This window comes from Tritonibacter mobilis F1926, assembly GCF_000376545.2.
Lineage (GTDB): Bacteria > Pseudomonadota > Alphaproteobacteria > Rhodobacterales > Rhodobacteraceae > Epibacterium > Epibacterium mobile.
This window is the reverse complement of record NZ_CP015230.1, coordinates 1,819,583-1,875,454: the sequence shown is the minus strand read 5'-3', so window position 1 is coordinate 1,875,454 and position 55,872 is coordinate 1,819,583. Positions and strand designations below refer to the sequence as shown.

Annotated in this window: 56 protein-coding genes and 1 tRNA gene (1 of these 57 running past the window's edge); 31 read left to right on the top strand and 26 right to left on the bottom strand. The window is 60.9% G+C overall.

What is annotated here, in order from left to right; translation table 11 throughout:
- Window positions 1–146 precede the first annotated feature (146 nt).
- The 5 genes from K529_RS08980 (at window position 147) to K529_RS08965 (ending at window position 5,545) form a co-directional block, all read left to right on the top strand.
- Window positions 147–2,963, top strand: coding sequence for a [protein-PII] uridylyltransferase family protein (locus K529_RS08980; RefSeq protein ID WP_046002338.1), 2,817 nt, complete (start codon window positions 147–149; stop codon window positions 2,961–2,963).
- A complete protein-coding gene (locus tag K529_RS08975) occupies window positions 2,944–3,279 on the top strand; it encodes a hypothetical protein (RefSeq protein ID WP_005678588.1) in 336 nt (111 codons plus the stop codon). The genes K529_RS08980 and K529_RS08975 overlap by 20 nt, the downstream gene beginning before the upstream one ends.
- Before the next feature lie 204 nt (window positions 3,280–3,483).
- Window positions 3,484–3,624, top strand: a complete 141-nt coding sequence (locus K529_RS23460) for a hypothetical protein (RefSeq protein ID WP_157859739.1) — start codon at window positions 3,484–3,486, stop codon at window positions 3,622–3,624.
- A gap of 150 nt (window positions 3,625–3,774) precedes the next feature.
- Window positions 3,775–4,992, top strand: a complete 1,218-nt coding sequence (locus K529_RS08970) for an RSP_2647 family RNA methyltransferase (protein WP_046002337.1) — start codon at window positions 3,775–3,777, stop codon at window positions 4,990–4,992.
- 10 nt (window positions 4,993–5,002) lie between these two features.
- Complete coding sequence (locus tag K529_RS08965; RefSeq protein WP_046002336.1) at window positions 5,003–5,545, top strand: RSP_2648 family PIN domain-containing protein; 543 nt, start codon at window positions 5,003–5,005, stop codon at window positions 5,543–5,545.
- A 92-nt stretch (window positions 5,546–5,637) separates the two neighbouring features.
- Here the strand turns inward: K529_RS08965 and K529_RS08960 are convergent, their stop codons facing one another.
- Both K529_RS08960 and K529_RS08955 read right to left on the bottom strand, forming a co-directional pair.
- Entirely contained in the window at window positions 5,638–6,624 is a 987-nt protein-coding gene (locus tag K529_RS08960) for an LLM class flavin-dependent oxidoreductase (RefSeq protein WP_005673485.1), read from the bottom strand.
- Between the two features lie 90 nt (window positions 6,625–6,714).
- The gene (locus tag K529_RS08955; RefSeq protein ID WP_005673487.1) at window positions 6,715–7,401 is read right to left on the bottom strand and encodes a M48 family metallopeptidase; all 687 of its coding nucleotides are present in this window, start codon (window positions 7,399–7,401) and stop codon (window positions 6,715–6,717) included.
- Between the two features lie 117 nt (window positions 7,402–7,518).
- Between K529_RS08955 and K529_RS08950 the strand changes: the two genes are divergently transcribed.
- Both K529_RS08950 and K529_RS08945 read left to right on the top strand, forming a co-directional pair.
- Window positions 7,519–8,676 carry a beta propeller repeat protein gene (locus tag K529_RS08950; protein WP_046002335.1) on the top strand — a complete coding sequence of 386 codons (1,158 nt, stop codon included), beginning with the start codon at window positions 7,519–7,521 and terminating at the stop codon, window positions 8,674–8,676.
- Between the two features lie 237 nt (window positions 8,677–8,913).
- The gene (locus K529_RS08945; protein WP_005634449.1) at window positions 8,914–9,186 is read left to right on the top strand and encodes a hypothetical protein; all 273 of its coding nucleotides are present in this window, start codon (window positions 8,914–8,916) and stop codon (window positions 9,184–9,186) included.
- A gap of 183 nt (window positions 9,187–9,369) precedes the next feature.
- On the opposite strand, the gene K529_RS08940 is transcribed toward K529_RS08945, so the two are convergent.
- The 4 genes from K529_RS08940 to K529_RS08930 form a co-directional block, all read right to left on the bottom strand.
- Window positions 9,370–10,554 (bottom strand): vWA domain-containing protein, encoded by a 1,185-nt coding sequence (locus tag K529_RS08940; protein WP_005634448.1) that lies wholly within the window; start codon window positions 10,552–10,554, stop codon window positions 9,370–9,372.
- Between the two features lie 20 nt (window positions 10,555–10,574).
- A complete protein-coding gene (locus K529_RS23670; RefSeq protein WP_046002334.1) occupies window positions 10,575–10,742 on the bottom strand; it encodes a hypothetical protein in 168 nt (55 codons plus the stop codon).
- A 116-nt stretch (window positions 10,743–10,858) separates the two neighbouring features.
- Window positions 10,859–12,286 (bottom strand): DUF2927 domain-containing protein, encoded by a 1,428-nt coding sequence (locus K529_RS08935; RefSeq protein WP_052699533.1) that lies wholly within the window; start codon window positions 12,284–12,286, stop codon window positions 10,859–10,861.
- A gap of 189 nt (window positions 12,287–12,475) precedes the next feature.
- Window positions 12,476–13,315 (bottom strand): AAA family ATPase, encoded by an 840-nt coding sequence (locus tag K529_RS08930; RefSeq protein ID WP_005634252.1) that lies wholly within the window; start codon window positions 13,313–13,315, stop codon window positions 12,476–12,478.
- 187 nt (window positions 13,316–13,502) lie between these two features.
- Between K529_RS08930 and dksA the strand changes: the two genes are divergently transcribed.
- On the top strand, window positions 13,503–13,925 hold the full coding sequence (gene dksA, locus K529_RS08925) for an RNA polymerase-binding protein DksA (protein ID WP_005634254.1): 423 nt from the start codon (window positions 13,503–13,505) through the stop codon (window positions 13,923–13,925).
- 94 nt (window positions 13,926–14,019) lie between these two features.
- Window positions 14,020–15,189 (top strand): FAD-dependent monooxygenase, encoded by a 1,170-nt coding sequence (locus K529_RS08920; protein ID WP_046002332.1) that lies wholly within the window; start codon window positions 14,020–14,022, stop codon window positions 15,187–15,189.
- 171 nt (window positions 15,190–15,360) lie between these two features.
- Here the strand turns inward: K529_RS08920 and xth are convergent, their stop codons facing one another.
- Window positions 15,361–16,167, bottom strand: coding sequence for an exodeoxyribonuclease III (xth, locus tag K529_RS08915; protein WP_005629196.1), 807 nt, complete (start codon window positions 16,165–16,167; stop codon window positions 15,361–15,363).
- A gap of 357 nt (window positions 16,168–16,524) precedes the next feature.
- Between xth and K529_RS08910 the strand changes: the two genes are divergently transcribed.
- The 3 genes from K529_RS08910 to K529_RS08900 all read left to right on the top strand — a co-directional run bounded on the left by K529_RS08910 (window position 16,525) and on the right by K529_RS08900 (window position 18,872).
- Window positions 16,525–16,740, top strand: a complete 216-nt coding sequence (locus K529_RS08910) for a DUF6749 family protein (RefSeq protein WP_005629194.1) — start codon at window positions 16,525–16,527, stop codon at window positions 16,738–16,740.
- Between the two features lie 87 nt (window positions 16,741–16,827).
- Window positions 16,828–17,892 (top strand): DUF6902 family protein, encoded by a 1,065-nt coding sequence (locus K529_RS08905; protein WP_005629192.1) that lies wholly within the window; start codon window positions 16,828–16,830, stop codon window positions 17,890–17,892.
- Window positions 17,889–18,872 (top strand): DMT family transporter, encoded by a 984-nt coding sequence (locus K529_RS08900; RefSeq protein ID WP_046002331.1) that lies wholly within the window; start codon window positions 17,889–17,891, stop codon window positions 18,870–18,872. Before K529_RS08905 ends, K529_RS08900 begins: the two co-directional genes overlap by 4 nt.
- Window positions 18,873–18,902: 30 nt before the next feature.
- On the opposite strand, the gene K529_RS08895 is transcribed toward K529_RS08900, so the two are convergent.
- On the bottom strand, window positions 18,903–19,226 hold the full coding sequence (locus K529_RS08895) for a HesB/IscA family protein (protein ID WP_009178672.1): 324 nt from the start codon (window positions 19,224–19,226) through the stop codon (window positions 18,903–18,905).
- Between the two features lie 90 nt (window positions 19,227–19,316).
- Here K529_RS08895 and K529_RS08890 point away from each other — a divergent pair, with 90 nt between their 5' ends.
- From K529_RS08890 to K529_RS08860, 7 genes are all read left to right on the top strand, one after another.
- A complete protein-coding gene (locus tag K529_RS08890; protein WP_005609684.1) occupies window positions 19,317–20,459 on the top strand; it encodes a deoxyguanosinetriphosphate triphosphohydrolase in 1,143 nt (380 codons plus the stop codon).
- Window positions 20,460–20,625: 166 nt separating this feature from the next.
- Window positions 20,626–22,368 (top strand): arginine--tRNA ligase, encoded by a 1,743-nt coding sequence (gene argS / locus K529_RS08885; RefSeq protein ID WP_005609686.1) that lies wholly within the window; start codon window positions 20,626–20,628, stop codon window positions 22,366–22,368.
- Between the two features lie 113 nt (window positions 22,369–22,481).
- Window positions 22,482–23,792 carry an SPOR domain-containing protein gene (locus tag K529_RS08880; protein ID WP_046002330.1) on the top strand — a complete coding sequence of 437 codons (1,311 nt, stop codon included), beginning with the start codon at window positions 22,482–22,484 and terminating at the stop codon, window positions 23,790–23,792.
- Window positions 23,793–23,796: 4 nt separating this feature from the next.
- Window positions 23,797–24,906: a glycoside hydrolase family 3 N-terminal domain-containing protein gene (locus tag K529_RS08875; RefSeq protein WP_046002329.1), complete on the top strand. Its 1,110-nt coding sequence runs from the start codon at window positions 23,797–23,799 to the stop codon at window positions 24,904–24,906.
- Window positions 24,899–25,696: a segregation and condensation protein A gene (locus K529_RS08870; protein WP_046002328.1), complete on the top strand. Its 798-nt coding sequence runs from the start codon at window positions 24,899–24,901 to the stop codon at window positions 25,694–25,696. The genes K529_RS08875 and K529_RS08870 overlap by 8 nt, the downstream gene beginning before the upstream one ends.
- 75 nt (window positions 25,697–25,771) lie before the next feature.
- Window positions 25,772–26,380, top strand: a complete 609-nt coding sequence (gene scpB, locus K529_RS08865) for an SMC-Scp complex subunit ScpB (protein ID WP_227431662.1) — start codon at window positions 25,772–25,774, stop codon at window positions 26,378–26,380.
- An 88-nt stretch (window positions 26,381–26,468) separates the two neighbouring features.
- A complete protein-coding gene (locus tag K529_RS08860; protein ID WP_009178719.1) occupies window positions 26,469–26,708 on the top strand; it encodes a hypothetical protein in 240 nt (79 codons plus the stop codon).
- Here K529_RS08860 and K529_RS08855 read toward each other — a convergent pair.
- Window positions 26,662–27,858: an MFS transporter gene (locus tag K529_RS08855; protein ID WP_046002326.1), complete on the bottom strand. Its 1,197-nt coding sequence runs from the start codon at window positions 27,856–27,858 to the stop codon at window positions 26,662–26,664. The genes K529_RS08860 and K529_RS08855 overlap by 47 nt on opposite strands.
- A gap of 86 nt (window positions 27,859–27,944) precedes the next feature.
- Between K529_RS08855 and K529_RS08850 the strand changes: the two genes are divergently transcribed.
- Window positions 27,945–28,469, top strand: a complete 525-nt coding sequence (locus K529_RS08850; RefSeq protein ID WP_005652231.1) for an Lrp/AsnC family transcriptional regulator — start codon at window positions 27,945–27,947, stop codon at window positions 28,467–28,469.
- 8 nt (window positions 28,470–28,477) lie between these two features.
- On the opposite strand, the gene K529_RS08845 is transcribed toward K529_RS08850, so the two are convergent.
- The 8 genes from K529_RS08845 to K529_RS08810 form a co-directional block, all read right to left on the bottom strand.
- Window positions 28,478–29,557, bottom strand: a complete 1,080-nt coding sequence (locus K529_RS08845) for a 2'-deoxycytidine 5'-triphosphate deaminase (protein WP_005652228.1) — start codon at window positions 29,555–29,557, stop codon at window positions 28,478–28,480.
- 163 nt (window positions 29,558–29,720) lie between these two features.
- Window positions 29,721–29,797 (bottom strand) — tRNA-Pro (locus K529_RS08840).
- 100 nt (window positions 29,798–29,897) lie between these two features.
- Window positions 29,898–32,039 carry a MerR family transcriptional regulator gene (locus K529_RS23035; protein WP_080929593.1) on the bottom strand — a complete coding sequence of 714 codons (2,142 nt, stop codon included), beginning with the start codon at window positions 32,037–32,039 and terminating at the stop codon, window positions 29,898–29,900.
- 105 nt (window positions 32,040–32,144) lie between these two features.
- The gene (gene ihfA, locus K529_RS08830) at window positions 32,145–32,447 is read right to left on the bottom strand and encodes an integration host factor subunit alpha (protein WP_005623412.1); all 303 of its coding nucleotides are present in this window, start codon (window positions 32,445–32,447) and stop codon (window positions 32,145–32,147) included.
- An 87-nt stretch (window positions 32,448–32,534) separates the two neighbouring features.
- On the bottom strand, window positions 32,535–33,506 hold the full coding sequence (locus K529_RS08825) for a beta-ketoacyl-ACP synthase III (RefSeq protein ID WP_005623414.1): 972 nt from the start codon (window positions 33,504–33,506) through the stop codon (window positions 32,535–32,537).
- 15 nt (window positions 33,507–33,521) lie between these two features.
- Entirely contained in the window at window positions 33,522–34,649 is a 1,128-nt protein-coding gene (gene plsX, locus K529_RS08820) for a phosphate acyltransferase PlsX (protein WP_005623416.1), read from the bottom strand.
- Between the two features lie 41 nt (window positions 34,650–34,690).
- Window positions 34,691–34,897 carry a 50S ribosomal protein L32 gene (rpmF, locus tag K529_RS08815; protein WP_005623419.1) on the bottom strand — a complete coding sequence of 69 codons (207 nt, stop codon included), beginning with the start codon at window positions 34,895–34,897 and terminating at the stop codon, window positions 34,691–34,693.
- Window positions 34,898–35,186: 289 nt separating this feature from the next.
- Window positions 35,187–35,735 carry a YceD family protein gene (locus tag K529_RS08810; RefSeq protein ID WP_005623423.1) on the bottom strand — a complete coding sequence of 183 codons (549 nt, stop codon included), beginning with the start codon at window positions 35,733–35,735 and terminating at the stop codon, window positions 35,187–35,189.
- An 86-nt stretch (window positions 35,736–35,821) separates the two neighbouring features.
- Between K529_RS08810 and K529_RS08805 the strand changes: the two genes are divergently transcribed.
- The 3 genes from K529_RS08805 (at window position 35,822) to K529_RS08795 (ending at window position 39,082) form a co-directional block, all read left to right on the top strand.
- Window positions 35,822–36,289, top strand: coding sequence for an outer membrane protein assembly factor BamE (locus K529_RS08805; protein WP_005623425.1), 468 nt, complete (start codon window positions 35,822–35,824; stop codon window positions 36,287–36,289).
- A gap of 148 nt (window positions 36,290–36,437) precedes the next feature.
- Complete coding sequence (locus K529_RS08800; RefSeq protein WP_005623427.1) at window positions 36,438–37,214, top strand: GNAT family N-acetyltransferase; 777 nt, start codon at window positions 36,438–36,440, stop codon at window positions 37,212–37,214.
- A 62-nt stretch (window positions 37,215–37,276) separates the two neighbouring features.
- Entirely contained in the window at window positions 37,277–39,082 is a 1,806-nt protein-coding gene (locus K529_RS08795) for an ABC-F family ATP-binding cassette domain-containing protein (RefSeq protein ID WP_046002325.1), read from the top strand.
- Window positions 39,083–39,227: 145 nt separating this feature from the next.
- Here the strand turns inward: K529_RS08795 and K529_RS08790 are convergent, their stop codons facing one another.
- Both K529_RS08790 and K529_RS08785 read right to left on the bottom strand, forming a co-directional pair.
- Window positions 39,228–39,983 carry an SDR family NAD(P)-dependent oxidoreductase gene (locus K529_RS08790; RefSeq protein ID WP_005651702.1) on the bottom strand — a complete coding sequence of 252 codons (756 nt, stop codon included), beginning with the start codon at window positions 39,981–39,983 and terminating at the stop codon, window positions 39,228–39,230.
- 91 nt (window positions 39,984–40,074) lie between these two features.
- The gene (locus tag K529_RS08785) at window positions 40,075–40,998 is read right to left on the bottom strand and encodes a GNAT family N-acetyltransferase (RefSeq protein ID WP_005651703.1); all 924 of its coding nucleotides are present in this window, start codon (window positions 40,996–40,998) and stop codon (window positions 40,075–40,077) included.
- Between the two features lie 45 nt (window positions 40,999–41,043).
- Here K529_RS08785 and K529_RS23665 point away from each other — a divergent pair, with 45 nt between their 5' ends.
- Entirely contained in the window at window positions 41,044–41,181 is a 138-nt protein-coding gene (locus tag K529_RS23665; RefSeq protein ID WP_165810291.1) for a hypothetical protein, read from the top strand.
- Between the two features lie 109 nt (window positions 41,182–41,290).
- On the opposite strand, the gene tyrS is transcribed toward K529_RS23665, so the two are convergent.
- A complete protein-coding gene (tyrS, locus tag K529_RS08780) occupies window positions 41,291–42,538 on the bottom strand; it encodes a tyrosine--tRNA ligase (RefSeq protein ID WP_005651705.1) in 1,248 nt (415 codons plus the stop codon).
- A gap of 142 nt (window positions 42,539–42,680) precedes the next feature.
- On the opposite strand from tyrS, the gene K529_RS08775 reads away from it, so the two are divergent.
- Window positions 42,681–43,808 carry an anhydro-N-acetylmuramic acid kinase gene (locus K529_RS08775; protein ID WP_046002324.1) on the top strand — a complete coding sequence of 376 codons (1,128 nt, stop codon included), beginning with the start codon at window positions 42,681–42,683 and terminating at the stop codon, window positions 43,806–43,808.
- A 150-nt stretch (window positions 43,809–43,958) separates the two neighbouring features.
- Here K529_RS08775 and K529_RS08770 read toward each other — a convergent pair whose 3' ends face one another.
- The gene (locus K529_RS08770) at window positions 43,959–44,411 is read right to left on the bottom strand and encodes a cupin domain-containing protein (protein ID WP_110590703.1); all 453 of its coding nucleotides are present in this window, start codon (window positions 44,409–44,411) and stop codon (window positions 43,959–43,961) included.
- A gap of 67 nt (window positions 44,412–44,478) precedes the next feature.
- Between K529_RS08770 and K529_RS08765 the strand changes: the two genes are divergently transcribed.
- On the top strand, window positions 44,479–45,897 hold the full coding sequence (locus tag K529_RS08765) for a protein adenylyltransferase SelO (RefSeq protein ID WP_046002358.1): 1,419 nt from the start codon (window positions 44,479–44,481) through the stop codon (window positions 45,895–45,897).
- Between the two features lie 164 nt (window positions 45,898–46,061).
- Here the strand turns inward: K529_RS08765 and K529_RS08760 are convergent, their stop codons facing one another.
- The gene (locus tag K529_RS08760; protein ID WP_046002323.1) at window positions 46,062–47,390 is read right to left on the bottom strand and encodes a DEAD/DEAH box helicase; all 1,329 of its coding nucleotides are present in this window, start codon (window positions 47,388–47,390) and stop codon (window positions 46,062–46,064) included.
- Between the two features lie 443 nt (window positions 47,391–47,833).
- On the opposite strand from K529_RS08760, the gene K529_RS08750 reads away from it, so the two are divergent.
- Together K529_RS08750 and K529_RS08745 are read left to right on the top strand one after the other, a co-directional pair.
- Entirely contained in the window at window positions 47,834–48,250 is a 417-nt protein-coding gene (locus K529_RS08750; protein ID WP_005659005.1) for a Fur family transcriptional regulator, read from the top strand.
- Window positions 48,251–48,434: 184 nt separating this feature from the next.
- A complete protein-coding gene (locus tag K529_RS08745; RefSeq protein WP_040643441.1) occupies window positions 48,435–49,328 on the top strand; it encodes a DMT family transporter in 894 nt (297 codons plus the stop codon).
- A gap of 2 nt (window positions 49,329–49,330) precedes the next feature.
- Here the strand turns inward: K529_RS08745 and K529_RS08740 are convergent, their stop codons facing one another.
- On the bottom strand, window positions 49,331–50,569 hold the full coding sequence (locus tag K529_RS08740) for an MFS transporter (RefSeq protein ID WP_046002322.1): 1,239 nt from the start codon (window positions 50,567–50,569) through the stop codon (window positions 49,331–49,333).
- Window positions 50,570–50,817: 248 nt separating this feature from the next.
- Between K529_RS08740 and eno the strand changes: the two genes are divergently transcribed.
- Window positions 50,818–52,095: a phosphopyruvate hydratase gene (eno, locus tag K529_RS08735; RefSeq protein WP_005637443.1), complete on the top strand. Its 1,278-nt coding sequence runs from the start codon at window positions 50,818–50,820 to the stop codon at window positions 52,093–52,095.
- Between the two features lie 133 nt (window positions 52,096–52,228).
- Window positions 52,229–52,840, top strand: a complete 612-nt coding sequence (locus K529_RS08730; protein WP_040643038.1) for a GNAT family N-acetyltransferase — start codon at window positions 52,229–52,231, stop codon at window positions 52,838–52,840.
- A gap of 74 nt (window positions 52,841–52,914) precedes the next feature.
- On the opposite strand, the gene K529_RS08725 is transcribed toward K529_RS08730, so the two are convergent.
- The 3 genes from K529_RS08725 to mazG form a co-directional block, all read right to left on the bottom strand.
- A complete protein-coding gene (locus K529_RS08725; protein ID WP_005637449.1) occupies window positions 52,915–53,364 on the bottom strand; it encodes a GNAT family N-acetyltransferase in 450 nt (149 codons plus the stop codon).
- Complete coding sequence (locus tag K529_RS08720) at window positions 53,361–54,302, bottom strand: nucleoside hydrolase (RefSeq protein ID WP_005637451.1); 942 nt, start codon at window positions 54,300–54,302, stop codon at window positions 53,361–53,363. The genes K529_RS08725 and K529_RS08720 overlap by 4 nt, the downstream gene beginning before the upstream one ends.
- A 126-nt stretch (window positions 54,303–54,428) precedes the next feature.
- Window positions 54,429–55,250 (bottom strand): nucleoside triphosphate pyrophosphohydrolase, encoded by an 822-nt coding sequence (mazG, locus tag K529_RS08715; RefSeq protein WP_040643039.1) that lies wholly within the window; start codon window positions 55,248–55,250, stop codon window positions 54,429–54,431.
- A gap of 63 nt (window positions 55,251–55,313) precedes the next feature.
- Between mazG and K529_RS08710 the strand changes: the two genes are divergently transcribed.
- Window positions 55,314–55,872: the 5' portion of a M20 aminoacylase family protein gene (locus K529_RS08710; protein ID WP_005637456.1), read on the top strand. 605 nt of this gene lie beyond the right edge of the window; 559 of the gene's 1,164 nt are visible here — the first part of the coding sequence; its start codon is at window positions 55,314–55,316; its stop codon lies beyond the right edge, outside the window.

The following is a 55,872-nucleotide window of genomic DNA, read 5'->3' as shown; positions in this document are numbered from 1 at the left end:
TGGAAGGTCTGAAATGGTAAGCGCCGTCACCATTTGTTTCAGACCTTACCGATTTTTGGGCTGCGTCGAAGAATTCCACCGGAACAGAGCCGGTTGCGCGGTGTTTGGGGATTGACGCCCAAGGGCGGGGGTCACAGTCTCGCGCCATGTCTCATTCGCTTCAGGTTCACCGCTGCCCGCGCCCTTATGATTCCTCAATCAGCACCGAGGTGCTGTCTGATCATGGCCATCTGCCCTCCGAGTGGCAGGCGCTACTGGGCGGCACGGCGGGCAGCAGCCCTTATCTGCAAACCTTGATCCGTTCTGAGCGGGACTGGATCGAGGCGGCCCTGTCTGATCCGGAAGGCGCGCGCGATGCGGTGTTTCAAACCTGCCGCGCCTCTGCCCCGGATCAGGTGAAATCCGTGCTGCGCGCGGGCAAACGCCGGATCGCGCTGCTTTGTGCATTGTGCGATCTTTCGGGCCATTGGCCGCTTGAAGAGGTCACCGGCACGCTCACCCGGTTTGGCGAATTGGCGGTGGATGTGGCGCTGAAAGCGGAAATCGCGCTGCTGATCAAACGGCGCAAATTGCCGGGGATGAGCGAAGACGACATCGCCAGTGCAGGCGGGATGAGTGTCTTTGCCATGGGCAAGATGGGGGCGTATGAGCTGAACTACAGCTCTGACATCGATCTCATCTGCCTCTTTGATGAAACCCGGTTTGAACGGGATGATTTCCTTGAGGCCCGTCAGGCCATGGTGCGCGCCACCCGTAATATGAGCGCGGCGCTGAATGACCGCACCGCCGAGGGCTATGTCTTCCGCACCGATCTCAGGCTGCGCCCGGACCCTTCCGTGACGCCGGTGGCGCTGGCGATGGCGGCGGCGGAACAGTATTACGAGAGCCTTGGCCGCACTTGGGAGCGCGCCGCCTATATCAAGGCGCGCACATGTGCGGGGGATATCGCGGCGGGCGAGAAGTTCCTCAAGACGTTGACGCCCTTCGTGTGGCGGCGGCATCTGGATTTCGCCGCCATCGAAGACGCTCACAACATGCGCCTGCGTATCCGCGAGAACAAAGGCACCGGTGGCCCGATCACGGTTCTGGGGCACGATATGAAGCTCGGGCGCGGCGGTATTCGCGAGATTGAGTTCTTCACCCAGACCCGCCAGCTCATTGCCGGGGGGCGCGATCCGTCGCTGCGGGTGCGTGGCACGGTCGAAGGGTTGCAGGCGCTATCGCGCGCCGAGTGGATCTCGGCGGAGGTGTCCGACACGCTGGCGCGTCACTACCGCGACCACCGCGAGATCGAGCATCGCATCCAGATGGTCCATGACGCCCAGACCCACCGCATGCCCACCTCCGAGGAAGGTCTGTCGCGCGTGGCCTGCCTGATGGACGTGGAGCCGGAGGCCTTTATTGCCGATCTGCGCGCACGGCTGGAAGAGGTGCACCGTCTGACCGAGGATTTCTTTGCGCCCGGCACCAGCGCCAAACCGGCAGAGCCGTTGCCGGAGGATCTCGACCAATCGGTGATTGCGCGCTGGCCCAGCTATCCGGCGCTGCGCTCTGATCGCGGTGCGCGGATTTTTGAACGTCTGAAACCGGAACTGCTGAGCCGCCTGTCGCGCACCGCCAATCCGGGCGAAGCGCTTTTGGCGCTGGATGGGTTTCTGGCCGGGATGCCCGCCGGGGTGCAGCTGTTTTCCCTCTTTGAGGCCAACCCGCAACTGATTGATCTGCTGGTCGATATTGTTGGCACCTCGCCCGCGCTCGCCAATTACCTGTCACGCAATTCTTCGGTGTTTGATGCGGTGCTCGATGGCGGCTTTTTTGCCGACTGGCCCGGACGTGACGCGCTGATTGCGGAACTCAGGGACGCCTTGGACAGTGAAAGCGATTATGAACGCCAGCTCGACCTGACCCGACGCTGGCACCGTGAATGGCACTTTCGCACCGGGGTGCATCACCTGCGCGGTCTGATCGATGCCGAAACCGCCGGTCAGCACTATGCGGATATTGCAGATGCGGTGATCATTGGCTTGCTCCCCAAGGTTTCAGCGCAATTTGCCGCCAAACACGGGCCGATGCCGGGGCGCGGCTGCGTGATCCTCGGGATGGGGTCGCTGGGGGCAGGGCGGCTCACGGCGAGCTCGGATCTGGATCTGATCATGATCTACGACCCGCTTGATGATGAAATGTCCGATGGCAAACGCCCGCTGGCGGTGCGCCCCTATTATGCCCGCCTCACTCAGGCGATGGTCACAGCCCTGACCGCCCCCATGGCGCAGGGGCGTCTCTACGAAGTGGACATGCGCCTGCGTCCCTCCGGCAATCAGGGGCCGGTGGCCACCAGTTGGCAAAGCTTTACCCAGTATCAGGAAAACGACGCTTGGGTCTGGGAGCATCTGGCGCTGACACGGGCGCGTGTGGTGGCCGGCGAGGACACACTCGCGCGGGATCTGGAAAAATTCCGCTGCGATTTCCTCGCCCGTCCGCGCAACCGACAGGTGGTGCTGCAAGAGGTGGCCGAAATGCGCCGCAGGCTTGCGGCTGCAAAGTCACCCGATGGGCCATGGGACGCGAAAACCGGGCCGGGCCGGATGCTCGATATTGAACTGGCAGCACAGGCGGGAACGCTTTTGGCGGGGCAACCCACGCGCTCGGTCGTTGATGGTCTGATGGCCGGTGTCGCCAGCGGTTGGTTAAGTGACGCGCAGGCGCAAAACCTGCGCGCGGCCTATGATCTATATTGGTCCGTACAAAGTGCTGCGCGGCTGATTGCGGGCAAAGGATCAGATGGCGCGGTGCGCGGTGAGGGAGGGGCGGCCTTCCTGCAGCGCAGCACCGGCTTTGACGGTATCGCCAGCCTGCAACAAGCGCTGGAACACGCCTATGCACAGGCCGCTGATTGCATCGACGCAGCGGTTGGCCCAGAGGCTGAGATGAAGGACGAAAATCATGACGAAACCCTCAGCTGAGCCCGCATCTCTGGACCCCAAGGGGCTGTTTCGCGAGGCCTACCGGATAGAGGGGCTTGATGCCTCGCAATGCCGGAGCATCTTTCTGGATTGGGCACTTTCTGCGCCGATGGATTTTGACACCGATGCGGCGCTTTCAACGCTCTTGGCGCAATATGGGCCGCAGTTTCCCGATCATCCGATGACGCAGGTGTTGTGCGATGGCCTGAGCGGTGGTGCGCGGCCCAAGCGGCGCGGTGGCTGGCGCTCGCGCCCGCGTGAACCGCTGACGGATCTCGGTTCTGGGCAAAGCTCTGGACAAAACGGCGAGAGCTGATCCAATCCCAACAGGCGCAATGGCCGCCTCTCGCCAAGATCTGCTGCGCCATACTGCGGCGGCGCCCCGTGGCTGAGTAGACGCCCTCAAACATAGTTAACAACTCCTTAAAATGTACGCATTGCGCCAGATTTCTGCCCTGTTTCGCGCTCAGAAGGGCAGTGTAAACAGTTCGGGCCTATCGTGCCCCCAAAGGAGGTTATCGTGCGTATCACATCTGTCGTTGCAGCAGGCATTCTGGGATTGATCCTGACCGCTTGTACCGCAACGGATCAACCCACGCGAAACGCATTTTCTGAACCACTGACCTATATCGCTCCTGCGATTGCTCGGTTTCCAGGGTAATCCTCGCGCAGGCCGAATAGCGACACCGATAGCTGAACCTGCCACGCCCGGCATCCCGTCCGAGGGCGTGGCGACATCGGCGGTGAAATCATCGCCGCGCGCCTTCGTTTTCTCACTTGGGGCGGGCAGGGACTCGGGGTATGTGGAGCCATGACAGATGCATCCCTGACCCCGCCCACACGCCCGCGCGTGAAGATGAAGCCCAAATCCAATGCCCGCGCGATCCGCCACGGCTTTCCTTGGGTCTATGCCAACGAACTGGTGACCGACCGGCGCACCAAGAAACTCGCGCCCGGCAGCCTCGCGGTGCTGGAGGATGAGGCAGGCCGCAGCCTTGGGCTGGTGGCCGTAAACCCCGAAAGCAAGATCATCGCCCGGATGCTGGACCGCAACCCAGACGCACAGATTGATGTGGCGTGGTGTGCCGCGCGCCTGTCGCGGGCGCAGGAATTGCGCGCCCAGCTTTATGATGCGCCGTTCTATCGTCTGGTGCACGCCGAAGCCGATGGTTTGCCCGGCGTGGTGATCGACCGTTTTGGCGACACATGCGTGATGCAACCCAATGCGGCTTGGGCAGAGGCCCATCTGGAGGCTTTGGCGCAGGCGCTGGGCGAAGTCACTGGCTGCACAGTGATCCTGAAAAACGCCTCCGGGCGCACCCGTGGGCTTGAGGGGCTGGACGATCAGAACGCAGTGCTGAAAGGCGCGGCACCCGAGGCACCCGTGCCGGTTGAGATGAACGGCGCCACCTATATGGCGGATCTGACGGGCGGGCAGAAGACCGGCCTGTTTTATGACCAGCGCGACAACCACGCCTTTGCCGCGCGTCTGGTGGCACCGGGCGCACGGGTGCTGGATGTGTTCTCCCACGTGGGGGGCTTTGGTCTGGCGATGCTGGCGGCGGGCGCGGGGCATGCGACCTGCGTCGACGGTTCTGCTGCCGCGCTTGATCTTGCGACAGCGGGCGCCGCGGCCTCCGGCCACGGCGACAGGTTTGAAGCCCGTCAAGGCGATGCCTTTGACGTGCTGGCGGCACTTGGCGCGGAGGGCGCGCAGTTTGATGTGGTGGTCTGCGATCCACCCGCATTTGCGCCCTCAAAACAAGCGCTTGAGGCGGGATTGCGCGCCTATGAGCGGGTGGCAAAGCTGGCGGCCCCCTTGGTGAAGCCCGGCGGATATCTGGGTCTGTGTTCCTGCTCTCATGCGGCGGATCTGACCCGGTTCCGCAATGCTTCGGCGCGCGGGATCGGCAAGGGCGGGCGGCGCGGGCAGCTCTTGCACACGGGCTATGCCGGCGCGGATCATCCGCAGATGCCGCAACTGGCCGAGAGCGGCTATCTGAAGGCCGTGTTCTTCCGCCTCGATTGAGGGTTTGCCTGTGAAGCTGCTGCTGGACACCTGTGTGCTCTACCCGACGGTGATGCGCGAAATGCTGTTGGGGGCAGCGCGGGCGGGGCATTTTGTGCCGCTCTGGTCGGCGCGTATTTTGGGCGAATGGGAACGGGCAGCGGTCAAACTTGGCCCCACCGGTGCGGCGCAGGCCAAGGCCGAGATCGCGCTGTTGAATGCGGGCTGGCCAAAGGCGGCGGTTGCGGCCAATTCGGGCCTTGAGGCGCGTCTGTGGTTGCCAGATGAGAATGACATTCACGTGCTTGCTGCTGCGATTGCGGGCCATGCGGATGGGATCGTGACCGTCAACGCAAAGGACTTTCCCCGCCAGACGTTGGCGGAGGAGGGGCTGACGCGCAGTGCGCCGGATGAGCTGCTCTATGACTGCTGGCTGAACGATCCCCAAGGTATCGAAGCCGTGGGGCAGGCGGTTCTGGCAGAGGCGAACCGGCTGTCCGGCGAGGTCTGGCAGATGCGGGCGCTGTTGAAAAAGGCGCGCTTGCCACGGGTTGCCAAGGCTTTGGGTCAATAACAAGGCCACGTCCGACCGAGAGGTCGGACAGCCCCCGACCCTCCCCATGGGAGGGGGCTTTACCCCCACCCAAGCTCGGGGGCTGTCCTTTGTTAGCTGTTCCCCAAAATCTCTGCTGCGATCTCGAAGGAGCGCAGCCGCGCGTCGTGATCGTGGATCTGCCCGGTCAGGATCACCTCATCCGGCTGATAGGTTTCGATCAGTCGCGCAAGATCTCCGCGCACCGTCTCTTTTGATCCCGTCGCCGATATGGTCAGCGCCTGATTGACTCCGGCCAGGATCTCCGGCGCCATCACATCCGCGATATCATCCACCGGTGCGGGCAGCTTGCCGGGCATGCCCAGACGCAGGCGGGCAAAAGCCTGTTGCATGGTGGTGCGCAGCCGCTCGCCCTCGGCATCACTCTCGGCGGCAAAGACGTTGATCGCCAGCATTGCATGGGGTTCGGCGAGGTTCGGCGAGGGGCGGAACTGGCGGCGATAGACTTCAAAAGCCTGCTCCAGCGCTTGCGGCGCAAAATGCGAGGCAAACGCGTAGGGCAGCCCCAATGTCGCCGCAAGCTGCGCGCCGTAAAGGCTTGACCCCAGCATCCAGACCGGCACCTGCGTGTTCTCTCCGGGGATCGCGCGCAGAGCGCTGCCGTCACGCTGCGGCCCGAAATAAGAGATCAATTCCTGAACGTCCTGTGGAAAGCGATCCCCGGAGTCCTGCAACCCGCGTCGCATCGCACGCATCGCCGCCATATCGGTGCCCGGTGCGCGCCCCAAACCAAGGTCGATCCTTGGGCCATGGATCTCGGCCAAAGTGCCAAAGGCCTCTGCCACCATGTAAGGCGCGTGATTGGGCAGCATGATACCCCCCGCTCCGATGCGCATGGTGGAGGTCGCCTGCGCGATATGGCCGATCATCACCGCCGTTGCGGCACTGGCGATACCGGGCATATTGTGATGCTCCGCCAGCCAGTAGCGGTGATAGCCCCAACGCTCGGCGTGTTGCGCCAGATCGGCACTATTGGCAAGCGCCTGAGCGGTGGTGGATCCTTCTGGCACCGGGGCGAGGTCGAGGACGGAATAGCGCATGAAAACCTTCTCCTTGCAGGAAGGTTTAGGTGGGGATGCCCTTTGGGCGGAACAAGGGGCAGGCGCGGAATTATTTAAGCGGTCCGTTTGTCAGGCGTTGGTCCATTTGCCTTCGAGACGTTCAAGCGCGGCAATGCGCTCATCCGTCTTGGGGTGGCTCATGAGCCATGCGGGGGCCATGCCCGCGCGGGAATTGGTGAGCTCTTCCAGCTTGCGAAACAGGCTCTTTTGCGGCTCCACGCCGATCCCGGCCTTGGTTAGCAGGGCAGCGGCATATTCGTCGGCCTCGTATTCATCGCCGCGCGACAGGCGCGCCGCCAGAAGGCTGGTAAGAACACCCGCAATCCACGGACCGATAATGGGAATGTAGCGCCCGATCACTATCATCAGCACCGTGCGCAGCGCGTTCTGGCCAGAAAAATCGATCATCCGTTTCTTGGCGTGCCCTAGTGCTACATGCCCCAGCTCATGCGCGATAACGCTTGTCAGCTCCGCATCCGTGACCTCGCCGTTCTGGAACTTGCGATAAAACCCGCGGGTGATGAAGATGCGCCCATCGGGGGCGGCGAGACCGTTCACCGGGTCGATCTCATAGATGTAGACCGGGATGCGCGGCAACTCCAGCGCGGCGGCAAGCCGGTCGGTCATGCGTTTGAGATGCGGATCGGCCAGCTCGGTCGAGCGGGCATCAAGTTCGCGGTGGGTGCGCCACACAGACAGGCGGTACATCACCAGCCCGTAGATCACCGCCAAAAGGATGGGAGTCAGTCTCAGCATGAACCTGATATGGGCGGGTTTCGGCCCTGCGGCAAGCGGTTCGCGTAATTTTAAAGGGCCGCATGCCAGCGCCATGTTACCCTAGGGCACAGTTCTGGCGTCACGGGAGGGGGAAGCATGGATGGCACGGTCACGGTACTGGTGGGCACGACCAAGGGTATGTTTCTGATCGACGGGGGGAAGGATCGAACCGGGTGGCACGTGCGCGGCCCGTTCTGTGAGGGCTGGCCGATCAACCATGTGGTCGGTGATGCTGAGAGCGGGACGATCTGGGCGGGCGGTGGCAGCGAGTGGAATGGGGCCGGGATCTGGCGCTCATCGGATCAGGGCGAAAGCTGGCAAGTCGCGCGTCTCACCCGAGGCACTACTGATTATTGGGCCGAGAATGATCCCGATTTTGCGGCAATGATCGGCTATGAACCCGTCGAGCTGCCCTTTGGCGGTGATTTCCAGCAGATCTGGTCCATCGGGATCGGGGAAGGGGTGCTTTATGCGGGCACCAAACCTGCATCCTTGTTGCAAAGCCGCGATGGCGGCGAGAGCTGGACCCTTGTTGAGGGGCTGAGCCATCATCCCTCGGCAGGCAGCTGGAACCCGGGCGCGGCAGGACTGGTGCTGCACACGATCCTGACGGACAGGGAGCGCCCGTCGCACATTTGGTGCGGGATTTCGGCTGCCGGTGTTTTTGCGAGCGAGGACGGCGGTGAGACATGGGAGCGGCGCAACCGGATGTCCAATGGGGAAAGTTGCGCGCATCACGACCACCCCGCAGCGCCGCGCGATGGCGAGACCGGGCATTGCGTTCATAACATGGTGCGTGCTCCGGGAGAGAATGAGCTGATCTATCAGCAAAATCACCATGGGGTCTGGAAGTCGCGCGATGGTGGCCGCAGCTGGGAAGACATCAACGCGGGGCTGCCTTCGACCTTTGGATTTCCCATCCATGTGCATCCCCGCGACCGGGACACGATCTGGACGCTGCCATTGAATGGCGACATGCTTGGGCGGTTTCCACCGGATGCGGCAGCAGCGGTCTGGCGCTCGCGCGATGGGGGCGAGAGCTGGCAGGCGTGTCGTGACGGGCTGCCGCAGGAGGGGTGTTTCTTCACCGTGCTGCGTCAGGCCATGGCAGGCGATCGACGTGATCCGGCCGGGGTCTATTTTGGCACCAATTCCGGATCGGTCTTTGCCAGTTTCAACGAAGGCGACCAATGGCAGGAGATTGCACGCCACCTGCCCACAATCCTGTCGGTTGAGGTGCTGGACCGCACCTGAGCCGGGTGCAGCCAGCGGCACAAGGGAGGTATTGCGCTTTGCTTTGCAAATCGCGCTGGGGCAGCGGCCGCGCCTTCGGCGCGGCCGCTGCCCGGCCCAACGCTTTTGATGCAGGCTTTGCCTGTGTTGAAAGGGGCGGGAGCCTCCCCGATCACCTAATGTACCGCGACATTTGTTCCTATAGCGCCCTTGCCCGGGCCCATGTTCACTGCTGTTGACTGAGCAGGAGTTGATCCGATGAATGTCTTCTTATTGAGTGCGGCGGCGTTGGCTGCAGTCTGGACCTTGGTGCATGGGATCGTTGGGGGACGGCAATCTGCGCGGCCCCTTGCTGCGGATCAGCAGCTCATCCCGGTCGTGCGTGAAACGGTTCTTTTGTGCTGGCATCTGGTGACCGCGGGCATTGGCATCGCAGTGCCGCCCTTGCGCGGGGTGTCCTATCGGGTGTTGCCGCAGGGATGGCTTTTTGTGCCGGTGGTCCTGTTGGCGGCGTGGGGGCTCTGGGGATAGCATTGACCCTGTGCCCTTTGGGCATGTGGCAGCAGAACTGACCTGTTGTTTCGTGCGCGAAACATTGGGGAAATAACGCTGATACTTTTTGTGGGCCAGTAGGCTTCGCGCTCCCCCAAATGCGGGTTGCGATCTGAGAGAGCGGAGCCTTTACAATGTGTTAAGGCGCATTTTTCACGTCATTCAACGTGTCAGTTCCCGCATGCCGCGCTCCAGCCCGTCGAGGGTCATCGGCACCATGCGATCCTCAAAAATCTCGCGGATCATCTGGATGGAATGGGTGTATTCCCAGTATTTCTCCGGCACCGGATTGATCCACAGATGCGAGCTCCACTGCTCACGGGCGCGCTCCAGCCAGACCTGACCGGCCTCCTTGTTCCAGTGCTCATTCGCCCCGCCGGGATAGGCGATCTCATAGGGCGACATCGACGCATCGCCGACAAAAATACATTTGTAATCCGGCCCATAGGTCCGAAGCACCTCATGGGTTGGCGTCTGCGCATCCCAGCGGCGGCGATTGTCGCGCCACACACCCTCGTAGAGGCAATTGTGGAAATAGTAGTACTCCAGATGCTTGAACTCGCTGCGGGCCGCGGAGAACAATTCCTCCACCAGCTTGATATGCGGATCCATCGACCCGCCCACATCGAGAAACAACAACACCTTTGCGGCATTGTGGCGCTCGGGCCGGGTTTTCACATCGAGATAGCCGTTTTCGGCCGTGGCGCGAATGGTGCCGTCGAGGTCCAACTCTTCGCGCGCGCCCTCGCGAACCCAGCGGCGCAGGCGCTTGAGCGCCACTTTGATGTTGCGCGTGCCCAGCTCAACATCGCCGTCTAAGTTCTTGAACTCACGCTTGTCCCAGACCTTGAACGCACGCTGATGGCGGCTTTCTTTCTGGCCGATGCGCACGCCTTCGGGGTTGTAGCCATAGGCGCCAAAGGGCGAGGTTCCGGCAGTGCCGATCCATTTGTTGCCCCCTTGATGGCGGCCTTGTTGTTCCTTCAGGCGCTCTTTCAGGGTGTCCATCAGTTTGTCAAAGCCGCCCAGAGCTTCAATCTCGGCGCGTTCCTCGGCCGAGAGATGTTTCTCCGCCATCTTGCGCAGCCACTCCTCTGGAATGTCCACGGCCTCCATCACCGCAGAGGCGGGGATCTGGTCGAGACCTTCAAAAGTGGCGGCAAAGGCGCGGTCGAATTTGTCGAGGTTGCGCTCGTCTTTGACCATCACCGCGCGGGCGAGATAGTAAAACGCCTCCACGTCATAGGTGGCCAGACCCGCCTTGAGCCCTTCCAGAAACGCAAGATATTCGCGCAATGAGACCGGAACGGCGGCGGCGCGCAGGTTCTCAAAGAAGGGCTGAAACATGAGGTCTCCGTTGTTTTAGGTCAGACCAGCATGCGGTGGGTGATGATGGTGCCGAACAGGCCGAGGATACCAAATATCATGCCGTAGACAGCCCCGTATTGCAGCATATCGGCGAGATTGCCGCCACGTTTGCGGGCCTTGAAGGCGCCAAGGGCTGCACCGAAGAACAGGGCGATGATGACGATCATAATAAACAGGTCCAGAGTTCGGGGTGTTCTGGCCAGCGGCAGGGCCGGGATGGCTGGAACGACCGTTTAGGGGTCTTTGGCCTGCATATAGCCCGGCTTTGGACCGGGTGCCAAGGTCAGCGACGCGCGGATGGGTCTGCTGCGGCAACCTCGCGCAGGGGCAGGGTCGGCAGAGCATCGGCACCATTGCCATAAAGCGCCCAGCCTGCGCTCTCTGATCTGAGGGCGGCGGCGGTGCGTTTGTCGCCGCGGCTCTCGGCGATATGGGCCTTGAGCGACAAAAGTGTCGCCATCTGAGCCGCGTTCTGACTGGTTTGTGCAGCCGCGTAGGCGGCGTCGATCAACTGTTCCGCCCGTGCGGTGTTTCCGGCGCGCAAGGCGTAGGCCGCAAGGCGCGATTGGTTCAATGCGCGGTGCGGCGCGGTGTCCGGACCGGAGCCGAGGTAGTTCAGAGCAGTGCGAAAATGCGCTTCGGCCTGTTCCGGGGCGGTGGCTTGCAGGCTGCGCCCGATCAGGAAATGCCCAAAGGCGCGGCGATGGTCCTGCCAGCCTTGTTCACGCGCGATTTGCGCGGCAGTGTTTGCGGCGCGGACCCGTTGGGCGCGGTTGGCAAATCCCCCCAATGCGGTTTCCACCGCTGCAATCCATGCACGCGGCGTTGCGGGCAATGGGGCAGAGCGCCGGTGCTGTCCCGCAGGATTGAGCCGCGCAAGGATCGCCGGCAGGCGGGCGGCAACATCCGCGCGGCGCATTCCGGTTTTTAGGGCCGGATCATAGGTCGCGCGCAACATCAGCATGTCAAACCCGGTCAGCACCGCATGAACATTGTCGTCGTTAAAGACTGAATCCGGCAGGCGATAGAGATCATTGAGCGGCCCAAGGGCCTGCGCCAGTTCCTCATGCAGACAATCCCGCAGCTCTTGCGGGTTCACATCATTGGGCACGAAGATTGCCAGCCGTTCGCGGCTGCGCAGGTTTTTCCAATCGGTTTGAGGCTGGCGCCGGGTGCGGCGGTATTCCTCGATCGAGCTGACATTGGGCACCACAAAGCAGGCCGCATGGGGCAAGAGACGCTGAATACGGTCGCGGCTGACGGCCTCGATTGTGATGGAGGCGGGCACATCACTTGCGGGACGCAAGTTGATCCTGAGCCCGGCTTCATCGCGCAGGCGCGACAACAGCGCCTCCAGATCCGGGCGCAGGGTGGCGGGCGCTTTGCCGGTGATGGCGACAGTTACAGGCGTTTCAAAGCGGGTAAAAACTGGCATCTCGGTGCCACCTTCCAGCCGGAAGCTCAGATCCAGAAAATCCCGCGTCATATCAGAGTTGGACCGCTGCGGCGGCGATGCGGCGCGGGTCGGGAACGTGCGAATGGGCGGCAGATCCATCGCCAGCGATGCGGATGCACGCGACGGAGGCGTATCGGCGGGGCCACAGGCCACCACCAGCGCACAGCCCAAGAGCAGCGCTTTGGGGGCCAACGCGCCCCCTGCGCGCCGCTTAGGCTGAGGCGCTCCCCTGAAGGAATAGAGTTTCAAATCCACATTTCCGTTCCGCCTCACCAGCAACCGGGAGACGTTCCCGGCGAAAACACTGAGTATGACCAAGAATTGGGCAAAAATTTGAAGGGACCGCAAGGTCTGCCAGCAAATGGCATCAGAGCGGTGGCGGGTGTCGTGAATTTACCGCAAGTGCAGCCGTTGCCGCGGATCGATTGGGAAAAAGCCGTGCGCTCAGCGACCGCGACGGGCCATGAAGGCGAGGCGCTCAAACAGATGCACATCCTGTTCGTTCTTCAGGAGCGCGCCGTGGAGTTTCGGCAGTGCATTGGCACCATCCCGTTTCAGATCCTCGGGGCTCAGGTCTTCGGCAAGCAAGAGCTTCAGCCAGTCGATCACCTCGGAGGTGGAGGGTTTTTTCTTCAAGCCCTGGGTGTCGCGGATCTCGTAGAATTGCGTCAGCGCGGCGGACAGCAGGTCGGGCTTGATATTGGGGTGATGCACCTCGACGATCTTTTTCATCGTCTCGGCATCGGGGAAGCGGATGTAGTGAAAAAAGCAGCGACGCAGGAAAGCGTCGGGCAGCTCTTTTTCATTGTTAGAGGTGATGATCATCACCGGGCGGTGCTTGGCCCTGATGGTTTCACCGGTCTCGTAGACGTGAAACTCCATCTTATCAAGTTCTTGCAGCAGGTCGTTGGGGAACTCAATATCGGCCTTGTCGATCTCGTCGATGAGCAGAACGACCTTCTCGTCTGCCTCAAACGCTTCCCAGAGCTTGCCTTTCTTGATGTAGTTTTTCACGTCGTGGACGCGTTCCTCGCCCAATTGGCTGTCACGCAGACGTGAAACCGCATCATATTCATAAAGTCCTTGCTGCGCGCGGGTGGTGGATTTCACGTTCCACTCGATCATGCGCAACCCTAGGGCGTCTGCGACCTGTTTGGCGAGTTCGGTTTTGCCTGTGCCCGGCTCCCCCTTGACCAGCAAGGGGCGCTCCAGAGTGACGGCGGCATTGACTGCCACTTTCAGGTCTTCGGTTGCCACATAGTCCTTAGTGCCCTGAAATAACATGAACTCTCCCTCCGGTTGCGTCACAGTATTGCCGAATTGGTATGCCAGGGTCCGGTATAATCATAGCGTGCAACTATTGTGTAGTGACATTCGCGGCACTTGGGATTAAACGCTGCGGCATGGGGGAGCCAGGATGCTTGGAAAATTTGAAGAGACCAAGATTATGGGCCAGACCGAAGGAGCCGAAATGAAGCAGGACGTGTTTCTGCCGGAGGACTATCGCCCGGCCGAAGACGAGCCGTTTATGAACGAACGGCAGATGGAGTATTTTCGTCGCAAGTTGTTGAATTGGAAAGCCGAGCTTTTGGATGAAAGCCGGGATACCATCGAGGGCCTGCAGGAAAACACCCGCAACATTCCAGACGTGGCAGATCGTGCAAGTGAAGAGACCGACCGGGCTCTTGAACTGCGCACACGCGACCGTCAGCGCAAGCTGGTGGCCAAGATCGACGCCGCGATCCGCCGGATCGACGAGGGAGAATATGGCTATTGTGACGTGACCGGAGAGCCGATCTCTTTGAAACGTCTCGACGCCCGCCCGATCGCCACCATGAGCCTTGAGGCCCAGGAACGGCATGAGCGGCGCGAAAAGGTCCATCGCGACGACTAAAATTATAGTCATCCACAAGTTTATAAAGCGCCGGGTCTTTTGCTCCGGCGCTTTTTTGTTATGAGCTTGCGTTCAGCAAGCAGGCATTGGGTGCATGGATTTCAAGGATATCAGGATAACGGTCATTGGCGCCGGAATTGGGGGCCTCGCGGTTGCCTATCTGCTGCAACGGTTTGGGGCGCAGGTGACGGTGCTGGAGCAGGCCGAGGAAATATCCGAGGTTGGCGCAGGTCTGCAGGTCACGCCCAACGGAGTTGCGGTGTTGCAGGCGATGGGCCTTGCCGATGATCTTGCGTGGTGCTCGCAACGCGCCCGCGCCGTGGTGTTGCGCCATCACCGTGAGGGGCGCGAGGTGCTGCGTCTCGATCTGGATCAATACGCCCACGACTTGCGCTATTATTTTGTGCATCGCGCCGATCTGATCAATCTGCTGGCGGATGCGGTGCGCCGCTCCGGCGCGCAGGTGCGTTTGCTGCAAAAGGTAAATTCAGTGGTGCCAGGCGCGCGCCCGACGGTGCAACTGGCCAATGGGGCCAAATGCTGCGCTGATCTGGTCATCGGCGCGGACGGGCTGCACTCCCGGGTGCGGCCGACGCTCAATTCATCAGCCGCGCCAAAGTTCACCGGCCAAGTGGCTTGGCGGGCCACGGTGCCAAACCGGTTTGATCTGCCGGCAGAAGCGCAGGTTTTTATGGGGCCGGGGCGGCATCTGGTGGCCTATCCGTTGAAAGACGGCTCTTTGGTCAATCTTGTGGCGGCTCAGGAGCGGCGGCAATGGGCGGAAGAAAGCTGGAGCCACGGGGATGACCCCGAAAATCTGCAGCAAGCGTTTGCGATGTTCGGCGGCCTTGCGGCGGAGCTACTAGCGGATGTGCGTGATGTGAAGCTTTGGGGTCTGTTTCGCCATCCGGTGGCGCAGGTGTGGGGGCGTGACGGTGTGGCGCTCTTGGGGGATGCGGCACATCCAACGCTGCCCTTTATGGCGCAAGGGGCCAATATGGCGCTGGAAGATGCCTATGCGCTGGCGGATTGCCTGTCCGCGGCGGATGATTTGGAGGCGGGATTGGAAGCCTATCAGACCCGTCGTCACGCGCGCGCTGCCAAAGTGGTGGAGGCAGCCAATGGCAACGCGTGGAAATATCACCTGCGCGCGCCCCTGAGTTGGCCTGCTCATCAGATCTTGCGTGTGGCAGGGGCGCTTGCCCCGCAAAAAATGGTGAGCCAGTTTGACTGGATCTATCGCCATGACGAAACGGCGCGCTAGTCACTCCTGAATTTGATGAGGGGTTTCGCTTTGGGCTTTGTCCAAAGCGACCAGCACCGCGCAGGCGCGCCCTTCGGGCGCGCCTGCGCGGTGCTCGGCCCAACGGGAGCGGGCGCATTTTAATGCTGTCCGCGACGGGCGGGAGGGCGCCCGCTGTGCGCGATTATTGTGTCAGAGATCCAGATCTACCCAGATCGGAACGTGATCAGAAGGTTTCTCGCGGCCGCGAATGTCTTTGTCGATCTGGCAGTCGCGCAGCAGGTCCGCCGCCTGTGGTGTCAGCAGGAAATGGTCGATGCGGATGCCATCATCACGATTCCACGCCCCTGCCTGATAGTCCCAAAAGGTATAATGGCCGGGTCCACGGGTACGGGCGCGAAAGGCTTCGGTGAAGCCAAGGTTTACGATACGCTGAAAGGCGGCGCGGCTTTCAGGGCGGTGCAGGGCGTCCTCGCGCCAGGCTTCGGGGCGTTTGGCATCCTCTGACTGCGGGATGATATTATAGTCACCCGCCATCAGCGCGGGCATCTCTTCTGCCATCAACTCTGCGGCGCGCGCCTTCAGGCGCTCCATCCAGCCTAGTTTATATGCATATTTACCGCCGGCAACCGGCGTGCCGTCGTCGTTCAGTTCGACCGGGTTGCCATTGGGCAGATAGAGGCCGCAGATGCGGATCGCTTGTTTGCCCACCACCGTGGCCTCGATCCAGCGCGCCTGTTCGTCACTGTCATCGCCGGGGAGGCCGCGTCTCACATCCTCCAGCGGCAGTTTCGACAGGATCGCTACCCCGTTGAAGCTCTTCTGGCCGTGGGTCTCCACGTTATAGCCGCGCTCTTCAAACATTTCGCGGGGGAAGGCTTCGTCAACGGATTTGATTTCTTGCAGCACCGCGACGTCGGGCTGGGCTTCGTCAAGCCAGTCGGCCAAGGCGTTCACACGGGCCTTGATGCCGTTGATGTTGAAACTGGCGATCTTCATGGCGGCCTCCGTTCTGCGCGTCTTCCTGTCTATCGCCGAAATCCGTCAGTGCCGCAAGCAACAGCACCCTGAGGGGCCACCGCAGGTCACAGAGAATCACCCGCGCCGGGGGAAGCCGCAAGTTTTCCTGTGCAACCAAGGGTATACATCATTTGGTTTTGCAACATTGAGCGTGTGAATAAATCTGTGTAATTTCTGTGAATAACTGAAATAGCTTTGATGAATCAATTGGATGTTAATAAAAATTAAGGAAGAGTGAATGCGTTTAAATCTGAGGGATGTTGAAATTCTCTTGTTTTATTTTTTTGAGGTGGCAGGTTTTTAGATGTTGATTGCTCGGAAAGAAGGAGAAGTTCCGTGGTTGCACTGAAGAAATCCGTCGTAGAAGTTACCGTTGAAACGGGCGCATTTGCTGGTGAAAATGTCGGGCTCGTAAGCTCCACATGTCTCGATGGCAAACATGAAGGCGGTCACGTATCGCTTTATAGTTCCACATGTATTTCTGCTTCCGCAACGGATGCATTGGCAGGCGACGCGACCCAGATGGTGTCTTCGACCTGCATTGAAAGCTAAGCGCTCGCTTGGCTTTATTTGAATATGTCTCGTGATCCGGATTCCCCGGGTCACCGAGGCAATCTCTTTACATCCTGAGAGGTATTCATGGGGCAGGTACTTTCTTTCTCCAATGCGCGTCTGAATAAAGCCAGAACCGGTGTGTATGGGTTATTGGAATCTTTTGGATCATTCCGAAGAGATCCGTTGGATGTATTGTGGTTAAAAGAAAATGCAGAGCTTCTCAATGTTTTAGAAACCACAGATTGTAATATATCTGAAGGTGGTCTGGAGCCACTGCTTCCTTTTTATGAAGGCAGCCTCCGGCATCTGAATTTTTTCCGTCAGTATTACCGGTTTATTCTGTCGATCTGCCTTGATCTCGAGGATCTGGGCGTTCCAGGACAACGGGGCGAAGTTATGGCTGAATGGATTGCCAGTCAGAATGTGGGCGCGCATGAGCTGTCGGATCTGCAACGGGGCGAGGCGCGCAGGTTGCTGGCACGGCGCGGCGTTGAATTGCGCGATGTAGAGGGGCTTGATGACCGTCTGCGCGCCTTTATGCGGCGCACCTCAGGCTTTGCGGTGCCAAATCGCAAGGCGGCTTATGAGCTCACGCATGTGGTGTTTTACCTCACAGAATATGGTCGCAAGCCCCTGCAACTGGAAGAACCAGAGCGTCAAAGCTTATTATTTGCCGGTTTGATTGCGTTTTTGGATCAGGATTCCGATCTTTTGGCCGAAATTTGTATTGCTCTTACGTTTTGCGATGAGCGGCCGCCGCAAGATTGGTGCCATTGGCTGGAGCAACAAACACAGCGATTTACCCTGCAATCCGTTCCGGGGCGGGTCGGTCACGATGACTACCATCCCTACCTTATGTGCAACTGGTTTCAACTTCTGGTTGGACGCACGGGTTTTTCTGATGCAGACTGTAAAGGTACGGTTGTGATTGAAGGGCCGGGGCGTCCCGGTGCGTTGCGAGGCATGTCGATGGCACTCTATACCCTGTTGGATCAAGCGCCCGGATCTTGGGCGCGGGTGCGCGAGCCGCTGCTGCAATCGCTCAGTTCCGAAGAAGGGGACGTGCTGCGTCGCGCCGAAGAAAGCACTCAAGTGTTCGAACCTTTCTTTGAGACATTCTCTCGGTTCGGCCAAGTGGGCAGCGCATGAATGCCATCACCGCAGGGGTGTTGGCTGTATTGCTCTACACCGGGCTGATTGCTGCTGCGGATGGGATCGTAAAGATGATGGCCGGGGGATTTGCCCCGGCACAATTGTTCGCGGTCTCCGGTCTGCTGGTTGCCGGGTTTTGCGCGATTGTCAGCCGGGTGCAGGGGCACCCCGACGGATTGCGGACCACCTGCACGCGGGCCATGATGCTGCGTTCGGCTGCGACCGTTCTGTCCTGTACGTCGTTTTTTCTCGCGTTTCGCTATCTGGCCCTGGCGGAGGTCTTTGTCTTTATCGCGCTGATGCCGCTGATGGCGGCGCTGATGTCCGGGGTGATCCTGAAGGAACGCATCCGTCCTGTCGTTTGGCTGGCGCTCAGCCTGGGTGTCGTGGGTATTCTGGTGATGCGCCCGACGGTGCAGGTGGGCGGTGTCATTGGTTCGGCTCTGGCGGTGAGTGGCGTGGGCTTTGGGACGCTGTCGATCATCATGGCGCGCTATATCAGCCGCTATGACAGCAATGTCTTGGCGCAGGTGTTTTACCCCAATCTGACGCTGGGCATCGTGATGATGTGCTTTCTGCCCTTTGTCTGGCGCCCGATGGAAGGTGCGGATGTCGGATGGGTCGGAGCCTATGCTGTATTGTTGTTTGGCGCGCGCTGGCTGCTGGTTCTGGCGCTGAGGCAATTGCCAGCCTACACGGTGACGCCGTTGCTTAATCTGCAATTTGTCTGGATGGCCCTGATCGGCTTGTTGTTCTTCGGCGAAGTGCCTTTTGTCTCGACCTATCTCGGGATGGCAGTGGTTGCGGCATCCGGGGTGTTTTTGGTCTGGGATCAGGCGCAGGGCACGCGCAGGGTGCCGGTGGCCACCGCAGTCGTCACGCCCAACGCCAGCAGACGCCGCGGGCGCCCTGAGGCGCGCGGCATCACCGAAGGGCGCAGTGTCCGGCGCGGTGGCGCGTGGCGTGCGGGGCGCTGAGCCCGCAGCACGCCAGCGATAACCCTCAGACTACATGGAAAAGGACGTACCGCAGCCGCAGCTGGAGGTGGCGTTGGGATTCTCAATCGTAAAGCGCGCACCGATCAGTTCCTCGGTGAAGTCGATCACCGCGTTTTCCAGAAAGGGCAGGGAGATCTCGTCGACGACGACTTTCTGACCCTTGCCTTCGAGCACGAGATCATCCGCCTTGGGCGTGTCGAGCGCGATTTCATATTGAAAGCCCGAGCAGCCGCCGCCTTCGACCGCGATGCGCAGGGCCTGGCCCTGATCCGCTGCGCCGATCTCGGCGAGCCGGTCAAAGGCGCGATCCGTCACTTTTGGGGGCAGTTGCATGCTGGTTTTCTCCGATGGCGTGTTGCAGCGTCAGGTCAAATATAGAAAGGTGCGCGCGAGGCGACAAGATTTGCCGGGGAAAAGAAACACATGTACGCGCCCTATGCCACCATGCCCGACCGTTCGCGCGGGCGATCCGTTTCCGAGGAGGAGAGCAGTTTTCGCTCGCCGTTCCAACGGGATCGGGACCGGATTATCCATGCCAGCGCCTTTCGGCGGCTAAAGCACAAAACACAGGTCTTTGTCGAGCATGAGGGCGACAATTACCGCACCCGTCTGACCCATTCGATCGAGGTGGCGCAGGTGGGGCGTACCATTGCGGGGGCGCTGGGGCTTAATCAGGAGCTCACCGAGGCCGTGGCGCTGGCGCATGATCTGGGCCATACGCCCTTCGGCCACACGGGCGAGGATGCGCTGCATGAGATGATGGCGCCTTATGGCGGCTTTGACCACAATGCGCAGGCGATCCGCATCGTGACCGCGCTGGAAAAACACTACGCCGAATTTGATGGGTTGAACCTCACATGGGAGACGCTGGAGGCGATTGCCAAGCACAACGGCCCCGTGGTCGGCGATCTGCCCTGGGCGCTGGCGGCCTGTAATAACGGTATTGATCTGGAGTTGCACACCCATGCCAGCGCCGAAGCACAGGTAGCGGCATTGGCGGATGACATCGCCTATAACCACCACGATTTGCATGACGGTCTGCGCGCGGGCCTGTTCAACGATGACGATGTGTGCAGCCTGTCGATCATTGCGCCGGCTTATGCGGAGGTGGATGCAAAATATCCGGGCCTTGATAAGAGCCGCCGCCGCCATGAGGCGCTGCGCCGGTTCTTTGGGGTGATGGTGAGCGACGTGATTGACACATCAAGGGCCAAGATCGCCGCCTCCGGCGCGCAATCGGTCGAAGAGATCCGGGCGCTGGATCATGCGGTGGTCACGTTCTCGGACGAGGTCTGGGCCCAGTTGAAGGAATTGCGGGCGTTCATGTTCACGCGGATGTACCGCGCGCCCTCGGTGATGGTGGTGCGCGAACGTGTGGCCGTAGTGGTGAAGGCGCTGTTTGCCTATTACCTCAAGAACACCATGGCGATGCCGGAGCGTTGGCACGCAGAAATCCGTAAAGCTTCGAGCGAGACGGACCGGGCGCGGATTGTCTCGGATTATATCGCCGGGATGACGGATCGCTTTGCACTGCAGCTTTTTGATGAGCTGGCGCTTGGGGCGTGATCTTCTGACGTCTCTTGAGGCCATGGGGGATGCGAGGCTCTGCCTCGCGCTCCGGGATATTTGGGGTTAGAAGAGATGGGGTGGCTGAGGGCAGGCCGTGCTAGGCGGTTGACCCTGAGCGCGCCCCTCGGTATCCGCAGAAGCTGATACCTATGGGACGCCAGATATGAACCTCTTTACCGATATCCGTACGCTTGTGATCGACAGCCTTGCGGCCATGACGGCCGAGGGGGCCCTGCCGGAGGGGCTCGATTTTGCCAATGTTGCCGTGGAGCCGCCCCGAGATGCGGCGCATGGGGATATGGCCACCAACGCGGCGATGGTTCTGGCGAAACCTGCAAAGATGAAGCCGCGCGATATTGCCGAGGCACTGGCTGCAAAGCTCGGTCAGGATGCGCGCATCACCTCTGCAGAGGTGGCGGGGCCGGGGTTTTTGAACCTGCGTCTGGATCTCTCGGTCTGGCAATCTGTGTTGGGCAAGGCGCTCCATGAGGGGGAGGCCTACGGCCGCTCTGACATGGGGCAGGGCAAACGGGTGAACGTGGAATATGTGTCCGCCAACCCGACAGGGCCGCTGCATGTGGGCCATACGCGGGGTGCGGTCTTTGGCGACGCCTTGGCGAGCCTTTTGGATTACGCAGGCTATGACGTCACCCGCGAATATTACATCAACGATGGCGGCGCGCAGGTTGATGTGCTCGCCCGCTCCGCCTATCTGCGCTACCTCGAGGCCCATGGCCAGAGTGTGGAATTCCCCGATGGCACCTATCCGGGGGAATACCTGAAAGACGTCGGCGCGGCGCTGAAAGAGAAGTTCGGCGATACCTTTGTTGGCCAGCCCGAGGATGTCTGGCTGGAAGAGGTACGCGCGTTTGCCACCGAGATGATGATGGATCTGATCCGCGAGGATCTGGGCCTCTTGGGCGTGAAGATGGATGTCTTCTACTCGGAGAAATCGCTTTATGGCACGGGGCGGATCGAAGCCGCGCTGGAGAGCCTTGATGCCAAGGGCCTGATCTATGAAGGCGTGCTGGAGCCGCCGAAAGGCAAAAAGCCTGACGACTGGGAGCCGCGCGTCCAGACCCTGTTCAAATCCACCGAGCATGGCGATGATGTTGATCGCCCGGTGAAGAAATCCGACGGCGCCTGGACCTATTTTGCGCCCGACATCGCCTATCACTATGACAAGGTCAGCCGTGGCTTTGACATGCTGATCGACATTTTTGGGGCCGATCATGGCGGCTATGTGAAACGGATGAAGGCGGCGGTGTCGGCGCTCTCTGATGGTCAGGTGCCGCTTGATATTAAACTCTGCCAGTTGGTGAAGCTGTTTAAGGACGGTCAGGAGTTCAAGATGTCCAAGCGGGCAGGGACCTTTGTGACCCTGCGCGATGTGGTTGATGCGGTGGGGGCGGATGTGACCCGCTTTATGTTGCTGACACGTAAGAACGATCAGGGCTTTGACTTTGATCTCGATAAGGCGCTGGAGCAGTCCAAGGACAATCCGGTCTTTTACGTGCAATACGCCAATGCGCGGATCCACTCGACCCTGCGCAAAGCGCGCGAGGCGGGGATCGCCTGTGATGACACAACCCTGAACGCGGCGGATCTGAGCCAGCTTACTCATGAAGCGCAACTGTCGGTTGCGCGGAAAGTCGCCGAGTGGCCGCGTCAGGTCGAGATCGCGGCGCGCACCAATGAGCCGCACCGGATTGCGTTTTTCCTCTATGATCTGGCGTCAGATTTGCACGGGCTATACCACCTTGGCAAATCTGAAGAAAGTTTACGATTTGTTAATGAGAGCAGCGAATCGGCAACACATGCCAATTTGGCGCTGGCGCGGGCTGTTTCCATTGTCATTTCCGCCGGGCTTGGTATTCTTGGCGTCAAACCGGCGCAGGAGATGTGACACCAAAGTCACCCGAACCGCCGGATCGAGGCAGATCAAGAGACCCAACGCGCAGATATCCCGCCCTTATTTCGGTGGTGGGGTGTCTGCGATAATAGGGCAGTGAGGCGGATATGGCATATTTTGCACAGGTGGGCGCGGGCGCTCCCTCTTCAAATGGCGATGGTGACAGCGGAGGCTCCGTTTTCGATCCGTTCTCCTCTCATCAGTATTCGCGCGCACCCGATCCGGTGCAGAGCTATCCGGCGGAGCCCGAGGCCGAGCCAGTGGCGCAGACATCCTATCCGAGCTTTGGCATCAGCCAGTCGCCGACCGTGAATGTCGGCACCTTCTCTGGTGTCGGGGGGGCGACAGGAGGATCAAGCGCGCAAGGCGGGTATCCCGAAGCTGGTTATGACTATGTGGGCGACTATGGCGATGGCTATGGTGGCGACGAGGCCGAGCTTTTTGCGCCACCGCCCGGTCGCAGCGAATTGGGTCGTATGGCGGCATATTTGGGCGCTGCGGCGTCGGTTGCGCTGGTGGTGAGCATCTCCATGTGGGGCTACAAGCTGATCATGCGGGATGTCTCCGGTGTGCCCGTGGTGAGCGCGCTTTCTGGACCGATGCGGATTGCACCAGAGAACCCGGGCGGTGAATTGGCCGACAATCAAGGGCTTGCGGTGAATTCGGTCGCCGCCAATGGTATCGCCGAAGATCCGGCGGACCGTCTGCAATTGGCACCCGAGGCGATTGCGCTGACCGAAGACGACCAGCCGATCCCAACCCTGACACAGGCGGCTGAGGAAGAAGCTGCGCTGGAAGCAGAATATGCCGCGCAGGATTCTGGCCTGAGTGCCACGGTTGAAGACCCAGAAGAGGTGGCAGAGGTGTCGCCGCTGGAGCAGCGCAACAATGATATCGACGCACTTGTGGCGTCGCTCACCGAAGATGCGATCCCGCTTGAGGATCTGCGCGAAACATCTGCCTCGATCACGCAGCCCGCACCTTTGGACACCACGGATGTTGCGGCGATCACCACTGTTCCGGCAGCGGTGCGCAATGCGCCGGGTGTGCGTGAAACCCCGCGTCCGCTGGTGCGCCCAGCCCGGTTCTCGCCTGCGCCTGCGTCCGGGACGGCAGCCGTGCAGCCTGCGCGTGGTACCGTTGATATTGATCCCAAGAGCCTTGAAGTGGGCACGCGGTTGGCTCAGCTTGGTGCCTATGAGAGCGCCGAAGTGGCGCGCAGCGAATGGACCCGGATCAGCGCCAAATTTGGTGAGTTCTTTGATGACAAGGCGCGAGTGGTGCAGCGCGCCGAAAGCGGTGGCCGTGTTTTCTACCGTCTGCGCGCCCATGGGTTTGAAGATCTGTCGGATGCACGTCGCTTCTGCTCGGCCCTTGTGGCGGGCAATGCGGATTGTATCCCTGTGACGATGCGCTGATCCGATGCGGTTTGGTGCGACGATTTTGGACGCAGAAGGCCTGCGTCTTACGGCTGATGAAAAGGCGCTGTTTCGAGAAGCAGCGCCTTTTGGCTTTATCCTCTTTGCCCGCAATATCGAGAGCGCCGATCAGGTGCGCGCGCTGTGTGATGATTTTCGCGCGGCGGCGGGGCATGACTGTCTGATTACCATTGATCAGGAAGGGGGCCGGGTGCAGCGGCTGCGCGCGCCGCTTGCGCGCGAGTGGCGTCCAGCGCTGGATCATGTGGAGGCAGCCTCTGACCCGATGCGGGCGATGTTTCTGCGGGCGCGGCTGATTGCGGCGGAACTGCACGACCTTGGCATCGACAGCAACTGCGCGCCGCTGGCGGATGTCGCGGGTGCGGGGACGCATCCGTTCCTGCGCAATCGCTGTTACGGGACGGACGTCGCCAATGTGGCCGCCATTGCCCGCGCCTGTGCCGAGGGACATCTGGACGGCGGCGTGGTGCCGGTGATGAAACATATCCCCGGACATGGGCGCTCCACCATGGACAGCCACCATGATCTGCCACATGTGACGGGCCCGGCTGAGGTGCTGCGGGCCGAGGATTTTGCCGCCTTTGCGCAACTCAGGGATCTGCCGATGGCGATGACGGCACATCTGGTTTACGACGCGTTTGATCCGCGCCCGGCGACGCTCTCGCCAGTGATGATGCAGGTGATCCGGCAGGAACTGGGCTATGATGGTCTGGTGATGACGGATGACATCTCGATGAAGGCCTTGTGGGCACCTGAGCTTCAGCAACCAGGACAGCGCCCGAGCCTGGGTGGGGGCGAAGCGCCCTCCCATGGGGAAGGTCGGGCGCTGTCCGGCCTGCGGCCAGACGATCCAGACATGGCGGCCGGGGCAATTGCGAGGGCATCCCTCGATGCAGGCTGCGATGTTGCGCTGTTTTGCAACTCCTCGCTGGCGGCCCGTGCTGCCGTTGTGGCGGCTGCCGACCTGATGACTGACGCCGCACAACGGCGGGCCGAGGCGGCTCTTGCCTGCCGCCAAACCCCTGCTGCGCTTGACACCGAGGCGGTGGAAGCGGAACTATCTGCCCTCATGGGCGGACAGGTATATGGCTGACGAAGACTCGCTATTTCCAGAGGACACACTAACGGTCGAGGAGCGGCTCGAAGCCGAGGCGCTGATCGTGGATGTGCAAGGCTTTGAAGGGCCGCTTGATCTGCTGCTGACGCTGTCGCGCACGCAGAAGGTCGATCTGCGTCAGATCTCTGTCTATGAGCTGGCGCGCCAGTACCTGACCTTTGTGGAAAAGGCCAAGGAGCTGCGCATCGAGCTGGCGGCCGACTATCTGGTAATGGCGGCCTGGCTGACGTTCCTGAAATCTCGCTTGCTGCTGCCCCCGGACCCCGAAGAGGAAGGCCCCTCCGGCGAGGAACTGGCCGCACATCTGGCGTTCCAGCTGGAGCGTTTGCAGGCCATGCGCGATGCGGCGGCCCGCCTGATGGCGCGGGACCGGCTGGGGCGTGATTTCTTTGCGCGGGGACAGATTGAGGATGTGCAGCGCATCAAGACGGTGACCTATACGGCGAACCTTCTCGACCTGATGCAGGGCTATGCCCGCATCCGCACCAAGGATGAATTTCGCCCCTTTGTGATGGACCGCGACAGCGTGTTCACCATGGAAGAAGCATTGGAACGCATGCGCGGTCTGCTTGGCTTTACCGGCAGTTGGACCGATATGCTGAGCTACCTGCCGGATGGCTGGCACAGTGATCCGGTCAAGCGCCGCTCGGCCACTGCCGCGACATTCGCCGCCTCGCTGCAACTGGTAAAGGAGGGCAAGCTGGAAATCCGCCAGAGCGAGAGTTTTGCCCCGATCCAGCTGCGCAACCGGCCAGAGGAGAGTTGATTGGACGACCAGACCCAGACTGACGCGCAGCAGCCGCCGCGCCGTGACAGCGACAGCCTGTTTGACGCGCCCCCCATGGCGGAACAGGAACGCATGGTGGAGGCGGTGCTTTTTGCCAGTGCGGAGCCTGTAACGGTGCGCGATCTGATGTCGCGCATGCCGCATGGCTGCAACCCCGGCGAGGCGCTGGAGCATCTGCGCAAGCGCTATGAGGGGCGTGGCGTGCGCGTGGTGCAGGTGGGCGATACATGGGCGATGCGCACGGCCCCGGATCTTGGCTATCTGATGCAAAAGGAAACGGTGGAGAGCCGCAAGCTGTCACGCGCCGCCATCGAGACGTTGGCGATCATTGCCTATCACCAGCCGGTGACACGGGCCGAAATAGAAGAGATCCGCGGCGTATCGGTGTCGCGCGGCACCATCGACCAGCTTTTGGAGATGGAGTGGATCCGGCTGGGGCGGCGCAAAATGACACCGGGGCGGCCGGTGACCTTTGTGGTGACGCCGACCTTCCTCGATCACTTTGGTCTGGAGAGCGCGCGTGATCTGCCGGGGCTGAAGGAACTGCGCGCCGCCGGGCTCTTGGAAAACCGCCCACCACCGGGCGCATTCCCCATCGGTCAGGGCGACAGCGAGGACGAACGCCGTGACGCAGAACAACCAGAGCTGTTTGACGAAGACTGACGCATGTGCGCGATGCCAAGAAATCGCCGCACTCCGCCCCTATATGGAAGAGTGCAGTTGATATCACAGCAACCCCAGCGAGGTTTTTATGGGATTTGACCGGATCGCCAATATGGTCCTGCGCCGCCTGATCGGGCGGGCGGTGAACGCGGGCGTAAACGCCGGGATCAACGCTGTTGCCAAACGCGGCGGCGGCAAAAAATCAAGCCGTGGCGATCACCCGCCGCAGCGCGCCGAACGCACTCCAGAAGAACAGGCCGAGCGTGAGCGCATCCGTGAAGTCAGGCAGGCGCGTCGGGCACGTCGGGCGCAGCGGGATCAGTCCTGAAGGGGAGTGTGCGGCGCAGGCTGAGCGCCTCAATTGCGGCAATGGTGGTGAGCGCGGCTGATATCAGCACACAGCCAAGGATGCCGAGGGCCTGAAATCCGATCCCGCCGACAAACGGGGCTGCAAAGACGCTGAGATATGTGGTTGTGGAGTAAAGCCCCATGATGGCACCGCGCTGGCGCACGTCCAGTACTGTCAGACGCGCCACCAGCAGGTTCAGCCCGAAGTGCTGAAAGATCCCCCACAGAACAGCCAGCGCGAGAAACAGCGGATAGCTGGCACCAAAGACGCCCATCGCCACGTAAACAAGGCTGAGCGCGAGGAAAACCGGCGTTGTGGCCCGCGCCATGCCGATCCGATCCAAAAGCGGGTCGAGCAGCACCGCGCCGCCAAAGCCAAGCCCATAGATCAGCGGCAACAGCCCCGCCTGACCGGTGCTGAGACCAAGGGTGACCGTGGCATGGGCGCCGGTGTAGGAATAGGTCACATAGAAGCTGAGCATCAGCCCGACAGAGGCCAGAATGCCGCGTCCCATCCCCGGAACCCTGAGCGCGCTCAGAGGTGAGCTTGCCGATCCGCCCGGCTCATCCAGACGTGCCAGCGGGGCACTGAGCCCCCAGACCAGCGCACAGAGCGCGGCCAGCGCGCCGTAGACCATGCGCCACCCCACCAGTTCGGCGCTCCACGCGGCAAGGTTGACGCCAAGCACCAGCGACAGTGTCCAGCCGGTGAGAACCGCGCCCACCACACGGGCCTCGCGACCCTTGGGCGCGATCACGGCGGCCATGGTGTAGATCGACGGCAGTGCGGCCCCCCCGGCGATCCCACAGAGCACCTGTGCTGCGATCAGGGCGACCAGCGTGGGGGCCAGTGCGCTCGCGATAAAGCCGAGCGTCAGGGCGGCGAGGGCCATCCGCAACAGCCGGCCTGCACCGATGCGGTCGCCTATGGGCGCAAGCAACAGCGCCGCCGCCGCCACCCCAAGCCCATAGCCGCTGGAGGCCCAGAGCACCTGCGCCGGGCTGGCCGCAAGATCCGCCCCCACCGTTTGCACTAATGGTGACAGCAGCAGCGCATTGGTGCCCACGATGGCAATGGCGCACATCAGTGTGGCGATAGAGATCCAGAGCGGCGGGGCAGAAGGTGACATGAGAGGTCTCGATTGATGTTGAATTTCATTCGGCAGCTTGGCCTAATTGGTGAAACTCATTCTGTGAAGATGTTAAAGACCGAGAGATGGAAAAAACAGAGACCATTCGGAGCAGCTCCCGTTCCAGCCGGGGTATTGATGCCCTGGACCGAAAAATATTAGGCGCATTGAGCCGCGACGCAACCCAATCCTATGCCGCCATCAGCGAGCAGGTCGGCCTCTCGGCTCCGGCGGTGCATGAACGGGTGAAACGGTTGCGGGCTTCGGGCGCGATCAAGGCCACCGTAGCACAGATCGACGGCGCGCAGGTGGGCAAACCCATCCTCGCCTTTATTCATGTCGATACCATCGGCTGGGGCAAGACCCGCGAGATTATCGCGCTGGAGCAATTTCCCGAAGTGGAGGAAATCCACTCCACCACCGGGGATACCTGCCTGATTATGAAAGTCCGCGTGGCAAGCCCGCATGCGCTGGAGGGGCTGTTGTCCAAGATCTACGACATTGAGGGTGTGCGCGGCACCAGCACCTATCTGACATTGTCGACGGTGCTGGAACGCGCGGCGCAGGCCGATGTTACGGCAGATCTGGAACGCGTCAGCTACCCGCGTTGATCTGGCGGTTAGTCCGGCGCGCGGAAATGTTTCGACAGTTTTAGCCCCTGACCCTGATAATTCGAGGCAATGCCCGCGCCATAGAGCTGCTGCGGCAGCTCGGCCATGCGCTCATAGACCAGACGGCCCACCACTTGCCCGTGTTCGAGCACAAACGGGGCCTCGTGGCAGCGCACCTCTAGCACCCCACGAGAGCCAGCGCCGCCCGCTTCGGCATGGCCAAAGCCGGGATCAAAAAAGCCCGCGTAATGCACCCGGAACTCGCCCACCATCGCAAGATAAGGCGCCATCTCAGCGGCGTATTCGGGCGGAATATGCACCGCCTCGCGGCTGACGAGGATATAAAACGCCCCCGGATCAAGGATGATCCGGCCCTTGTCGCTGCGCACTTCCTCCCAATAGTCGCGGGGATCGTAGGCGGCGATCCGGTCGAGGTCGATCACGCCCGTGTGCGGTTTGGCGCGGTAGCCCACCAGATCGGTGCCGGGTAGGCGCAGATCGACGGAAAAGCCCAGCCCATCCTCGATCACGGCCTCGCCATCCACTAGCGGGGTTTCGGCGTGCAGCTTGGCCAGAGTGGCGTCGTCAAGCACCGCCTGACCGTTGCGAAAGCGGATCTGATTGAGGCGCATGCCGGGACGCGCCAAAACGGAAAACGACCGCGGGCAGATCTCGGCATAAAGAGGGCCGGAATAGCCTGCGCGGATGCGGTCGAATTCTTCGCCGCCATCGGTGATGGTGCGGGTGAGAAGGTCGAGCCGCCCGGTGGAGCTTTTGGCATTGGCCACGGCGGTGACGTCTGAGGGCAGGTCCAGCGATTCCATCAAGGGCACCACATAAACGCAGCCCTTTTCCAGCACCGCGCCATCGCTGAGGTCAATGCGGTGCATTTCAAACTCTTCAAGCCGCTCGGCCACAGTGCGACCCTGACCCGCGAGGAACGACGCGCGCACCCGGTAAGCAACGGTGCCCAATCGCAGATCGAGGCTGGCGGGCTGGATTTGGCCCTCACTCAAGGGGGCGGCGAGTTTGATCTCCGCGCGCGCGAGCATGGTTTCGATCGTCTGGCTGGGCAAAACACCGGTCATATGCCGTTCCCCTGATGGCGTCCCTGTCCCGAGGGAGGCTGACGCATATTCTGTCGTGCCACAATATCTTTGATGCGCGTTGCGAATTCTCTTTGAAAACCAACGGCAAAGCAGGTGGCGGATACACAAACGCCCGAGCGTTTACCGCTCGGGCGTTTTGTTATGGTCGGGCTAGCAGGACTCGAACCTGCGACCTTCCGTCCCCCAGACGGACGCGCTACCAGGCTGCGCCATAGCCCGTTGTTGGAGCTTTCTACTGCTTTTTGCGGCAGGGGCAAGAGGCGAATTCGATTTTTTCACGCTTTTTCAAAGTGCCCGTGGGGGCACGGGATTTCGAGGGTTATCGCGACGCAATGATGCCGCGCAGGGCTGTTGTGATTTCACGAAGCTCCCCTTGCTGTGCTGCCGACAGCGCGTTGAGTGCGGACAGACGCTGCAACAATCCAGCCGGAATATCACCTGTGGGGGTGTCTGAGACCTCAATCACGCGGGGGCGCGGTTGCGTGCTGCTGTCGCCCAGTTCCATATCGGAAACTGGTGCCTTGGCAACATCAGGTGCCGCATGTTCCGCATCCATATCATCCGCAAGGTCTTGATCCGGAGCGGTAAAGTCAGATTCCGGGAGGGAGAATTGTGCGGCGGCATCGACAGAGGTCTCGGCATCCGCAATCACATCATCCTGCGGCTCGTCTGCTGTGGTAAAGATGTTTTCAGCATCCGTATCGGTGATGTCGGTGCTGATGGTATCCGTCTCGGTGATGTCTGTCTCGGGGGTGTCCGAGGCAAATTCCGGAGTGTCTGGCTCAAATTCGACGGAAGGTGTCTCAGAAAGAGCGGCCGTCGCTGTCGCCATGGCCGCAGCCATTTCGGCAGCCGGATCGGAGGAAGGAGCCAGTTCTGGGGCTTGGACCGTTTCTTCGGGCGTCACCTCTTCTTCTGCTGTCGCGCCAAACTCAGTCTCTGCGGTCTCGTCCGGGGTATCTGAGGAGAAATCATTTTCTGCGACAGGACCCGCAGCGGGGGTCGTCTCTGTTGGCAGCTCGGCGCTCTCGTCAACGGGCGGCACGCCGAAAGAGGGCGCAACCTCCTCTGTCGCCACGTCCTCGGCTGCGGTCAAATCGTCGGAAACCTCTGGCGCGCGCATCTCTGTCGCAGGAGCCACGTTCATGGGCTGAGATTCGGGAGCGGCCTCATCGGTGCCCAGCTCTTGCGAAACCTCGGGCAAATCCGCTGGCAACTCCTCCGACTGAGGCTCCGACAGAGGCGAGGGGGCGGTCTGTTGCTGTGGCGGCGCGGCAAAGAAATCCTGTTGATCGCTCGATGCGGGAGAGCTTGCGGCGCTTGTCGGTGCAGAAGCCGGGGAGGTGGCCTGTTGGATCGCTTGCGCCTGACTTGCCACATCCCGCGTGGGTGCGGGGGCGTCGGGCAGATCAAAGGGCATGGCAATCTGATCAACGGCCTGTTCCTGCGGCGCGGCGGATATGGGCGCGTCGGTTGGGTGATCGTCAGCCGAAAGCTCAGTCTGTGGCAGCTCTGCCGAAGCCGTTTCGCTTGGCTCGTCGGCAGAGAGACTGGGCTGCGAGGGCTGCGCTGCATCCGAAGCCGGGGCAGGTTGAGCCGCTGGAGCGGCGCCAACGGAGGCCGCAGGCGCTATCGGCGGGCGAGTGGGCGTTGGGGCAGCAGGTGTGGTCTGAGGCGCGACATCCGATTGCGGTGCTGCTGTCGGTGAGGGATCGGCAGGCACAGCCCCCATATCCTCAAACGCGGTGGAGGGCGCATTATCTGCAATCGGTGTGTCTTCGTCTGACACAGGCCCGGCGGGTGCCACGTTTTCTGACGCCTGAGGGGCGGCGGCAGCAGGTGCCGGCGATTCAGGTGCGGGCGATTCTACCTCATGCGAGGTGCTTGCCGGAGCATTCGCAGTATCCGCGGCAGGCAATGGCGTCTCAACAGGAGCCGAAGGTGCAACGTCGGCCTGCGCGTCGGCGACCGGTGCTGCAGGTGCGGGGGCTGCTTTGGGCGGTCCCGCAGGGTAGGGTGGCGGAGCGGGCGGTGCCACTTTGCGCGGCGCGTGTTCCTCTTCACCGAGGGGCTCGCGGTCTACCACCGGGCGACGCGGCTTTTCTGCCTCGGGCTCGGCGGCTGCGGGATCAACCCATTTGCTCGCCGGTTTTGCCTCAATCGGTGATTCGTCTTCTTCCTCGCCATCGAGAGGTTTGGACAAGGACTGGACGTGCTGGATGCCTTCTTCACGCAAGAGCGCCTGAGCGTCTTTGATCGACAGGCCTTTGTCGTGCAGCAGATTCTGAATGCCGCCCAAAAGCAGCATGTCGGTGGGGCGATAATAGCGCCGCCCCCCTGCGCGTTTGACCGGCTTTACCTGCGTGAATTTGCTTTCCCAGAACCGCAGTACATGGGCCGGGACATCCAGCCATTCTGCGACTTCGCTGATGGTGCGAAAGGCGTCAGGAGACTTGGACATTGGGACGACCCTTTATTCACTGTGGCGCACAGGATTGGCGCAAATGGATGTGGCCCCGCTGATGGGGGCCAAGATTGAGACATCGAACATTATAGTCGACGACGGTTAACTCTTATTTCCGTCCGCGACGCGATCTTTCATCAGGTGAGAGGGGCGGAAGGTCAGCACCCGGCGGGGCTGGATCGGCACTTCTTCACCGGTTTTGGGATTGCGCCCGACACGCGCGGATTTATCGCGCACACTAAAGGTACCAAAGGAAGAGATCTTTACCTGTTCGCCGCGCACCAAAGCGTCGGACATATGCTGGAGCATGCTCTCCACCAGCTGCGCGCTTTCGTTGCGTGACAGGCCCACTTCGCGAAACACTGCCTCGCTCAGATCCATTCTCGTAATCGTTTTCTCTGTCATTGCCATCCCCGTTGTTTCCCAAAACAATAGGAGGTCAGGAATTTACCTGTCAATATCAATGAATTGGAAGACGCGGTTTCCCTCGCATTACCACCGCAAAACCACAGCACCCCACGCCAGACCGCCGCCAATGGCTTCGGTCACGATGAGATTACCCGGTTTGATCTGGCCACGCTCAACGCCGACGGACAAAGCCAGTGGAATGGAGGCAGCTGAGGTGTTCCCGTGATCCTGAACGGTCACGACCACCTTGTCCATGGGCAAGCCCATTTTCTTTGCAGTGCCTTGAATAATACGAATATTTGCCTGATGCGGGACAATCCAGTCCACATCATCGGTGCTGGCCCCGGCGCGTTCCAGCGCGGTGGTGGCGGTCGAAGCCAGTTTTTCCACCGCGTGGCGGAACACCTGATTGCCTTGCATGCGCAGATGGCCGGTGGATTGGGTGGACACACCCCCATCCACATAGAGCAAGTCCTTGTAACGACCGTCAGAATTCAGATCCGTGGCAAGGATGCCGCGATCCTCTGGGGTGCCTGCGCCCTCTTGCGCCTCCAGGAGAAGCGCGCCAGCGCCATCGCCAAAAAGCACGCAGGTCGAGCGGTCGCTCCAGTCCATGATGCGCGAAAACGTCTCGGCACCGATGACCAGCACCCGGTCGGCCTGACCGGAGGCAATCAGCGCATTGGCATTGGACAGCGCGTAGACAAAACCCGCGCAAACCGCCTGCACATCAAAGGCAAAGCCCTTGGTCATGCCCAGTTGCGACTGGACCATAGTCGCGGCGGAAGGGAAGGTCAGATCGGCGGTTGAGGTGGCGAGCACGATGGCGTCCACATCTTCTGCGGTGCGACCGGCGGATTTCAGCGCAGCCTCAGCTGCACGGGTCGCCATTTGCGAGGTGGTTTCACCTTCGGCGGCAAAATGGCGGCGTTCAATACCGGAGCGGGAGCGAATCCACTCGTCTGAGGTCTCCAGCGTGGCCTCGAATTCCGCGTTTTCAACAATGCGTTCGGGGAGGTAGTGCCCTGCGCCAATCACAACTGCGCGTCGCGTCATTCGTTTGCCTGCCTTCTAATTCAAACTCCCGGTCTCAGAATCGCCGGGACCGCCCGCGTCTGCGGACGTTGCGTCATCTTGGGCAAGCTCTACGGCGGATGCAACCCGGGCTGCAAGCTTTTCCGCAAATCCTTGTTCTGCAAGGAGAAACGCCAGTTTCACCGCGGCCGAAACACCGGTCGCATCGGCACCACCATGTGATTTCACAACAGTGCCATTGAGGCCAAGGAAAACGCCACCGTTCACCCGGCGTGGGTCGATCCGCTTGGAGAGGCGTGACAGCGAGGTATAGGCCAACAACGCCGCAAGGCGCGAGAGAATCGAATATTCAAAGGCTTCGCGCATCGCCGAGCGCAACAGGCTGGCGGTGCCTTCGCCGGTTTTGATCGCGACATTGCCGGTAAAGCCGTCGGTCACGATCACATCGGCGATATCGCCGGGAATGTCGCTGCCCTCGACAAAGCCCACAAACTCGAAATTGGCCTTCTCCGCGTTCTGAGAGATCAGCGCATAGGCTTCTTTCAGCTCTGCACGGCCTTTGTGCTCTTCGGTGCCGACGTTCAACAGCCCCACACGCGGGCAGGGGAGATCCATCGAGTTGCGGATATAGGAGGTGCCCATCAGGGCGTATTGCAGCAGATCCTCTGCATCGGCGCGCACATCGGCGCCCACGTCGAGCATGACGTTAAAGCCCTGCGGATTGCGCGAGGGCCAGAGAATCGCAATTGCCGGGCGGTTGACGCCCGGAAGTTTGCGCAGCCGTAGCATCGACAGCGCCATCAGCGCGCCGGTATTGCCACAGGATACCACGCCATCCGCCTCGCCAGAGCGCACGGATTCAAGGGCAGACCACATCGAGGTGCCCTTGCCATTGCGCATGACCTGACTTGGCTTGTCTTCCATCGTGACCACATCGCGTGCGTCACGAATCTCCACGCGGCCCTTCAGGGTTTTCCTGCGGGCCACAAGGGGTTCAAGCTGTTCGACAGGGCCATGGAGCAGAAACCCGATGTCGGGATTCTTGCTCGCGGATTTGGCGATGCCCGCGACCACTACGGCCGGGCCGGCATCGCCACCCATGGCGTCCACCGAAATCACGGTGCGGCGGGCATCTGCCTGCGATGGAGCGGTGTTACCCGTCATACGACTGCGTGCCTGCCTGGCATTCGTGATCCCGTTTCGACTCAGGCCGCGTCTTCGTCCAGGTCGATCTCGTCGGCCTGAGCTACGATCTCTTTGTCGTCATAGTGGCCGCAGGAGGGGCACACGTGGTGAGGACGACGCAGTTCACCGCAGTTGGAGCATTCGTTCGGGTTTGCAGCAACCAGAGCATCGTGCGCGCGGCGGTTGTTGCGGCGCGATTTGGATACTTTGTTCTGTTGGACAGCCATGTCTCAACCTTTGTCTAACTAGGGCCATCAAGCAGCAGAGCCTTCAGGCGCGTTTCATGTTTCCGTGTCAATCGGTGTGACGTCCGGTGTGACGTGCGTGTAGGCCGCAGTCTCTCCGATGTCCAACCAAAAATTCCGATGAGCGCGCGAAAATACTGCGAATCTTCGTTTGCGCAAGCGATTTCTTAGAGTTCAGCGGTCTTGAGCGCCAGTGCCAACATCAGAAGGGTGGAAATTTCCGCCTCTCAACGCAGCCATGGTGCGCCTGTGTCCGATTGAGCCTTTTGTCTCAGGAGTCCTTGTCGCCGGGTTTGAGCAAATCTGCAAGCCCTGCGAAGGGGCGGGTGTCCTCATCCGTCATCGGCTGCGTGCCCGGTTCAGCGTGCACATGCTGACCAAGTTCCGCACCATCCTTGCGCGGATACTGCGGCAGATTGAGCGCAACGCTTTCCAGCATCACATCATAAGGAGAGATGAAGTCACCCAGCTCGTCGATATTATCATCTTCGCCCATCTCGACTTCGGCCTCGTCGGGGATATCGATCTCCGCGAGGAAGAGACGTTGCACGTCGGTGTCGATCCGGGTTGTCACCGGCTCCAGCGTGACGACGCAGGGCTGTGTTACGGTAAAGCCGAGTTTGGCCTTTAGAACCCAGTCGCGTTTGCCGCGGGCCTTGATCTCGCCTTCGAAACGCAACTTGCGCAACGCGTCAACGCCCAGTTCACTGGCAATATCCGTCAGCGCTTTGGCCTCTGGCGTCAGTGTGAACCGCGTGGGGCGGTTCTGCGGCAGATCGGCAACCCGCAGGGCGGCAGTTTCAGATGGGGTCGAACTCACGAGTGTACTTTCATTTCTTGAACCATTAGCTCGAGTTAGGTAATCGGGACTTCAGTCTTTATCAACCCGAACGACAGGGGAAGCGCATGATTGCAAGTCCGAAGACCGTAAAATCCGCGATGCGGAGTGCGCTTCTCGTCGGCGCGTTGGTGGTGGTGACCGCCTGTACCGCCCAATATCGCAAGCATGGCTGGATTCCGGGGCCGGAACTCTTGAACGAAGTTGTGGTCGGTGTCGATACCCGCGATTCGGTTTCCGAGACCATCGGAGAGCCGACCATCGACTCGCTCGCGGATGACAGCGGTTATTATTACGTGACCTCGCGCATCAAACGCTTTGGCGCCAAGCAGCCTGAGGTGGTCTCGCGCGATCTGGTGGCGATCACCTTTGACGGGCGCGGCGTTGTCGACAGCGTTCAGCGCTACACATTGGCAGACGGTCGGGTCATCCCGCTGGAGCGCCGGGTCACCGACTCGAGCCTCGAAGACAAGACCTTCCTGCGTCAGCTGATTGGCAACCTCGGCAACTTCAATCCGGGTAGCTTCCTGCAATAAGGGCCTGCGATATCGCATGGCAGCAGTTAAATTTGGTCCGGGGGATGAATTCGTCACCCGGACTTCACATGTTTTGTGATAGCAATGCAAAGCACCCGTCGCCTCTGGGGGCGGCGCAAGCTAATGAACAAGCAGACGCGAGCAGACCATGGCCATGTCCTCCCGGTCCCAATCCCCCGACACGTTCTCCGATGCCGAAATTTTGCTGACGAAAGGGCGCTATCAGGCCCGGCTTGCGGCAACGCCTGCGGATGTCACTGCGGTTCAGGCATTGCGGACCTTGTGTTTTCGCACTGCGGAGATTGATCGCGACGGGTTTGACGACACTTGCGCCCATGTGCTGGTCGAAGATACGCGCAACGGGGCATTGGTGTGCTGTTTCCGCATGCTGGTTCTGGAGGGCGGTGCAGAGGTCGCGCGCACCTATTCCGCGCAGTATTACGATCTCTCGGGATTGCAGGATTTTGAGGGTCGCATGGTGGAAATGGGCCGGTTCTGCATCCATCAGGGCTGGAATGACCCGGACATTTTGCGCGTCGCGTGGGGGGCGATGACCACTTTTGTGGATCGTGAGAACATCCAGATGCTGTTTGGCTGCTCGTCGTTTGCCGGGACTGAGACCGAAGACTATCTGGATGCCTTTGCGATGCTGAAGCATCGCCATCTGGCCCCCAAACGCTGGCTGCCCCGTGTTAAAGCACCCGATGTGTTCCGCTTTGCCGCAAGGCTGCGGCGCAAACCCGACGCCAAAAAGGCGATGCTCCGGATGCCGCCCTTGCTGCGCACCTATCTGATGATGGGCGGCTGGGTCAGCGACCATGCGGTGGTCGACCGGCATATGAACACGCTGCATGTGTTCACCGGCCTTGAGATCGGTGCCATCCCGCCCGCCCGCAAGCGCCTGCTGCGTGCTGTTGCGGGCTAGGCAGCCCCTCTGCATCTCATGACACGTTGACGAAGGCAGCGGCGCGGTTTAGCTCCGCTCCTATGGCACGTATTCCTCTTTTGCAGATGTCCGGTATCTCGCTGACCTTTGGTGGCGATCCGGTGTTTTCCGACCTCGACCTCGTAGTGCAGCCCGGTGACCGGGTGGCGCTTGTGGGGCGCAATGGATCGGGTAAATCGACCTTGATGAAAGTCATGGCCGGTCTTGTGGAGGCGGATGCCGGCTCCATCGTGATCCCACCCGGCAATTCCGTGGGCTATATGGAGCAGGACCCCAAGATGGAGGGGTTTGCCACGCTGGGAGATTTTGCCGCCTCAGAGCTGGAGCCCGGCGAGCTTTATAAGGTGGAGCGCGCGGGCGAAGGGCTGAAGTTTGATCCCGCCCGCCCGGTGGAGACCGCCTCTGGTGGCGAGCGCCGCCGTGCTGCGCTGGCCAAGCTTATGGCCGAAGCGCCCGAGCTGATGCTCTTGGATGAGCCGACCAACCACCTTGATATTGAAGCGATTTCCTGGCTGGAGAGCGAGCTGGCCTCGACGCGCGCCGCCTTTGTGCTGATCTCGCACGACCGGGCGTTCCTGCGCGCACTCACCCGCGCCACGCTCTGGGTGGACCGTGGTCAGGTGCGCCGTCAGGACAAGGGGTTTGAGCATTTCGAAGCCTGGCGCGACAAGGTCTGGGAAGACGAGGATATGCAGCGCCACAAACTCAACCGGCTGATCAAATCCGAGAGCCGCTGGGCGGTCGAGGGGATCTCGGCCCGGCGCAAACGCAACATGGGCCGGGTGCGCGCCTTGCAGGATCTGAAATCCGAACGCGCCAGCCAGATCAAGCGGCAGGGTGCGGCGGCGATGGAACTGGAGGCGGGGCCAAAATCCGGCCGCAAAGTGATCGAGGCCGAGGGCATCGCCAAAAGCTTTGGTGACAAGCAGATCCTCAACCACTTCTCCCTCACAGTGCAGCGCGGCGAGCGCGTGGCTTTTGTCGGTCCCAACGGGGTGGGCAAGACGACGCTGTTGAAGATGCTGCTGGGGCAAGAAACCCCGGATGAGGGCACGGTCAAACAGGGCACCAATCTGGAAATCGCCGTGTTCGATCAGACCCGCGATCAACTCGATGGTGATTCGAGCCTGTGGGAAAACCTCACGGCCGATCCGTTGATGGGGATCTCCGGCAAGGCGGATCAGGTGATGGTGCGCGGACAGCCCAAACATGTGGTGGGCTATCTGAAGGAGTTCCTCTTTGACGAGCGCCAGGCCCGCGCGCCGGTGCGTTCGCTTTCGGGCGGTGAAAAGGCCCGACTGCTGTTGGCCAAACTGATGGCGCGCCCGTCGAATATGCTGGTGCTGGACGAGCCGACCAACGATCTCGACGTGGAGACGCTGGATCTGCTGCAAGAGCTTCTGGACGCCTATGACGGCACCGTGCTGCTGGTGAGCCACGATCGCGATTTTCTGGATCGTGTGGCGACCACGACGGTGGCGATGGAAGGGCAGGGGCAGGCTACGGCCTATGCGGGCGGATGGAGCGATTATCTCGCACAGCGCGCGCCGGTTGAGGGACCCGAAAAGGTCGAAAGAACAAAAGCCTCTAAGCCCAAGCCAAAGGTCGAATCGCCCAAAGAGGCGCTCAGTTTTAAGGAAAAGCACCGGCTTGAGGCGCTGCCCGACGAGATTGACCGACTGGAAAAGGAGATCGCCAAGCTCGAAGAGCTGATGGCAGATCCAGAGCTGTTCACGCGCGAACCGGTGAAGTTCAAGAAAGCCACTGAGGCGCTTGTGGAGCGACAGGAAAAACTGGCCGCATCCGAAGAGGAATGGCTGCTCTTGGAAGAAAAAGCCGCCGGATGAGGCGTTTCGCTTCGGGCAAAGCCCGAAGCGACCAGCGCCGCGCGCGCCCCTGCGGGGCGCGCGCGGCGCTCGGCCCAACGGGATCGATCCGTCCCTTGGGGCGGTGAGGACGGGCGGGAGGGCTCCCGCAGTTGACACCTGGGCGTCAACGCATCCGCAGCGCGCCGTCGAGGCGGATCACCTCGCCATTCAAGTAGCCCATTTCGACGATAAACCCGGCCAGGCGCGCGTATTCCTCCGGCTGCCCCAGTCGGGCAGGGTTTGGCACATCGGCGGCAAGCTGGGCTTGTGCCTCTTCGGGCAGGCCCGCCAGCATCGGCGTCATGAAAATTCCCGGCGCAATCGCCATCACCCGAATCCCTGAAGAGGCCAGATCTCGTGCCATGGGCAGGGTCATACCCACGATACCACCCTTTGAGGCCGCATAGGCTGCCTGACCCTTCTGACCGTCGAACGCGGCGATCGAAGCGGTGTTGATGATGACGCCCTGCGCGCCATCTGCTTCGGGGCTGTTTTTTGCAATCTCTGCCGCCGCCAGACGCGAAACGTTGAAGCTTCCGACCAGATTGATATCGACGGTTTTCTGAAACGCGCCAAGGGGATGCGGGCCGTCGCGGCCAACTATCTTGATCGCGTGAGCGATGCCGGCGCAGTTCACAGCCGCGCTCAATCCGCCCATTTTTTCCACCGCCAGCGCGATTGCAGCTTCAACACTGTCCTCGCTGGTCACATCGGTTTCAGCAAAATGCGCACCGATGCTTTCAGCGATTTTCTGACCACGATCAACGTCCCGGTCCAGAATGGTCACCTCAGCACCTGCGTTGCGGAAATGGCGAGCGGTGGCCTCCCCAAGACCGGATGCGCCGCCAGTGACCACGGCGCGTGTGGTTGCGAGTTTCATTTGTCCCGCTCCTCCCATGAAATGAACATGTGTTCAAATAATCATGGCAGGCCGAAGCTGTCTAGTGCCGTCATTCCCCCTGAGGCGAGAGTCAGGCCCCCATCAGGTTCAGATCGATCGACGCCAGAGGCGCCAAGCGCCGTCCCATCGGAGGCCAATAGAGCCATGTTCCCCCCAGACGTTCTAGGCGCGCGCCAGTCCCCAGTTTGAACCGTGCAAGCCCGCTGGCATCCTCAGTATTGATCACGCCTAGATCGAGCTGGCGAATACCTTTAGACGCAAGCCACTCCATCGCGTTCCACATCAATAGGTTATGCGCCGACAGACTCCGCCCGCGATCGGTACTATGCGCGATATGATAGGTTGCTCCATCGCCATGGGTGAGCACCAGAATGCCCGCAACCGTCTCGCGCCCCTCATGCGCCTCAAACAGTTTGGCCGCGCCGCGATTGGCCTCGCCATAGGCCAGTGTCAGGGCGGTGGGCCAGCTGCGATAGCGTCGCCGTTTCTGTTGCGCGGCATCGGCGCGAAGCAACCAGTGATCGGGGGCCATCGGCATGTTCTGCCGGGTGATGCGTAACGCCTGTGTCTCCGCGTGTGAGAGACGATTGCGCCATTTCTGCTCCAGCCCGCTGCGTCGCAGAGCACGATCAGGGGGGATATCAACCACGCCAACACAGGCCGGAGTCATCAAGGGCAGCGCCCCAAGACGCGCAAGCTCGGGCACCGGGCGTTCCGGCGATAAAATCACAGGCGTGCGCTGCAGCCCTTCTTCTTGCAGGATTTCCAGCAGGCGTGCGGGTTTGTGAAGCTCTGCGCGATTGATCATCGCAACCGGAAGGCCCCAAACTTTCCGCCGCAATACGAGCATATCCTGCATGCGGTCCAGACGCATTGGGCGTTGTCCCAACACCTGCAGAGCACGCGAAAACTCGGTGGATTGCGGGAGTGCGCGGATGGTTTCGGTACGCTTCAAGGTGCGGGGCATGACAGCTGCGGAGCCAAGATCAAACATGACGCCATTAACAGGATTGAAACCTAATTCATGGTTAATGAGACCATGAAAAGGACCGTTAAAATCTACGGAAAAACCGCCCCCGGCGCGCGTATGACAAAATGCGCGGCGCTGTTGATCGCCACGGCGCTGTCAATTCCAACCTTTATCATACTGACGTTGATCGATTTCGCCTTCCTGTAGCACGAAATCGCAATGCTCATTCTTCTAACCCCAAATATCCTGGGGTGAATTGGCCGTTGGCCAAGAGGGGCAACGCCCCTCCTGACAGGTCTTGATCTGCGCGAGGCGCTCAGCCTTCGAGCTGTACCAGCGCGTGGCGTTTTTTGCCTGCAGAGAGCTTGATCGGCGACGCAAGCGCTGCCGCGTCGATCATCAAACCCGCATCCGTAAGCGGTGCATCATCGAGCCTTGCGCCATTCTCAGAGATCAGTCGCTTGGCTTCCTTGCCGGATTTGGCCAGACCCGATTTTACAATGATCTGCACAATCGACATCCCCTCGCCCAGCTCTGCAGCCGAGAGCGACAGGGTCGGAAGATCATCGCCCACGCCGCCTTTCTCGAACACTTCGCGCGCGGTGGCCTCAGCGGCTTTGGCGGCTTCGGCCCCGTGCAGGAGCGTCGTGACCTCATTGGCAAGAATGATCTTGCCCTCGTTGATCTCAGACCCTTGCAGCGCGCCCAGACGGTCGCATTCCGCAACCGGCAGCTCGGTATAGAGCTTTAGGAATCGCCCCACATCGGCGTCCGTGGTGTTGCGCCAGAACTGCCAGAACTCATAGGGGCTGAGCATTTCGTCATTGAGCCAGATCGCGCCACCTTGAGATTTGCCCATCTTACGCCCGTCCGAGGTGGTCAGCAGCGGCGAGGTCAGGCCAAAAATCTCATTTTCCAGCACCCGGCGTGTCAGGTCGATGCCGTTGACGATATTGCCCCATTGATCCGACCCGCCCATCTGCAAAACGCAGCCATAGCGGCGGTTCAGCTCGAGGAAGTCATAAGCCTGTAGGATCATGTAGTTGAACTCGAGGAAGGACAGAGATTGTTCGCGATCCAGGCGCGATTTTACGCTCTCGAAGGACAGCATCCGGTTCACCGAGAAATGCCGCCCGATATCGCGCAGGAACTCAAGGTAATTGAGCCCATCCAGCCACTCGGCGTTGTTGAGCATCATCGCGCCGGTCTCGCCGTAGTCGAGGTATTTGGCAAATACCTTCTGCATGCCGGCGATATTGGCGTCGATCTGCTCGGGCCCCAAGAGAGGGCGTTCGTCCGAGCGGAACGAAGGATCGCCGACCTTGGTGGTGCCGCCACCCATCAGGGTGATCGGGCGATGACCGGTTTTTTGCAGCCAGCGCAGCATCATGATGTTCAGAAGGTGACCCACATGCAGCGACTGCGCTGTGGCGTCATAGCCGATATATGCCGTCTGCGTACCGCTCACCAGCGCCTCATCGAGACCCTGATAATCGGTGCAGTCCGCCAGGAACCCGCGTTCCATCATGATGGCGATGAAGTCCGATTTCGGATGGTAGGTCATAGCATGCCTCGGCTTTTGAATATGCAAGCGGCTGTATAAATCGCATCGCAACCGGTTGGAACCTGTTTTCGGGACAAATTGCGCGGTGTAATATGTCTGCCAACGGGCGGTACGGCCCGGTTTTGCAAGGAAGTGTGCAGAGATGAGCAGAGCCATATCCAAGTCAGGCCCGGTGCGGGCGCTGGGGGCGATGAGCGGGACATCGCTCGACGGGGTGGATGTTGCGGTCCTGGAGACCGACGGACAGGCGATTTTCGGCTTTGGCGAGACGGGTTATCGCGCCTATTCAAGCGCGGAACGTGAGGTGCTGCGCGCGGCCCTCGGCCAATGGAGTGGTGATGCGGTGACGGCTGCGGCACGTGTGGTTGAGGCCGCGCATGTCGAGGTGATGAAGGATCATCTGGATGTGGATCTGATCGGATTTCACGGCCAGACGGTCGCACATGCGCCGCGCTTGCAGGGCACGCTTCAGGTGGGCGACGGTGGCACCCTGGCAGAGGCACTGGGGCGACCGGTGGTTTGGGACTTCCGCACTGATGATGTCAGTATGGGCGGCGAGGGCGCGCCGCTGGCGCCGTTCTTCCACCACGCCTGCGCGCGCTACATTGGTGCAACGGAGCCGTTGTGTTTTCTGAACCTCGGCGGGGTCGGCAATCTCACCTATGTCGATCCGCGGGTGGAGCGCCCCGAGGATGCGGGTGCCTTGCTGGCGTTTGACACAGGGCCTGCCAATGCGCCGATCAATGACTTCCTGCAGCGGCGTCTTGGTCTGCAGATGGATGAGGGCGGTAAGGTGGCCAGTGAAGGTGTGGTTGAGAATGGCGCGCTGGAGCTGTTTCTGGCAGAGCCCTATTTCTCAAGGATGCCGCCAAAGTCTTTGGACCGAAATGATTTTCCGGAAATGATTGGCCTTGTGACCGAGTTGAGCGATGCGGATGCCACCGCCACACTTACAGCCATGTGCGCCGCTGCGGTGGCGCAGGGGATGGAGCATTGCCCTGAGGCCCCTGCAAAGGTGCTGGTCACCGGTGGGGGGCGGCACAACCCGGTGTTGATGGAAATGCTCAGCGTGTCGCTGGATTGCCCGGTGGAGCCAGTGGAGGCCGTTGGGCTGGATGGCGACATGTTGGAGGCGCAGGCTTTTGCCTATCTGGCGGTGCGAGTGGCGCGGGGCATGGCAACCTCCGCACCACGCACAACCGGCGTGCGCGCCTGCGTCGGAGGCGGCATCGTGACGGTGCCCGAGGGCTGGACTACGCGCGCCAGTTAATATGTCTCTCAAGTACGGGGAGGCTCCCGCCCGTCGCGGGCAGCATTTGAAATGCACCCGCTCCCGTTGGGCCGAGCGCCGCGCAGCCGGAACGGCTGCGCGGCGCGGGTCGCTTAGGGCTGTGCCCGAAGCGAAATACCTCAGGCGTGGTTAGTTGCGTGGAATGTCAAAGCCTTCGGGCGCGAGGGTGAAGCCGGAAAACTCAAACCCCGGCGACACCGTGCAGCTGACCAATGTCCACGCGCCAGTGCTGCGTGCGGCTTGCCAGTGATCCTTGGGAACAATCACCTGCGGGCGGCCCTCCCGCAAGTTTGGGGTCAGGAGGTGATCTCTGGCTGGGCCATTGTCGGTCTCTGAAAGAGAGAGGATGAGCGGCGCGCCTGCGTGATAGAGCCAGATTTCCGTGGCATCGACCCGGTGCCAGTGGCTGCGCTCGCCTGCGCTAAGCAGGAAGTAGATACAGGTGCCACAGGGCCGAGGTGAGGGGCCACGGGTGTCTTCGCCGGTGTCCTCAACCCAGGTCTGGCGGTACCAGCCGCCCTCGGGGTGACGTTCCAGTCCAAGGATCTGGATAATCTCATCTGCGTTCATGTCCTGCGTCATGCACTACGGCTCCGAAGTTGTTGTGATTGCGGGTGGTAATTCGGGTGGGGCGGCATATGTTTGGCCCATGACCTTCGATATCCCGTTTGACAATACATATGCGCAACTTGCGCCTGAGTTCTACAGCCGGCAGGCCCCAACCCCGGTAGAGGCCCCTCGACTCATTGTCTTCAACGACGCGCTTGCCGCCCGGTTGGGGATCACCCGCGGGCGCAATGAGGAACTGGCCGACATCTTTGGCGGCAATGTGGTGCCTGAGGGGGCTGACCCGTTGGCGCAGCTTTATGCGGGGCATCAGTTTGGCAGCTACAACCCGCAGCTTGGCGATGGGCGCGCGGTGCTTTTGGGCGAGGTTGTGGGCACCGATGACATCCGCCGTGATATCCAGCTCAAGGGCTCCGGTCCCACGCCTTATTCGCGCAATGGCGACGGGCGCGCGTGGCTCGGCCCGGTTCTGCGTGAATATGTCGTCTCTGAGGCTATGCACGCGCTGGGTATCCCGACTACGCGGGCGCTGGCGGCCGTGGAAACGGGCGAGACGGTCTGGCGTGAGGGCGGCTTGCCCGGGGCGGTTCTGACCCGCGTGGCGCGGAGCCATCTGCGCGTGGGCACCTTTCAGATCTTTGCCGCGCGCGGCAATCACGAGGCGCTGCGGACCCTCACGGACTACGCTATTGCGCGCCACTACCCGGAGGCGCAGGGGCCAATGGGGTTGCTGCGAGCGGTGCGGGATGCACAGGTAGAGCTGATCTCCGCGTGGATGGGCGTGGGGTTCATTCATGGGGTGATGAATACGGATAACTCCTCCATTGCGGGGGAAACCATCGATTATGGCCCCTGCGCCTTTATGGATGTCTATCATCCAAACCGGGTGTTTTCCTCAATTGATCGCACCGGACGCTATGCCTATGCGAATCAGCCGCAGATCGCGGTCTGGAACCTCGCGCAGCTCGCCACGGCGCTGATCCAGCTGGAGGATGATCCCGAAAGCGTGCTGGATGAAGCAACCGAAATCGTCCATGCCATGCCGGATCTATTACAAGAAGCATGGCTGCGCCGGTTCTGTGCAAAGATCGGCATCGGCACTGTCGCTGAGGGCGATTTGGAATTGGTGAGCGATCTGCTGCAAGTGATGGCACAAGGGCAGGCCGATTTCACCAATAGCTTCCGTGCGCTTTTGGAGGGACATGCTCGCGATCAGTTTCTTGAGCCTGCAAGCTTCGACGCCTGGGAGGCGCGCTGGAAAGAGCGTATAAAAAGTGAAACGGATACCGAAGCGCGAATGGCGCGCACCAACCCGGTTCTGATCCCGCGCAATCACCGGATCGAGCAAATGATCGCTTCGGCGGTGGCAGGTGATTATGCCCCGTTTGAGCGTCTGATGACCGCATTGGCGTCGCCGTTTGAGACCAGCGAAGAATTTGCAGACCTGCGCCACCCACCTGCAAAGGAGGAGGTGGTGCAGGCGACGTTCTGCGGCACCTGAGCAGAGGGGTCTGCCCTGCCAAGGCAAGAGGCTTTGCGCCCCCTCGCTTTTGTTGGCGCTTTAGCGCCTATGAAAGGGGCGGGAGAACGCCCGGGAGGGAGGCTCAAGATCCATGGATCTTGAGCTTGCGAGTCGTAGACGCGCTGTTCGAAAGGGCGCTTCGTTCAAGATTTGCGCCGCCGCCCGCCACCGCCAGCGGAGTTCCGGGCTTCGCCACCACCGGGCTGCCCTTCGGGTTTGCCACCGCCAAAGCGACGTCGCCCGCCACCGGGCTTGCCGCTGCCTTTGCCACGGCCACCACCGCCACCGGGGCGACCACGTCCGCCACCACGCGCGGGTTTCGCGGCCGGATCGGGCAGTTCTTCCCAGGCGCGGCCAGAGGCCACGGGAATGGTGATACCCATGGTTTTCTGGATCGCTTTCAGATCGCCGATCTCATCGGGGGCACAGAAGGCCACGGCCTGACCATCCTTGCCCGCACGCGCGGTGCGGCCGATCCGGTGCACATAGGCATCCGGCACATTGGGCAGCTCGTAGTTATAGACGTATTTCACATCTGGAATATCCAGCCCGCGCGCCGCCACATCGGTGGCCACCAGAACGGTGATCTCGCCAGATTTGAACGCCTTCAACGCCCGTTCGCGCTGGCCCTGACTTTTGTTGCCGTGGATCGCGGCGGCCTTGAAGCCTGCCTTGTCCAGCACCTTCATCAGCTTTTCCATGCCGTGTTTGGTGCGGCCAAAGACCAGCGTACGCTCGCCATCATGTTTGGCCAGCAACTCCTTCAGAAGGCTGAGTTTCTCTGCCTTGGCAATGAAATGCACGGACTGGGTCACTTTGGCGGCGGGCTTGCCCGGAGGGGTCACCTCAATGCGCACGGGGCTCTTGAGATAGGCATTTGCGATCTCGTTCATCTGCTTGGGCATTGTAGCCGAGAACAGCATGGTCTGGCGCTTTTCGGGCAGAAGTGCTGCGATCTTGCGCAGGGCGTGGATAAAGCCGAGATCCAGCATCTGGTCAGCCTCGTCCAGAACCAGAAAGTCACAAGATCCCAGATCCAGCGCCTTGCGGTCGAGAATATCCAAGAGACGTCCGGGCGTGGCGACCAGAATGTCGGTGCCACGGGACAGGCGGTTGATCTGCGGATTGATGGAGACACCGCCAACCACCAGCCCGGTCTTGAGCGGACTGCCTTCGGTGAGACCCTTGAGGGTTTCGGCGATCTGGTTCGCAAGCTCGCGCGTCGGGGCAAGGATCAAACCGCGCACGGTCCCGGCGGCGGGCTTTTGGCCATATTCCAGCATCTGCGCCACCAGCGGCACACCAAAGGCCGCAGTTTTGCCGGTGCCGGTCTGGGCGAGACCCAGCACATCCTGACCGTTCAGGGCATGCGGAATCGCGCGCGCCTGAATGGGGGTGGGAGTGTTAAAGCCCATGGCTTCCATGCGGGTGTGCAGGTGCTTGGGCAGATCCATTGTGGAAAATTCAGTCATTCAAAGTCCTCTCAACGGTTGCCGCCCGCAGGCGCACAGCCGTTTCGGGGGCAGGCGTTCAGCCGTACCTCCCGATCATTCAGTGGGGCGGAGACCTCAGACCCAGACGGCCGCATGCCGTTCGGTCGATCTGCCGCAACTAGCCCCACGCGTGATCTTGGAACCATGGCATCCCCGACAAGATCCGTTGCAAACTGCCCATTCAACGCCTGCTGACATCAGCAAGTGCAAGGGGGCAGGGGCGGGCCAAACCATTGACGGGTTGGCGGCGCTGCGGATCTCTGCTCACGCGGCAGAGGGTGTGCCTGAGGCGCAAATGGCGTGGCGCGGCACAAATGTCAATGGTGGGAGCGGCAAGTTGCCTGTTTGCGATGTGGCTTGCATTCGCTAAAAAGAAGCGCCAAGCAAGGGACCCCGCAGTGAACGACAGGGACGTAACAGGCATGACAGATACGATTATCTCCCGCTGCGAGGCCCGCGGCCTGCGTATGACCGGCCCGCGGCGCACCATTGCCCGCGTCCTGCAGGAAAGCGATGACCACCCGGATGTGGAAGAATTGCATGCCCGCGCAAATGCGCAGGATTCCGGTATTTCTTTGGCGACGGTCTATCGCACCGTCAAACTTTTTGAAGAATCAGGCATTCTTGAACGGCTTGAGTTCGGCGATGGGCGTGCGCGCTATGAGGATGCAGATCGCGATCATCATGACCATCTGATTGATCTCAACAGCGGTGAGGTGATCGAATTCTGCGACCCGGAAATCGAGGAACTGCAGGAAAAAATCGCCCAAAAGCTGGGTTATCAGCTCAAGGGGCACAAGCTCGAACTCTATGGCGTGCCACTCAAAAAGAACGGCTGAACCGCGTCAGACTGGCTTTATCTCCACAACTATCCATATCGCGCCGGTGGATGACCTATCAGCGATGTGAATGCATGGCGTCACAACTTCTGCTGATGCGGGCATGATTTGGGCCTTGCGTCATGCGGTCGCATCGCGCGATGGCTGGCAAAATTTCCGAGCTTTCGCCAAGGACGCGCGCCCCATGGATAATGTCAAAGGTATTGTGCTGCTGCTGATCGCGATGGTTGGCTTTACCATCGAGGATCTGTTCATCAAGCAACTCTCCGGCAGCCTCGCTGTGGGCCAGATCCTTTTGTTCATCGGTCTTGGCGCGGGTGTTGTGTTCTTTGTCGCATTGCGTCTGCAAAAACAGAGCCTCTGGAGCCGCGACGCATGGCAGCCGATGCCTGTGTTGCGCGCCTTGGCAGAAGGAGGCGCTGCGATGAGCTTTGCCACCGCGCTGGCCTTGGTCGACATCTCAGTGGTGGCGGCGGTGTTTCAGGCGACGCCGTTGGCGATCACCATGGGTGCGGCCTTGTTTCTGGGGGAACAAGTGGGCTGGCGCCGCTGGAGCGCGATCTTTGTGGGCTTTATCGGTGTTTTGATCATTATCCGTCCGGGATTGGCAGGGTTCGAGCCCAACGCGCTGTTGGTGCTGATTTCAGTGCTTTGTGTGGCGGCGCGTGATCTGATGACCCGCCGGATGCCCGCAAGCATTCCGTCTTCTGTCGTGAGCGTTCAGGCCTATCTTGCGGTTGTCGTCGCGGGCGGAGCGATGCTGTTGTTGACACCACAGACAATGGTTGCGCCGACCTCTTTTGAGTGGGGGATGCTCGCAGGGGGCACGATCTTTGGAGTGGTGGCTTATTATGGGATCGTCACCGCGACGCGGATTGCCGACGCGGCGGTCATCACACCGTTTCGCTACTCACGTTTGGTGTTTTCAATGATTGGCGGCGCGATTGTGTTTTCCGAGCGCCCCGATGCGATGACGCTGCTGGGATCGGCGCTGATCATTGCCACCGGGCTTTATACCTTTGTGCGTGAACGGCGTCTGGCCCGTCGGGCCGCGCGGATGGCGGTACAGCCCGCCTGACCTCAGGCGGTGGCGGCTGTTAGCCGCCCGCGCGCGGTTGCAACACCGAACACCATACAGAGAGTGGTGAGCAGGAAATACACCGCGATCCCATAGCCTTGCTTGTCGAAATTGATGCCAAGGTCGATCAGCAGCCCGGTCAGGCCCGGCCCGACGGCGGTGCCAAAGACCATGACTGCCATCACCAGTGACTTGATCGCGCCGATGCTACGGGTGCCGAAAACTTCGGCCCAGAACGAGCTGGGCAGCACCGAATGCGCCCCGACCGAGGCCGCCATGCAGAGGAACCCCGCAGCCATGCCCACGCCGCTGGAGACGGTGGCAAAGATGACGAAGGCCGCAACCAGGGGTAGCTGATAGAGCGGCATCAGCCGTGTGGCGCCCCAGCGGTCCAGCGCCCAACCCGCCACCAGCATGGAAACGACCGACATCACGGTGAAAAAGGGGAAATACGCCACCAGTTCCAACAGGGTCCAGCCTTTGGTTGTGGCAAAATGGAGCTGGTGAAAGAAGAATGCCGTTGTGAAGGCCGCAGGTCCCAGAATGGACGGCACCATCAACCAGAACACTGGCGAGCGCAGGGCCTCCCAGCGGGTCCAGTGGCGGTTGTCCATGCCAGTGCTGCTGACATCCTCCGAGGAGGATTGCGGCGTGCGTTCCTGTGAGAGCAGCCGCACCAACACGGGCGCGCCGATCAGGCAAATGGCAGCGCTGACCAGCCAGAGCGTGCGCCAGTCCAGTATCGTCATCAGTGCCACAAAGATCAGCGGCAAGAGGGCCTGGCCGAGCGATACGCCAAGGGCCGCAATCGACAGCGCCCGTCCGCGCGTGGCGACAAACCATCGCGCCATGGCGACGATCGCCAGATGGGTGCTCATGCCCTGACCAAAGAACCGCAGCGCGAATATCGACAGCGGCAAGACCCAGTAGCTGTGATTGAGCGCCATCAACACGCAGGCTGCCGCCAGCCCACAGAGCACGAGGGCACCGAGCTGACGCACCCGCAGAATATCCGAGAGGCCCCCCGCCGCCACCATCAACAGAGCCGAGGCCGTGGTCCCCACCATATAAAGCCCGCCCCAGCCCGCATGGCTGAGACCAAACTCCGTCTGGATCTGCCCGGCAAAGACCGAGATGAAAAAGGTCTGCCCAAAGCTCGACAGAAAGGTCAGCAGCACACCCGCCGACAGGTAGGGGGCGTTGCTGAGGAGAAATTCGTGGAATCGGACGGGTTTGGACATGCGCGTATGCTTGATCTGTTAAGAATTGCACGCAAGGGTGAGCGCTACCATCGTGATGCTTCACGCCGCTGCCGCGTCATTTTTGTCGCGGCGCGAGGAGGGGGGAGCGAGGGCAGTGGAGAAAATTTCCCAATGTTAGGGTTAAACCTCTCGAATAACGACCGTTAGCGATAACGCCTCCGGTTTACTTTTTACACCGGCTTGCTATGACCGGGGGCAAATCGTGTCACAGTGAGGGACCATTTGCGATGAGCACCATTATCGACATTCACGCCCGCGAGATCCTCGACAGCCGGGGCAACCCCACCGTCGAAGTCGACGTCGTTCTCGAAGACGGCACCATGGGCCGTGCGGCGGTGCCGTCTGGCGCATCGACCGGTGCCTATGAGGCAGTGGAAAAGCGCGACGGAGACACGTCCCGTTATTTGGGCAAGGGCGTGCTTGAGGCGGTTGCAGCCGTCAATGGCGAGATCGCCGATGAGCTGGTGGGCTTTGATGCGACCGAACAGGTCTCCATAGACCGCGCGATGATCGAACTCGACGGCACCGACAACAAGAGCCGTCTGGGCGCAAACGCCATCCTCGGCGTGTCGCTGGCGGTGGCCAAGGCGGCGGCGGATTTCACCACCCAGCCGCTCTATCGCTATGTCGGCGGCGCGGCGGCACGGGTTCTGCCGGTGCCGATGATGAACATCATCAACGGCGGCGAGCACGCGGACAACCCCATCGACATTCAGGAATTCATGATCATGCCGGTGGCTGCGGAAAACATCCGCGACGCGGTCCGCATGGGCTCTGAAGTGTTCCACACCCTGAAAAAAGAGCTGTCGGCGGCGGGCCTGTCCACCGGGATCGGCGACGAGGGTGGCTTTGCCCCCAACATTGCCTCCACCCGTGAAGCGCTTGATTTCATTCTGAAGTCCATCGAGAAGGCGGGTTATAAGCCCGGCGAGGAGATCTACCTCGCACTCGATTGTGCAGCGACTGAGTACTACAAAGACGGCAAATATGTCCTGTCCGGTGAAGGCAAGACCCTGACCTCGGAAGAAAACGCCGCCTACCTGGCCGCTCTGGTCAATGACTACCCGATCATCTCGATCGAGGACGGCATGTCCGAGGATGACTGGGACGGCTGGAAGGCGTTGACCGACCAGATCGGCGATAAGGTGCAGCTGGTGGGCGACGATCTGTTCGTGACCAACCCGGTGCGTCTGGCAGAAGGCATCGAGCGCGGCTGTGCCAACTCCATGCTGGTGAAGGTGAACCAGATCGGCTCGCTCACCGAGACCCTGCAAGCGGTCGATATGGCGCATCGCGCGCGCTATACCAATGTGATGTCGCACCGCTCTGGCGAGACCGAGGACGCCACCATCGCTGACCTCGCCGTGGCAACCAACTGCGGTCAGATCAAAACCGGCTCGCTGGCGCGTTCTGACCGGCTCGCGAAATACAACCAGCTCATCCGTATCGAGGAAACTCTGGGCGAGATTGCGGAATACGCGGGGCATTCGATCCTCAAGGGCTAATTTTTACGCACTTCTTTGATGGCAGGCGCCCCGGAGCGATCCGGGGCGTTTTGCGTTTGGCACAGGGGTTGTGCAAGCGAAGGCAGCGCCTTAGTCATGGGGTGATTGGATACAAAATGCCCGGATGCGCGCTATGACATTTGCCCCAACCTTGCCGGATGGCATCACCGATCTGCCCGCGGGAAAGCTGGCCTCTGTTGTGACCTATCTGGAGATGAAAGCACGCCCAAAGCCGCGTAAGTGCGCGCCGCAGCCGGAACTGACATTGGCGTTGCATGATGCGCCTTCTGTGGCGTGGTATCGTGGGCTCTACCGTCTTGTGGGGGAGGATTACCTGTGGTTTTCACGCCTGCTTTGTGAGGAGGCGGACCTTGCGGCGCATCTGAAATCGGATGCGGTCGAGGTTTGGTCGGTGCAAAAACAGGGCGAGGATCTGGGCCTGTTGGAACTGGAGTGGATGGCGAACGGGGATTGTGAATTGTCGTTCTTTGGCCTGTCCGCAGATCTGATCGGTGGCGGCGTGGGGCGCTGGCTGATGGAACATGCCATTGCGCGTGCATTTTCCCGCGATATCAACCGCTTCTTTGTGCATACTTGTACGCTCGACAGTCCGCAGGCGCTGGGGTTTTATACGCGCTCGGGGTTTGTGCCTTACGGGCGCGCTGTTGAAATTGCGGATGATCCACGGGTTTCAGGTCTGATCCCGGAGGGGCGCGCCCCGCATATCCCTCTGATCAAGGGGTGAGGTGAGGGTGCGAGGGGCCAGCCCCTCGCGCTCCCCGAGATATTTATTAAAAGCTGAAAAGACGGCGGCGTTGATCAGAGCGCGCGGCTCATGAGAATGTACCGCTCGCGGGCGCTGAAGCGGGCGCGGGTGTAGAGCTTGATTGCGGGTTCATTGTCGCGATCAACCTCAAGGTGCAGGGCGCGCACGCCCGCCTCTGCAAGGGTGCGGGGCAGGGCGTGAAGCACCTCGGTGGCGATGCCGCGTCCGCGCACGGCGGGGCGAATGAAGAACTCATCAATCATCCCATCGAGGCCGCCAAACTCCACCGACCACGTGAAGGTCACAATGATGTAGCCGATAGGCGCACGCACCGGGCCGATCAGGTAGATTGCGCCATAGGGGATCCCTTCGAGGAGCGGCAGCAGCGCGCCGCGCCGTTGCTCATCCGTGCTGTCGATGCCTTCTTCGGCGTGAAACCCCTGCACCAAGGTGAGCAGTTTTTCCAGATCTTCGGGGCGGGCGAGATGCAGAGAGGCACTCATAGTCGGCCCAGCCGTTCGGTCAGCAGGGCAAAAAAACCGTCTGCATCGACATCGCCGATGAACAGCGCGTTGGCTGGGCGGTCCGTGACGCTCCACCAGTCGGCAACTGTCATCCCGAGGGTCAGGGGAGAGGCGGTCTCAATCTCGACGTTGATGTGGCGGCCGGAGAACAGCTCTGGTTGGATCAGGTAGGCAATCACACAAGGGTCATGCAGCGGGCCACCTTCGGAGCCGTATTTCTCAACGTCAAATCGTTCAAAGAAATCAAGCATATCTGCGGTGAAGTTGCCGACGCGGCTGCCAAGGTCGCGAAAGGCCTGAACCCTTGCCCGCGAGGTCAGCGCCTTGTGAGTGACATCAAGCGGCATCATGGTGATCTTGACGCCCGAGGCGAGGACGTCCCGGGCGGCTTCGGGATCGACGTAGATGTTGAATTCTGCGGCCGGGGTTATATTGCCGACCTCGAAATAAGCGCCTCCCATCAGGACGATTTCCTGAACGCGATCAATGATATCGGGAGCTTTGCGAAAAGCCGCGCCAATATTGGTGAGCGGGCCGAGAGGACAGAGCGTCACGGTGCCCGGGGCCTCTGCACGCAGGGTGTCGATGATAAACTCGACGCCGTGCTGGTCCTGCAACGCCATAGCGGGCTCAAACAGATCCGGCCCGTCGAGGCCGGTGCCGCCGTGGACATGTTCGGCGGTGACGAGGGGGCGCTCCAGCGGGGCATCGCAGCCTGCGAACACTTTGATCTCTGGCCGTCCTGCAACTTCGCAGGTGATGCGGGCGTTCTTTTGCGTCAGGGCCAGCGGCACATTTCCGGCGACCGTGGTGATCCCGAGCAGATCAATGTCTTCGGGAGAGCCCAAAGCCAGCAGGATTGCGACCGCATCGTCCTGTCCCGGGTCCGTGTCGATGATAATTTTGCGGGGGGGCATTGGGGGGCTCCATCGGGGTAAGTGGGCGGTGACAAACCGGGGTCTGTGCATTGCACGGCTATGCGTTTTGAGTGCAAGCGCACAACAAATGATCAAAGCTCCGGCGTCAGAGGCCGGGCGGGCGGGTTAGCTGCGGGCTTTTTCCTCAGCTTTTACGTCGTTCCATAGCGCGTCCATCTCGTCCAAATCACTGTCCTCTGCGCGCTTGCCTCGGGCGGCAAGTTTGGCTTCTACACCCTTGAAACGACGCGTGAATTTGGCGTTGGTGCGGCGCAGGGCGGCTTCGGGTTCAACGCCGAGGTGACGGCCCAGATTGGCCATCACGAACAAAAGGTCGCCAAACTCTTCTTCGACTTCATCCTGAGTGAGGCGCTCTTGAGCTTCGACCAACTCGGCAGATTCTTCGGCGATCTTGGCCAGCACGTTGTGGGCGGAGGGCCAGTCAAACCCCACACGTGCGGCGCGTTTCTGTAGCTTGTAGGCCCGCAGTAAGGCGGGCAGCCCCACAGCAACACCATCCAGCGCGCCGGTCTCTGCCTTGGCAGCGCGTTCGGCGGCCTTGATCGTCTCCCAATCCTGCGTTTGCTGGTCGGCGGATTTATCGCGGCTCTCGTCACCAAACACATGTGGATGGCGCGAGACCATCTTGTTGGACATAGTGGTGACCACGTCCTGAAAGGTGAAATGCCCGGCTTCCTCGGCCATCTGCGCGTGAAAGACCGATTGGAACAGAAGATCGCCCAACTCGCCTTTCAACTCGTCCCATTTTTCGCGCTCAATGGCGTCGGCGACCTCATAGGCCTCTTCGATGGTGTAGGGCGCGATACTGGCAAAGCTTTGTTCGATATCCCACGGGCAGCCGGTTTTGGGATCGCGCAGGCGACGCATGATTTCCAAGAGCCGTTCGATTCCTGCGTTTTCATCGTGGATCAACCTGTCGTCGCTCATTGCACCTGCCCGGGATTTCGTGTTCTGCTGCATCATCCCGACTATTTGACAGGAGTCCACCCCATGCCGGTCGTGAACCGCATCGCCGATTATGCCGAAGACATGAAGACCTGGCGACGCCATCTTCACCAGATCCCTGAACTGGGATTGGACACCGTAAAGACCGCCGCATATGTGACTGAGATCCTTGAGACATTGGGCGTTGATGAGATCCACGGCGGGATCGCGCAGAACGGGATCGTGGCCATCATCAAAGGTCAGGGCGAGGGGCCGACCCTTGGCCTGCGTGCGGATATGGACGCGCTGCCAATCACCGAGGTGCGCGATTTGGACTACAAGTCCCGCGAACCGGGTAAAATGCATGCCTGCGGCCATGACGGGCACACCACGATGCTGCTCGGCGCGGCGAAATATCTGGCTGAGACGCGCAATTTCAAGGGCCGCGTGGCGCTGTTGTTCCAGCCCGCCGAAGAGGTGATCGGTGGCGCGCAGATCATGGTCGAGGAAGGCGTGATGGAGCGCTTTGACATCAAGGAAGTCTACGCGCTGCACAATGCGCCGGGGCTACCGGTTGGCCATTTTGTCACCACGCCGGGCGCGCTGATGGCGGCGGTGGATGAGT

Coding starts and splice junctions, on each gene's coding strand:
- K529_RS08940 (WP_005634448.1), bottom strand. CDS start 10,554: ATGTTTCAGCCCTTCTTTGAGAACCTGCGCGCCGCCGCCGTTCCGGTC.
- K529_RS08765 (WP_046002358.1), top strand. CDS start 44,479: ATGACCTTCGATATCCCGTTTGACAATACATATGCGCAACTTGCGCCT.
- K529_RS08825 (WP_005623414.1), bottom strand. CDS start 33,506: ATGACGCGACGCGCAGTTGTGATTGGCGCAGGGCACTACCTCCCCGAA.
- K529_RS08905 (WP_005629192.1), top strand. CDS start 16,828: ATGGGGCAGGTACTTTCTTTCTCCAATGCGCGTCTGAATAAAGCCAGA.
- K529_RS08720 (WP_005637451.1), bottom strand. CDS start 54,302: ATGCCCCCCCGCAAAATTATCATCGACACGGACCCGGGACAGGACGAT.
- K529_RS08860 (WP_009178719.1), top strand. CDS start 26,469: ATGGGATTTGACCGGATCGCCAATATGGTCCTGCGCCGCCTGATCGGG.
- argS (WP_005609686.1), top strand. CDS start 20,626: ATGAACCTCTTTACCGATATCCGTACGCTTGTGATCGACAGCCTTGCG.
- K529_RS08895 (WP_009178672.1), bottom strand. CDS start 19,226: ATGCAACTGCCCCCAAAAGTGACGGATCGCGCCTTTGACCGGCTCGCC.
- K529_RS08785 (WP_005651703.1), bottom strand. CDS start 40,998: ATGTTTGATCTTGGCTCCGCAGCTGTCATGCCCCGCACCTTGAAGCGT.
- K529_RS08725 (WP_005637449.1), bottom strand. CDS start 53,364: ATGAGTGCCTCTCTGCATCTCGCCCGCCCCGAAGATCTGGAAAAACTG.
- K529_RS08945 (WP_005634449.1), top strand. CDS start 8,914: ATGAATGTCTTCTTATTGAGTGCGGCGGCGTTGGCTGCAGTCTGGACC.
- xth (WP_005629196.1), bottom strand. CDS start 16,167: ATGAAGATCGCCAGTTTCAACATCAACGGCATCAAGGCCCGTGTGAAC.
- K529_RS23670 (WP_046002334.1), bottom strand. CDS start 10,742: ATGATCGTCATCATCGCCCTGTTCTTCGGTGCAGCCCTTGGCGCCTTC.
- K529_RS08970 (WP_046002337.1), top strand. CDS start 3,775: ATGACAGATGCATCCCTGACCCCGCCCACACGCCCGCGCGTGAAGATG.
- K529_RS08770 (WP_110590703.1), bottom strand. CDS start 44,411: ATGACGCAGGACATGAACGCAGATGAGATTATCCAGATCCTTGGACTG.
- K529_RS08870 (WP_046002328.1), top strand. CDS start 24,899: ATGGCTGACGAAGACTCGCTATTTCCAGAGGACACACTAACGGTCGAG.
- K529_RS08920 (WP_046002332.1), top strand. CDS start 14,020: ATGGATTTCAAGGATATCAGGATAACGGTCATTGGCGCCGGAATTGGG.
- K529_RS08855 (WP_046002326.1), bottom strand. CDS start 27,858: ATGTCACCTTCTGCCCCGCCGCTCTGGATCTCTATCGCCACACTGATG.
- K529_RS08805 (WP_005623425.1), top strand. CDS start 35,822: ATGATTGCAAGTCCGAAGACCGTAAAATCCGCGATGCGGAGTGCGCTT.
- eno (WP_005637443.1), top strand. CDS start 50,818: ATGAGCACCATTATCGACATTCACGCCCGCGAGATCCTCGACAGCCGG.
- scpB (WP_227431662.1), top strand. CDS start 25,772: ATGGCGGAACAGGAACGCATGGTGGAGGCGGTGCTTTTTGCCAGTGCG.
- K529_RS08900 (WP_046002331.1), top strand. CDS start 17,889: ATGAATGCCATCACCGCAGGGGTGTTGGCTGTATTGCTCTACACCGGG.
- K529_RS08850 (WP_005652231.1), top strand. CDS start 27,945: ATGGAAAAAACAGAGACCATTCGGAGCAGCTCCCGTTCCAGCCGGGGT.
- K529_RS08890 (WP_005609684.1), top strand. CDS start 19,317: ATGTACGCGCCCTATGCCACCATGCCCGACCGTTCGCGCGGGCGATCC.
- K529_RS08775 (WP_046002324.1), top strand. CDS start 42,681: ATGAGCAGAGCCATATCCAAGTCAGGCCCGGTGCGGGCGCTGGGGGCG.
- K529_RS23035 (WP_080929593.1), bottom strand. CDS start 32,039: ATGTCCAAGTCTCCTGACGCCTTTCGCACCATCAGCGAAGTCGCAGAA.
- K529_RS08845 (WP_005652228.1), bottom strand. CDS start 29,557: ATGACCGGTGTTTTGCCCAGCCAGACGATCGAAACCATGCTCGCGCGC.
- plsX (WP_005623416.1), bottom strand. CDS start 34,649: ATGACGGGTAACACCGCTCCATCGCAGGCAGATGCCCGCCGCACCGTG.
- tyrS (WP_005651705.1), bottom strand. CDS start 42,538: ATGACCTACCATCCGAAATCGGACTTCATCGCCATCATGATGGAACGC.
- K529_RS08955 (WP_005673487.1), bottom strand. CDS start 7,401: ATGCTGAGACTGACTCCCATCCTTTTGGCGGTGATCTACGGGCTGGTG.
- dksA (WP_005634254.1), top strand. CDS start 13,503: ATGAAGCAGGACGTGTTTCTGCCGGAGGACTATCGCCCGGCCGAAGAC.
- K529_RS08800 (WP_005623427.1), top strand. CDS start 36,438: ATGGCCATGTCCTCCCGGTCCCAATCCCCCGACACGTTCTCCGATGCC.
- K529_RS23665 (WP_165810291.1), top strand. CDS start 41,044: ATGAAAAGGACCGTTAAAATCTACGGAAAAACCGCCCCCGGCGCGCGT.
- K529_RS08875 (WP_046002329.1), top strand. CDS start 23,797: ATGCGGTTTGGTGCGACGATTTTGGACGCAGAAGGCCTGCGTCTTACG.
- mazG (WP_040643039.1), bottom strand. CDS start 55,250: ATGAGCGACGACAGGTTGATCCACGATGAAAACGCAGGAATCGAACGG.
- K529_RS08950 (WP_046002335.1), top strand. CDS start 7,519: ATGGATGGCACGGTCACGGTACTGGTGGGCACGACCAAGGGTATGTTT.
- K529_RS08795 (WP_046002325.1), top strand. CDS start 37,277: ATGGCACGTATTCCTCTTTTGCAGATGTCCGGTATCTCGCTGACCTTT.
- K529_RS08740 (WP_046002322.1), bottom strand. CDS start 50,569: ATGTCCAAACCCGTCCGATTCCACGAATTTCTCCTCAGCAACGCCCCC.
- K529_RS08880 (WP_046002330.1), top strand. CDS start 22,482: ATGGCATATTTTGCACAGGTGGGCGCGGGCGCTCCCTCTTCAAATGGC.
- K529_RS08750 (WP_005659005.1), top strand. CDS start 47,834: ATGACAGATACGATTATCTCCCGCTGCGAGGCCCGCGGCCTGCGTATG.
- K529_RS08745 (WP_040643441.1), top strand. CDS start 48,435: ATGGATAATGTCAAAGGTATTGTGCTGCTGCTGATCGCGATGGTTGGC.
- K529_RS08960 (WP_005673485.1), bottom strand. CDS start 6,624: ATGCGCTATTCCGTCCTCGACCTCGCCCCGGTGCCAGAAGGATCCACC.
- rpmF (WP_005623419.1), bottom strand. CDS start 34,897: ATGGCTGTCCAACAGAACAAAGTATCCAAATCGCGCCGCAACAACCGC.
- K529_RS08760 (WP_046002323.1), bottom strand. CDS start 47,390: ATGACTGAATTTTCCACAATGGATCTGCCCAAGCACCTGCACACCCGC.
- K529_RS08930 (WP_005634252.1), bottom strand. CDS start 13,315: ATGTTATTTCAGGGCACTAAGGACTATGTGGCAACCGAAGACCTGAAA.
- K529_RS08975 (WP_005678588.1), top strand. CDS start 2,944: ATGACGAAACCCTCAGCTGAGCCCGCATCTCTGGACCCCAAGGGGCTG.
- K529_RS08790 (WP_005651702.1), bottom strand. CDS start 39,983: ATGAAACTCGCAACCACACGCGCCGTGGTCACTGGCGGCGCATCCGGT.
- ihfA (WP_005623412.1), bottom strand. CDS start 32,447: ATGACAGAGAAAACGATTACGAGAATGGATCTGAGCGAGGCAGTGTTT.
- K529_RS08730 (WP_040643038.1), top strand. CDS start 52,229: ATGACATTTGCCCCAACCTTGCCGGATGGCATCACCGATCTGCCCGCG.
- K529_RS08980 (WP_046002338.1), top strand. CDS start 147: ATGTCTCATTCGCTTCAGGTTCACCGCTGCCCGCGCCCTTATGATTCC.